Origin of the sequence: Teichococcus vastitatis (assembly GCF_003604215.1) — a bacterium.
Classification (GTDB): Bacteria; Pseudomonadota; Alphaproteobacteria; order Acetobacterales; family Acetobacteraceae; genus Pseudoroseomonas; species Pseudoroseomonas vastitatis.
In genome coordinates this window covers 1-54,942 of record NZ_QXGS01000008.1, presented here as the reverse complement: position 1 = coordinate 54,942, position 54,942 = coordinate 1, and the positions used below count along the sequence as shown (strand labels likewise).

At 69.7% G+C, this 54,942-nt stretch carries 55 protein-coding genes and 1 pseudogene (1 of these 56 only partly in view); 34 read left to right on the top strand and 22 right to left on the bottom strand.

Going from position 1 to position 54,942, the window contains the following annotated elements:
* The 5 genes from D2K64_RS12480 to D2K64_RS12460 form a co-directional block, all read left to right on the top strand.
* Positions 1-338: the 3' end of an MFS transporter gene (locus D2K64_RS12480; RefSeq protein ID WP_202910647.1), read on the top strand. The gene continues 787 nt to the left of window position 1, outside the view; only the last 338 of its 1,125 coding nucleotides appear in the window; its start codon lies off the left edge, out of view; the stop codon is at positions 336-338.
* A 152-nt stretch (positions 339-490) separates the two neighbouring features.
* Positions 491-1,132 carry an aldehyde dehydrogenase iron-sulfur subunit PaoA gene (gene paoA, locus D2K64_RS12475; protein WP_120008699.1) on the top strand — a complete coding sequence of 214 codons (642 nt, stop codon included), beginning with the start codon at positions 491-493 and terminating at the stop codon, positions 1,130-1,132.
* Positions 1,129-2,079: an FAD binding domain-containing protein gene (locus tag D2K64_RS12470; protein WP_120008698.1), complete on the top strand. Its 951-nt coding sequence runs from the start codon at positions 1,129-1,131 to the stop codon at positions 2,077-2,079. The genes paoA and D2K64_RS12470 overlap by 4 nt, the downstream gene beginning before the upstream one ends.
* Positions 2,080-2,084: 5 nt before the next feature.
* Entirely contained in the window at positions 2,085-4,277 is a 2,193-nt protein-coding gene (gene paoC / locus D2K64_RS12465) for an aldehyde oxidoreductase molybdenum-binding subunit PaoC (RefSeq protein WP_120008697.1), read from the top strand.
* 102 nt (positions 4,278-4,379) lie between these two features.
* The gene (locus D2K64_RS12460) at positions 4,380-5,489 is read left to right on the top strand and encodes an MBL fold metallo-hydrolase (protein WP_120008696.1); all 1,110 of its coding nucleotides are present in this window, start codon (positions 4,380-4,382) and stop codon (positions 5,487-5,489) included.
* 47 nt (positions 5,490-5,536) lie between these two features.
* Here D2K64_RS12460 and D2K64_RS12455 read toward each other — a convergent pair whose 3' ends face one another.
* From D2K64_RS12455 to D2K64_RS12440, 3 genes are all read right to left on the bottom strand, one after another.
* On the bottom strand, positions 5,537-6,181 hold the full coding sequence (locus D2K64_RS12455; RefSeq protein ID WP_120008695.1) for an SOS response-associated peptidase: 645 nt from the start codon (positions 6,179-6,181) through the stop codon (positions 5,537-5,539).
* A gap of 331 nt (positions 6,182-6,512) precedes the next feature.
* The gene (locus tag D2K64_RS12445; protein WP_120008693.1) at positions 6,513-7,334 is read right to left on the bottom strand and encodes an amidohydrolase family protein; all 822 of its coding nucleotides are present in this window, start codon (positions 7,332-7,334) and stop codon (positions 6,513-6,515) included.
* 5 nt (positions 7,335-7,339) lie between these two features.
* Positions 7,340-8,089, bottom strand: a complete 750-nt coding sequence (locus tag D2K64_RS12440; protein ID WP_238384161.1) for a GntR family transcriptional regulator — start codon at positions 8,087-8,089, stop codon at positions 7,340-7,342.
* A 144-nt stretch (positions 8,090-8,233) separates the two neighbouring features.
* Here D2K64_RS12440 and D2K64_RS12435 point away from each other — a divergent pair, with 144 nt between their 5' ends.
* From D2K64_RS12435 to D2K64_RS12400, 8 genes are all read left to right on the top strand, one after another.
* Positions 8,234-9,208: a Bug family tripartite tricarboxylate transporter substrate binding protein gene (locus tag D2K64_RS12435; RefSeq protein WP_120008691.1), complete on the top strand. Its 975-nt coding sequence runs from the start codon at positions 8,234-8,236 to the stop codon at positions 9,206-9,208.
* 178 nt (positions 9,209-9,386) lie between these two features.
* Positions 9,387-9,761, top strand: coding sequence for a DUF2946 family protein (locus D2K64_RS12430; protein ID WP_120008690.1), 375 nt, complete (start codon positions 9,387-9,389; stop codon positions 9,759-9,761).
* A gap of 90 nt (positions 9,762-9,851) precedes the next feature.
* On the top strand, positions 9,852-10,517 hold the full coding sequence (locus D2K64_RS12425) for an SCO family protein (RefSeq protein ID WP_120008689.1): 666 nt from the start codon (positions 9,852-9,854) through the stop codon (positions 10,515-10,517).
* The gene (locus D2K64_RS12420; RefSeq protein WP_120008688.1) at positions 10,514-10,996 is read left to right on the top strand and encodes a copper chaperone PCu(A)C; all 483 of its coding nucleotides are present in this window, start codon (positions 10,514-10,516) and stop codon (positions 10,994-10,996) included. Before D2K64_RS12425 ends, D2K64_RS12420 begins: the two co-directional genes overlap by 4 nt.
* Positions 10,997-11,021: 25 nt before the next feature.
* Positions 11,022-12,155 (top strand): ABC transporter substrate-binding protein, encoded by a 1,134-nt coding sequence (locus tag D2K64_RS12415; protein ID WP_202910646.1) that lies wholly within the window; start codon positions 11,022-11,024, stop codon positions 12,153-12,155.
* Positions 12,152-13,195: a FecCD family ABC transporter permease gene (locus tag D2K64_RS12410; RefSeq protein WP_120008687.1), complete on the top strand. Its 1,044-nt coding sequence runs from the start codon at positions 12,152-12,154 to the stop codon at positions 13,193-13,195. The genes D2K64_RS12415 and D2K64_RS12410 overlap by 4 nt, the downstream gene beginning before the upstream one ends.
* Positions 13,192-13,950: an ABC transporter ATP-binding protein gene (locus D2K64_RS12405; RefSeq protein WP_120008775.1), complete on the top strand. Its 759-nt coding sequence runs from the start codon at positions 13,192-13,194 to the stop codon at positions 13,948-13,950. The genes D2K64_RS12410 and D2K64_RS12405 overlap by 4 nt, the downstream gene beginning before the upstream one ends.
* Positions 13,951-14,060: 110 nt before the next feature.
* The gene (locus D2K64_RS12400; protein ID WP_120008774.1) at positions 14,061-15,029 is read left to right on the top strand and encodes a LysR substrate-binding domain-containing protein; all 969 of its coding nucleotides are present in this window, start codon (positions 14,061-14,063) and stop codon (positions 15,027-15,029) included.
* Between the two features lie 10 nt (positions 15,030-15,039).
* On the opposite strand, the gene metC is transcribed toward D2K64_RS12400, so the two are convergent.
* From metC to D2K64_RS12385, 3 genes are all read right to left on the bottom strand, one after another.
* Complete coding sequence (metC, locus tag D2K64_RS12395; RefSeq protein WP_120008686.1) at positions 15,040-16,218, bottom strand: cystathionine beta-lyase; 1,179 nt, start codon at positions 16,216-16,218, stop codon at positions 15,040-15,042.
* Between the two features lie 54 nt (positions 16,219-16,272).
* Positions 16,273-17,289, bottom strand: a complete 1,017-nt coding sequence (locus D2K64_RS12390; RefSeq protein WP_120008685.1) for an amino acid ABC transporter substrate-binding protein — start codon at positions 17,287-17,289, stop codon at positions 16,273-16,275.
* 156 nt (positions 17,290-17,445) lie between these two features.
* Positions 17,446-17,883 (bottom strand): GNAT family N-acetyltransferase, encoded by a 438-nt coding sequence (locus D2K64_RS12385; protein ID WP_238384160.1) that lies wholly within the window; start codon positions 17,881-17,883, stop codon positions 17,446-17,448.
* A gap of 369 nt (positions 17,884-18,252) precedes the next feature.
* Between D2K64_RS12385 and D2K64_RS12380 the strand changes: the two genes are divergently transcribed.
* The 3 genes from D2K64_RS12380 to D2K64_RS12365 all read left to right on the top strand — a co-directional run bounded on the left by D2K64_RS12380 (position 18,253) and on the right by D2K64_RS12365 (position 22,570).
* A complete protein-coding gene (locus D2K64_RS12380; RefSeq protein WP_157985828.1) occupies positions 18,253-18,549 on the top strand; it encodes a hypothetical protein in 297 nt (98 codons plus the stop codon).
* Positions 18,550-19,024: 475 nt separating this feature from the next.
* On the top strand, positions 19,025-20,278 hold the full coding sequence (gene pepT, locus D2K64_RS12370; protein ID WP_120008681.1) for a peptidase T: 1,254 nt from the start codon (positions 19,025-19,027) through the stop codon (positions 20,276-20,278).
* 288 nt (positions 20,279-20,566) lie between these two features.
* The gene (locus D2K64_RS12365) at positions 20,567-22,570 is read left to right on the top strand and encodes a HAMP domain-containing methyl-accepting chemotaxis protein (protein WP_162306187.1); all 2,004 of its coding nucleotides are present in this window, start codon (positions 20,567-20,569) and stop codon (positions 22,568-22,570) included.
* A 231-nt stretch (positions 22,571-22,801) separates the two neighbouring features.
* On the opposite strand, the gene D2K64_RS12360 is transcribed toward D2K64_RS12365, so the two are convergent.
* Positions 22,802-23,653: an alpha/beta fold hydrolase gene (locus D2K64_RS12360; protein WP_120008679.1), complete on the bottom strand. Its 852-nt coding sequence runs from the start codon at positions 23,651-23,653 to the stop codon at positions 22,802-22,804.
* A 181-nt stretch (positions 23,654-23,834) separates the two neighbouring features.
* Between D2K64_RS12360 and D2K64_RS12355 the strand changes: the two genes are divergently transcribed.
* The gene (locus D2K64_RS12355) at positions 23,835-24,773 is read left to right on the top strand and encodes a LysR family transcriptional regulator (RefSeq protein ID WP_120008678.1); all 939 of its coding nucleotides are present in this window, start codon (positions 23,835-23,837) and stop codon (positions 24,771-24,773) included.
* A gap of 253 nt (positions 24,774-25,026) precedes the next feature.
* On the opposite strand, the gene D2K64_RS12350 is transcribed toward D2K64_RS12355, so the two are convergent.
* The 4 genes from D2K64_RS12350 to D2K64_RS24385 form a co-directional block, all read right to left on the bottom strand.
* Positions 25,027-25,797: an SDR family oxidoreductase gene (locus D2K64_RS12350; protein WP_238384159.1), complete on the bottom strand. Its 771-nt coding sequence runs from the start codon at positions 25,795-25,797 to the stop codon at positions 25,027-25,029.
* A 17-nt stretch (positions 25,798-25,814) separates the two neighbouring features.
* Positions 25,815-26,795: a Bug family tripartite tricarboxylate transporter substrate binding protein gene (locus D2K64_RS12345; RefSeq protein WP_120008676.1), complete on the bottom strand. Its 981-nt coding sequence runs from the start codon at positions 26,793-26,795 to the stop codon at positions 25,815-25,817.
* An 81-nt stretch (positions 26,796-26,876) separates the two neighbouring features.
* Positions 26,877-27,692 (bottom strand): enoyl-CoA hydratase, encoded by an 816-nt coding sequence (locus tag D2K64_RS12340; protein WP_238384158.1) that lies wholly within the window; start codon positions 27,690-27,692, stop codon positions 26,877-26,879.
* A gap of 13 nt (positions 27,693-27,705) precedes the next feature.
* The gene (locus D2K64_RS24385; protein ID WP_162306186.1) at positions 27,706-28,041 is read right to left on the bottom strand and encodes a hypothetical protein; all 336 of its coding nucleotides are present in this window, start codon (positions 28,039-28,041) and stop codon (positions 27,706-27,708) included.
* 174 nt (positions 28,042-28,215) lie between these two features.
* Between D2K64_RS24385 and D2K64_RS12330 the strand changes: the two genes are divergently transcribed.
* A complete protein-coding gene (locus D2K64_RS12330) occupies positions 28,216-28,911 on the top strand; it encodes a GntR family transcriptional regulator (RefSeq protein WP_120008673.1) in 696 nt (231 codons plus the stop codon).
* Between the two features lie 187 nt (positions 28,912-29,098).
* On the opposite strand, the gene D2K64_RS25090 is transcribed toward D2K64_RS12330, so the two are convergent.
* From D2K64_RS25090 to D2K64_RS12285, 10 genes are all read right to left on the bottom strand, one after another.
* Positions 29,099-29,425 carry an FCD domain-containing protein gene (locus D2K64_RS25090; RefSeq protein ID WP_238384157.1) on the bottom strand — a complete coding sequence of 109 codons (327 nt, stop codon included), beginning with the start codon at positions 29,423-29,425 and terminating at the stop codon, positions 29,099-29,101.
* Between the two features lie 151 nt (positions 29,426-29,576).
* Complete coding sequence (locus tag D2K64_RS25940) at positions 29,577-29,771, bottom strand: GntR family transcriptional regulator (protein WP_274379302.1); 195 nt, start codon at positions 29,769-29,771, stop codon at positions 29,577-29,579.
* Positions 29,772-29,963: 192 nt separating this feature from the next.
* Positions 29,964-30,632, bottom strand: coding sequence for a class II aldolase/adducin family protein (locus D2K64_RS12320; RefSeq protein ID WP_202910644.1), 669 nt, complete (start codon positions 30,630-30,632; stop codon positions 29,964-29,966).
* Positions 30,633-30,668: 36 nt separating this feature from the next.
* Positions 30,669-31,559 carry an amidohydrolase family protein gene (locus D2K64_RS12315; protein ID WP_120008672.1) on the bottom strand — a complete coding sequence of 297 codons (891 nt, stop codon included), beginning with the start codon at positions 31,557-31,559 and terminating at the stop codon, positions 30,669-30,671.
* A 7-nt stretch (positions 31,560-31,566) separates the two neighbouring features.
* Positions 31,567-32,565, bottom strand: a complete 999-nt coding sequence (locus D2K64_RS12310) for a Bug family tripartite tricarboxylate transporter substrate binding protein (protein ID WP_120008671.1) — start codon at positions 32,563-32,565, stop codon at positions 31,567-31,569.
* 209 nt (positions 32,566-32,774) lie between these two features.
* The gene (locus tag D2K64_RS12305) at positions 32,775-34,007 is read right to left on the bottom strand and encodes a CaiB/BaiF CoA transferase family protein (RefSeq protein ID WP_120008670.1); all 1,233 of its coding nucleotides are present in this window, start codon (positions 34,005-34,007) and stop codon (positions 32,775-32,777) included.
* Positions 34,004-34,963: a hydroxymethylglutaryl-CoA lyase gene (locus D2K64_RS12300; protein ID WP_120008669.1), complete on the bottom strand. Its 960-nt coding sequence runs from the start codon at positions 34,961-34,963 to the stop codon at positions 34,004-34,006. The genes D2K64_RS12305 and D2K64_RS12300 overlap by 4 nt, the downstream gene beginning before the upstream one ends.
* A 35-nt stretch (positions 34,964-34,998) precedes the next feature.
* Positions 34,999-36,510: a tripartite tricarboxylate transporter permease gene (locus tag D2K64_RS12295; RefSeq protein WP_120008668.1), complete on the bottom strand. Its 1,512-nt coding sequence runs from the start codon at positions 36,508-36,510 to the stop codon at positions 34,999-35,001.
* A 5-nt stretch (positions 36,511-36,515) separates the two neighbouring features.
* The gene (locus tag D2K64_RS12290) at positions 36,516-36,947 is read right to left on the bottom strand and encodes a tripartite tricarboxylate transporter TctB family protein (RefSeq protein WP_120008667.1); all 432 of its coding nucleotides are present in this window, start codon (positions 36,945-36,947) and stop codon (positions 36,516-36,518) included.
* Positions 36,944-37,942, bottom strand: coding sequence for a Bug family tripartite tricarboxylate transporter substrate binding protein (locus tag D2K64_RS12285; protein WP_120008666.1), 999 nt, complete (start codon positions 37,940-37,942; stop codon positions 36,944-36,946). The genes D2K64_RS12290 and D2K64_RS12285 overlap by 4 nt, the downstream gene beginning before the upstream one ends.
* A 243-nt stretch (positions 37,943-38,185) precedes the next feature.
* Between D2K64_RS12285 and D2K64_RS12280 the strand changes: the two genes are divergently transcribed.
* The 12 genes from D2K64_RS12280 to D2K64_RS12225 all read left to right on the top strand — a co-directional run bounded on the left by D2K64_RS12280 (position 38,186) and on the right by D2K64_RS12225 (position 50,606).
* A complete protein-coding gene (locus D2K64_RS12280) occupies positions 38,186-38,977 on the top strand; it encodes an IclR family transcriptional regulator (RefSeq protein WP_162306185.1) in 792 nt (263 codons plus the stop codon).
* Positions 38,978-39,342: 365 nt separating this feature from the next.
* Positions 39,343-40,209: a PhnD/SsuA/transferrin family substrate-binding protein gene (locus tag D2K64_RS12275; RefSeq protein WP_202910643.1), complete on the top strand. Its 867-nt coding sequence runs from the start codon at positions 39,343-39,345 to the stop codon at positions 40,207-40,209.
* Complete coding sequence (locus D2K64_RS12270; protein ID WP_120008663.1) at positions 40,206-41,024, top strand: phosphonate ABC transporter ATP-binding protein; 819 nt, start codon at positions 40,206-40,208, stop codon at positions 41,022-41,024. Before D2K64_RS12275 ends, D2K64_RS12270 begins: the two co-directional genes overlap by 4 nt.
* Positions 41,008-41,820, top strand: coding sequence for a phosphonate ABC transporter, permease protein PhnE (phnE, locus tag D2K64_RS12265; RefSeq protein WP_120008662.1), 813 nt, complete (start codon positions 41,008-41,010; stop codon positions 41,818-41,820). The genes D2K64_RS12270 and phnE overlap by 17 nt, the downstream gene beginning before the upstream one ends.
* A gap of 23 nt (positions 41,821-41,843) precedes the next feature.
* A complete protein-coding gene (locus D2K64_RS12260; RefSeq protein ID WP_120008661.1) occupies positions 41,844-42,521 on the top strand; it encodes a class I SAM-dependent methyltransferase in 678 nt (225 codons plus the stop codon).
* A gap of 17 nt (positions 42,522-42,538) precedes the next feature.
* Positions 42,539-43,222: a GntR family transcriptional regulator gene (locus tag D2K64_RS12255; protein ID WP_157985825.1), complete on the top strand. Its 684-nt coding sequence runs from the start codon at positions 42,539-42,541 to the stop codon at positions 43,220-43,222.
* 409 nt (positions 43,223-43,631) lie between these two features.
* Positions 43,632-45,161 (top strand): phosphoric/sulfuric ester hydrolase PehA, encoded by a 1,530-nt coding sequence (pehA, locus tag D2K64_RS12250; protein ID WP_120008659.1) that lies wholly within the window; start codon positions 43,632-43,634, stop codon positions 45,159-45,161.
* Positions 45,158-46,795: an ABC transporter substrate-binding protein gene (locus tag D2K64_RS12245; protein ID WP_120008658.1), complete on the top strand. Its 1,638-nt coding sequence runs from the start codon at positions 45,158-45,160 to the stop codon at positions 46,793-46,795. The genes pehA and D2K64_RS12245 overlap by 4 nt, the downstream gene beginning before the upstream one ends.
* A 3-nt stretch (positions 46,796-46,798) precedes the next feature.
* Positions 46,799-47,791, top strand: coding sequence for an ABC transporter ATP-binding protein (locus D2K64_RS12240; protein WP_120008657.1), 993 nt, complete (start codon positions 46,799-46,801; stop codon positions 47,789-47,791).
* Positions 47,788-48,789 (top strand): ABC transporter ATP-binding protein, encoded by a 1,002-nt coding sequence (locus D2K64_RS12235; protein WP_120008656.1) that lies wholly within the window; start codon positions 47,788-47,790, stop codon positions 48,787-48,789. Before D2K64_RS12240 ends, D2K64_RS12235 begins: the two co-directional genes overlap by 4 nt.
* Positions 48,790-49,722 carry an ABC transporter permease gene (locus tag D2K64_RS12230; protein WP_120008655.1) on the top strand — a complete coding sequence of 311 codons (933 nt, stop codon included), beginning with the start codon at positions 48,790-48,792 and terminating at the stop codon, positions 49,720-49,722.
* Positions 49,722-50,606 carry an ABC transporter permease gene (locus D2K64_RS12225; RefSeq protein ID WP_120008654.1) on the top strand — a complete coding sequence of 295 codons (885 nt, stop codon included), beginning with the start codon at positions 49,722-49,724 and terminating at the stop codon, positions 50,604-50,606. Before D2K64_RS12230 ends, D2K64_RS12225 begins: the two co-directional genes overlap by 1 nt.
* 132 nt (positions 50,607-50,738) lie before the next feature.
* On the opposite strand, the pseudogene D2K64_RS25500 reads toward D2K64_RS12225, so the two are convergent.
* Positions 50,739-50,972: pseudogene (locus tag D2K64_RS25500) on the bottom strand (DUF6428 family protein); the annotation flags it as partial.
* A gap of 210 nt (positions 50,973-51,182) precedes the next feature.
* On the opposite strand from D2K64_RS25500, the gene D2K64_RS12215 reads away from it, so the two are divergent.
* The 4 genes from D2K64_RS12215 to D2K64_RS12195 all read left to right on the top strand — a co-directional run.
* Entirely contained in the window at positions 51,183-51,539 is a 357-nt protein-coding gene (locus D2K64_RS12215; RefSeq protein WP_120008653.1) for an ArsR/SmtB family transcription factor, read from the top strand.
* Positions 51,540-51,825: 286 nt separating this feature from the next.
* Entirely contained in the window at positions 51,826-53,079 is a 1,254-nt protein-coding gene (chrA, locus tag D2K64_RS12205) for a chromate efflux transporter (RefSeq protein WP_120008651.1), read from the top strand.
* Positions 53,076-54,263: an MFS transporter gene (locus D2K64_RS12200; RefSeq protein WP_238384156.1), complete on the top strand. Its 1,188-nt coding sequence runs from the start codon at positions 53,076-53,078 to the stop codon at positions 54,261-54,263. Before chrA ends, D2K64_RS12200 begins: the two co-directional genes overlap by 4 nt.
* Positions 54,264-54,625: 362 nt before the next feature.
* A partial coding sequence (locus tag D2K64_RS12195; protein WP_157985824.1) for a hypothetical protein occupies positions 54,626-54,942 on the top strand: 317 nt, incomplete at its 3' end.

Here is a 54,942-nt window from a genome sequence, read left to right as displayed (position 1 = left end):
TTCCCCTGGGAATGGCGGCGATCGCCGCGGCGCTGGTCGCGGCCGGGCACTGGCCCCTGGCAACCGCGGCGTTGCTGGCCGGGTGGGGCCTGATCAGCACGCCCGCGCCGGTCGGATGGGGAACCTGGCTCAGCAAGACGCTGCCGGAGGAGGCCGAAGCGGGCGGTGGGCTGATGGTGGCAACCATTCAGCTCGCCATCACCTTGGGAGCATCGATCGGCGGCGTGCTGCTCGACACGAATGGCTACCGGAGCACCTTCGGTGCCAGTGCGGCCATGCTGTTCGCATCCGCGCTGCTGGCGCTGCTGTGCTGGCAGATGGGACCGCCACGGCGGTGAGCCCAGGCGACCCGATGTTGATCCGGGATCCCCATGGGGGGGAGAAGCCCGGCTCCGGACGCTTGCTCAGCCGGGTGTGCGCACCACGCGCGGCGAGGATGGCCTGGGCGTGCCGGTTCCTGCGGAAACACGAGAAACCAACGGAGAGCCACATGCGAACCCCTGACTTCGCGGCGACGAGGCGTGATCTGGTGATGGGGGCGGCGGCCGCCGCCGCGGCACCCTGCGCGGCCAGCGCACAAACCGGGGCACCGGCTGCCCCTCCCCCAGCCCCAGGAGCACCCGCCATGAAACTGTTCTTCACCGTGAATGGCGAAAGGCGCGACCTGGAGCTGGACACCCGGACAACCCTGCTGGACGCGCTGCGCGAGCACCTGCACTTGACCGGCAGCAAGAAGGGCTGTGACCACGGGCAATGCGGCGCCTGCACCGTCATGGTCGGCGGCCGCCGCATCAACGCCTGCCTGACGCTGGCGGTGATGCATCAGGGCGACGAGATCACCACCATCGAGGGGCTGGGCAGCCCGGACAAGCTGCACCCGATGCAGGCGGCCTTCGTGAAGCATGACGGTTACCAGTGCGGCTACTGCACGCCGGGGCAGATCTGCTCCTCCGTTGCGGTGCTGGAGGAGATCAAGGCAGGCATCCCGAGCCATGTGACGGCTGACCTAAACGCCCGGCCCGGCCTGACCGCCGACGAGATCCGCGAGCGCATGAGCGGCAACATCTGCCGCTGCGGTGCCTATTCCAACATCGTGGACGCGATCACCGAAGTTGCGGAGCAACAGGCATGAAGCCCTTCACCTATGAGCGGGCAACCTCGCCCGCCGAGGCCGCCGCCGCCGCGGCCCGCAGGCCGGGCGCCAAGTTCATCGCGGGCGGCACCAACCTGCTGGACCTGATGAAGCTGCAGATCGAGACTCCGGCCCACCTGATCGACGTCAACGGTCTGGCGCTGGACAAGCTGGAGCCCACGCCGGAGGGCGGCCTGCGCATTGGCGCGCTGGTGCGCAACACCGACTTGGCTGCCGATCAACGCGTTCGCCGCGATTACGGCGTGCTGTCGCGCGCGCTGCTGGCGGGGGCCTCCGGGCAGCTGCGCAACAAGGCGACCACCGCGGGCAACCTGCTCCAGCGCACGCGCTGCCCGTATTTCTACGACACCAACCAGCCCTGCAACAAACGCCAGCCCGGCTCGGGTTGCTCGGCGCTCGGCGGCTTCAGCCGCCAGCTGGCGGTGGTGGGCCACAGCGAGGCCTGCATCGCCACCAACCCGTCCGACATGGCGGTGGCCCTGCGGGCGCTGGACGCGGTGGTGGAGACGGTGAAGCCGGACGGCACCACCCGGGGCATCCCCATCGCGGAGTTCCACCGCCTGCCCGGCGACACCCCGCACATCGAGACCGCGCTGGAGCCGGGCGAGTTCATCACGGCGGTGACCCTGCCGCCGCCGGCCGGCGGGCGGCATGTCTACCGCAAGGTCCGCGACCGGGCGTCCTACGCCTTTGCGCTGGTTTCGGTCGCGGCCGTGGTGCAGCGGGACGGCACGGGGCGGGTGGCGCTGGGCGGCGTCGCGCACCGACCGTGGCGCGTGGAGGCCGCCGAAGCGGAGGTGCCGCGCGGCGCCAGGGCCGCGATGGCCGCCATCCTGGCGAATGCCCGTCCGACCCACGAGAACGCGTTCAAGGTGACGCTGGCGGAGCGCGCGCTTCACGCCGTGCTGGCCGAGGCGAGGGGCTGAACACCATGAAGTTCGACACACCCGCGACCACCAATCCCATCGACCAGCTAAAGGTCGTCGGCCAGCCGGTCGACCGCATCGACGGCCGGCTGAAGACCACGGGCCAGGCGCCTTACGCCTATGAGCACAACGACGCCGTGCGCGACCACGCCTATGGCTATGTGGTGGGCGCCGCGATCGCCAAGGGCCGCATCACCGGCATGGACCTGCGCGCGGCCAGGGCCGCGCCCGGCGTCCTGGCGGTTGTCACCGCCGAGAATGCCGGTGCGCTCGGCAAGGGCCGCATGAACACCGCCAGGCTGCTGGCCGGCCCGGAGGTGGACCATTACCACCAGGCCGTCGCGGTGGTGGTGGCCGAAACCTTCGAGCAGGCGCGCGACGCCGCGCAGATGGTCCAGGTGAGCTATGCCGGGGCCGAAGGCGCCTTCGACCTCGCGGCCGCGCGGGACTTGGCGGAGAAGGTGGACCAGTCCGCGAGCGCGACGGGGGATTTCGAGGGCGCCTTCGCCACGGCGCCGGTGCAGCTCGATGCCACCTACACCACGCCCGACCAGAGCCACGCGATGATGGAGCCGCACGCCTCCATCGCCGCCTGGGATGGCGACCGGCTGGTGGTCTGGACCTCCAACCAGATGATCGAGTGGGGCGCGGGCGACCTGGCCAGGACGCTGAACATGCCGAGGGAGAAGGTGCGCCTGATCTCCCCCTTCATCGGCGGCGGTTTCGGCGGCAAGCTGTTTCTGCGGACGGATGCGGTGATGGCGGCGCTGGGGTCGCGGGCGGCCAGGCGGCCGGTCAAGGTCGCGCTTCAGCGGCCGCTGATGATCAACAACACCACGCATCGGCCCGCTACCATCCAGCGCATCCGCATCGGCACCGGGCGGGACGGCAGGATCGTGGCCATCGGGCATGAAAGCTGGTCGGGCGACCAGCCGGGCGGCGGGCCGGAAACGGCGGTCGACCAGACGCGGCTGCTCTATACCGGGGCGAACCGGCTGACGCAGCTTCGGCTCGCGGTGCTGGACCTGCCGGAAGGCAACGCCATGCGCGCGCCGGGCGAGGCGCCGGGGCTGATGGCGCTGGAGATCGCGATGGACGAGATGGCGGAGAAGCTGGGCATGGATCCGGTGGAGTTCCGCGTCATCAACGACACCCAGGTGGACCCGAACGACACGTCCCGCCCCTTCTCCCGGCGCCAGCTGGTCGAATGTCTGCGCACCGGCGCCGAACAATTCGGCTGGAGCCGACGCAGCGCGCGGCCGGGTCAGGCACGGGAGGGAAGCTGGCTGCTCGGCATGGGCGTGGCGGCGGCCTTCCGCAACAACCTGGTGATGACGTCGGGCGCGCGCGTGCGGCTCGACGGCCGCGGCGAGGTCACGGTGGAGACCGACATGACCGACATCGGCACGGGCAGCTACACCATCATCGCGCAGACGGCCGCCGAGATGATGGGCGTGACCATCGACAAGGTCACCGTCCGGCTCGGCGACTCGTCCTTTCCCGCCTCGGCCGGTTCGGGCGGGCAGTGGGGCGCCAACAGTTCCACGGCGGGCGTCTATGCCGCCTGCGTGAAGCTGCGGAACGCCGTGGCGCGGAAGCTCGGCTTCAACTCCGCCGACGCGGTGTTCGAGGATGGGCAGGTCCGCGCGGGCAACCGGAGCGTGACGCTGGCGGAAGCGGCCGGCGGAGAGGGGATGGTGGCCGAGGACGCCATCGAGTTCGGCGAGTTGAGCAAGCGCTTCCAGCAATCCACCTTCGGCGCGCATTTCGTGGAGGTGGGAGTCGACGCCGCGACCGGCGAGGTGCGCATCCGCCGCATGCTGGCGGTGTGCGCGGCAGGGCGCATCCTGAACCCCAAGACGGCCCGCAGCCAGGTGATCGGCGCCATGACCATGGGCGTCGGCGGGGCGCTGATGGAGGAGTTGGCAGTGGACACGCGCCGCGGCTTCTTCGTCAACCACGACCTCGCCGCCTACGAGGTGCCGGTGCATGCCGACATTCCGCACCAGGAGGTGATCTTCCTGGACGAGGTGGACCCGATGTCCTCGCCGATGAAGGCGAAGGGCGTGGGCGAACTCGGCCTCTGCGGCGTCGCGGCGGCGATCGCCAACGCCATCTACAATGCCACCGGCGTGCGGGTGCGCGACTACCCGATCACCCTGGACAAGCACCTTGACCGGCTGCCGGAGCTGGCCTGACGGTGGCGCCCGGCGGGATGGGGGATCCGGTTCGAGGCCGGGACGAGCGAAGCGGACGCTGAAAGAGGTACCCGCTTCGCGTCGGATCAAGCAGGATGCCCCGTGACCGATCACCAGCTCCGATCCGCCCGCATCATGACCCGGCGCCGCCTCGCCGCGCTCCTCGGCACCGCCCCGCTGCCGGCTTCGCTGCCCTGGCTCGGCGGCTGTTCCGGCAGCGGCGCCGCGAGGTCCGCAGGGGCGGCGAGCGACCATTTCGACGGCGAACGGTTCTTCAATCCGGACGGCGCGGCCCCACGCGGCGTCCTGGACCTGGCGCGCTGGAAGCTGGGCGGGGACAACCAGAACTGGCCCGATGCCTATCCGAGCCCGTTTCCGCCGGATCGCCCCCCGCCGCGCATCGAGGGCGCGGCGCTGCGCGTGAGCTTCGTGGGGCACGCGACCTTTCTGCTCCAGGGAGCGGGGCTGAACATCCTGACCGACCCCGTTTGGTCGGAGCGCGCCAGCCCGTTCACCTTCGCCGGCCCCCGGCGTGCCAACCCGCCCGGCATCGCCTTCGACGACCTGCCGCCGATCCATGCCGTTCTGGTGTCGCACGGCCATTACGATCACCTCGACCTCGAGACCCTGGGGCGCCTCTGGCACCGCGATCGGCCACGGATCGTCGCGCCGCTCGGCCAGGACGCGACCATCCAGGGGCATGACCCGGCCATCGAAGTCACCACCGCCGACTGGAACGGCGTGGTGCCACTCGGCAACGGCGTCGAAGCGGTGCTGGAGCAGGTCCACCATTGGACGGCACGCGGCCTGTGGGATCGCAACCGCGCGCTGTGGTGCGGCTTCGTGCTACGAGGCCTGGGCGATGGCGTCTTCTTCGCGGGTGACACGGGTTTCGACGATGGCCGCCCGTTCCGGCGCATCGCCGGGCGGCACGGGCCGCTCGGCATCGCGCTGCTGCCGATCGGCGCCTACGAGCCCCGGTGGTTCATGGCGGGCCAGCACATGAACCCGGCCGATGCGGTGCGGGGCTTCAAGCTGCTCGGGGCGCGCCAGGCATTCGGCTACCATTGGGGCACGTTCAAGCTCACCAATGAGGGGATCAGCCGCCCGCTCGCGGACCTGGCCTCGGCGCTCGCTGAGGAGCGCGTCGAGCCGATGCGCTTCATCGGCGCCCGGCCGGGCCTGGTGTGGCCGGGCATGGCGGAAGGCTGAGGTTCCCTCCGGGCCCGCAGCGCCGGATGGAGGCCGACGCCTCCCGCTCAGGCCGGATCCTGGCGGCTGCCCCTGGACACGATGAGCATCTTGTTGTCGGGCAGCGGCCTTTGCAGCTCCCGCGCGATCTCCCATGGTGCTTCCAGCCAGGTGTCCATCTCGTCCGGCGTGGTCAGCAGCACCGGCATGGCCTTGGGATGGATGGGGCCGACCACGCCGTTCGGGTCGCAGGTCAGGAAGCCGTAGAGCTCATGCTCGCCGTCCACCGGGTTCGACTTCGGGCCGCGGGAACCGTTCCAGCGTGTCCAGATCCCGGCAAAGGCGAAGAGGGGGCGCTCCTCCGACAAGGCGAACCAGACGGGCGTCTTCTTCGGCCGGGTGTCTTCCCACTCGCTGAACGAGGTCACCGGCACCAGGCAGCGATGCGCCGGGCCGAGCCACCGTCGCCAATGCGGGCTGCGGGTGTTGCGGATGTTGGTCACAGGGTGGCCGCCATACTGCTCCGGACCCGGCATGCCCCAACGCATGGTGGTGAGCTCACGCTCGCCATGCTCCGCCTGACGCACCACGGGCGCCATGGAATCCGGATAGATGGCGGGCAGCGGCGGAAGGTTGCCGGTGCCGTCGCGAGTGGCGCGGGTCAGATCCAGGATTGCCCGCTGGTTGCTGGTCATCGAGTAAAGATTGCACATGACCTGATCCTCAGGACCGTGGCTTCTTCGCCCGCTTCCTGGACTGCGTGCCGGCCGGAGGTGGCGCCCAGAACCCGGCCACCTGCCGTGCGGCCCCGCGCATCACGGCTGTCTGTTGCCGCCTCGCCTGCCCGGTCAAGAGCCCGCGGGCGGCCCCGGCCCAGGCATGGGCGCCGCTCAGCATCATGCTCAGCAGGGGGTTCTTCGTGATCCGCGGCTTGACCATGGGACCTCCTGATCCAGAGGCGCGCCCGCCCTGCAGGACATCACCTGCTTCTCAAGCGGCGCAGGCGCGCGCGAGTTGCTCACGCCGCGAAGAACCGGCCGCGGCTCACCGGGAGGCAGGGCTCGCCGCCGAGCGGCCCCGGAATGCGCCGGGGCCCTCTCTCCTGGTCCCGGGCAGCCGGTAATACGCGGCGGCGTTGCCGTGCAGCGCGGCGGCCGCGAGTTCCTCGCCCAGCACTTCCCGCAGCAGCGTGACGTCGGAGGACCGGAACGGCCTGGCGGCGCGGGTGGAGGGCAGGTCCGTGCCGAACATCAGGGCCGAGGCCGAGCGCCGGGCGATCTCCCCGAGCGCGCGCGGCACATCCAGCGACACCCGGCCGAAGCCGGTGGCCTTCACCTTGGCGCCGGCCTCCACCAGGTCCAGAACCATCGGCAGGCCGGCCTCCGTCATGCCCAGATGGTCGATCACCAGACGCGGCCCCAGTGTCGCGAGGCGATCCGCGAACGGGCGCAGGAGGGCCGCGTCGGCGTAGACCTGGGTGTGCAGCCCCGCCACGCTCCAGCCCCGTTCCGCCAAGGCCAGTTCGTCCCGCACCGAGGCCGCGACGCCGCGATACAGGTTGTGGCGAAGCCCCCGCACCCCCGCATCTGCCAGCGCACGCAGTGCCACGTCGGACAGGTCCGGGTCGGCGTTGACCACGGCCACGAAGCCCGGGCCCAGATCCCTCATTGCCGCCACCAGCGGGGCCGGATCGAGACCGTGGGTGGAAGCGGCGACCACCACCCCGCCCCGGAGATCGAACCCCGCCGTCGCGGCACGGTAGTCCTGCGCGGTGAAGCGCGGAGGCACGTAGCCGTCATTTCCCGGCAGCGGGAAGCGCGGATCGAAGATGTGGAAATGAGCGTCGATTATGGGCGGGTTGCTCATGCGGGTCACGTGGCCGTCGCGTGATACCGGAAGCGGTCGGCCCGGCCGAGTGCCAGGCGGGCCTCAACAGGCCTGCCGCCCGCGTCATAGGCGGTGCGCTCGGCCACGATCACCGGTTCGCTCAGCCCGATCTGCAACATCGCGGCGGCGTGCGCGTCGGCCTGGGTGACGGTGATCTCGTCCTCGGCGCGCGCCACCAGCAATCCGCAGCGCTCCTGCAGCAGCGGATAGAGCAGCGCACCGTATTCCCCGGGTTCGAGCGCCAGCAACGGACCGGCCTCGGGCAAGGGCAGGTGGATGGTCTCGTAAAGGATCGCGGCGCCGTTCCACGACCGCAGGCGCGACAAACACAGCGCATCCTCGCCGGCACGGCGGCGCAGGCGCCGCGCGGCCTCCGCGGGCAGCGGCGCGCGGGCGCTGGACAGGATCCTGCTTTCCGGCAGGATCGCCTGGTTTCCGGCCTGCGCGTCCGTGACGCGGAAGAAGCGAAGCAGGCTGCCGGTGCCGCGGGCGGGGCAGCTGAAGGTGCCGCGGCCGTGCTGCCGGTGCACCAGCCCCTCCTGCTCCAGATGGCTGATGGCACGCCTCATGGTCTGTAATGAGACGCCGTATTCCACCGCGAGCTTCGATTCCGCCGGCAGCGCGGTGTCCGGCGGCCATTCGCCCGCCGCCAGCCGCGCCGCCAGCTGGTCGCGGAGGCGGGCATGCAGCGGAAGCCGTGCATCGGTTCCGATCGTTGCTGGTAAAGCACCCAAACGCCGTCTCCATCCGGTCCAGAACCCGTTGAGCAGACACCACCCGTGCCCCCGGGCGCAAACGCTCATTTAGTCCTATGCAGGACTATAGGAGAATGCTAGCGAGCCGGCAACCGCGCCCGCCCGCGGAACGGAGGAACCCCGATGCCTGCCAGTCGCCGTGACCTGTTCGCCCTTGCCCTCGCCGGGCTCGCGCCCGCCCTGCCCGCCGCCGCGCAGGGCTGGAAGCCGCAGCGGACCATCCGGATGATCGTTCCCTATGCCCCGGGGGGTGGTGCCGACACGACCGCGAGGCTGCTCGCCGGGCCGATGTCGGCCGCGCTGGGCCAGACCGTGGTGGTTGAGAACCGCGGCGGCGCCGGCGGCTCGATCGGCGCGGGCGAGGTGGCGCGCTCGGCGCCGGATGGCCATACGGTGATGCTCGATGCGCTCGGCTTCGTCGCCACGCCATCCCTGCTGCCGCGCCTTCCCTTCGACTACGCCACCGCCTTCACGCCGGTGACACAGGTGACCGTGCTGCCGCAGATCATGCTGGCGCCGAGAGAGGCGCCCTATTCCACGCTCGCGGAATTCATCGAGCATGCCGGACAGCACCCCAACAGCCTGACCTACGGGTCCTCCGGCAATGCCACGGCGGCGCATCTGGCTTCGGTGCTGCTGCTGCGCCGCGCCGGCCTGACGCTGGAGCACTCGCCCTATCGTGGCGGCGGACCGGCGCTGCAGGACCTCCTCGGCGGCAGCCTGGCCTTCGTGTTCGGCACGGTGTCATCCTCGACCCAGCTGGTGCGCGACGGTCTGGTCAAGGCGCTCGGCGTCAGCACCGCGCGCCGCATCGCCGCGCTGCCGGATGTTCCGACGATCGCCGAGCAGGGCTTTCCGGGATACGAGTTGAACGAGTGGAACGGCTTCTACCTTCCCGCCGGGGCGCCCGAGCCGGTGGTGAGCAGCCTCCACGGTGCCGTGATCGCGGCGCTGAAGCACCCGGATGTCAGGTCGAGGCTGACGGCCATGGGAGCAGAGGCCGTGGGCAGCAGCCCGGCCGCCTTCGCCTCCTTCGTGGCCCAGCAACGGGAGGTCATGGGCAACCTGATCCGCGAGGCCGGCATCAAGGCTGACTAGCGTTGAAATGCTTGCCGGGGCGGCCGCCCCGGCGCAGGCCCGGTCCGGCCTGCAGGACCTCTTCCCGGCCCGGGGTGAGCCGGCAACCGAAACGCTTCGTCGGCCGCGCGCCCGCGAGGCCCGATCATGGCTGGCGCAGGGTGACACCGGCAGGAGCATCCCCTAATCAGGAGCGGCGATGACCAACCGGGGCAGACACCTGCTGCGCGTCCTGGCCGTCCTGCTGCTGGTGCAGTGGGTGGCGGCGCTGCAGCCTTGCCTGCGCTCCTTGGTCGATCTCGCCTCGGCCCAGGCCGTGGAATTGTGCAGCCCGTCCGGCGCCTACCGCACCATCCTGGTGAATCGGGATGGCCAGGAGGTGCCGCAGGTCAAGGCGCATGCGGGCTGCCCGCTGTGCCAGCACGCGGATCCCGCCAGCCTGCCCGTTCCGCCGGTGGTGCAGCTCGGCCCGGTCATCCTGGTGTCGGTTGCCCGGCCCTTGGCCCGGCCCGGCCTGCCTCCCGCACCGCCACGCGGCCCGCCACAGCAGCCGCGAGCACCACCAGCAGCCTGATCCTGAAACATCGCCGCCGTCCGGGCCCGTGCCCGGACGGCTGTTTGTTTGTCACGCCGCGTCCTGCGGCGAAGGATCGGTTCTCCCTTCATGGCTTTTCCTGTTTCCAGGCGTGCCTGGCTGGCCTCGGCCCTGCTGCTCGCCGCTCCGGCCGCCGCGGCGGCCGCATGGTGGCTCCGCCCCGCGGCCGAATCCGAGCTGCCGCCCGGCCCCGGCGAGATCCAGCTCCCCGACGGCGTCCCGCTGGGCGGCCCGTTCTCCCTGGTCGACCAGGATGAACAGCGTCGCACGGAGAATGATTTCCGGGGCCGCTGGGCGTTGCTCTACTTCGGCTACACCTTCTGCCCCGACATCTGCCCGACGGAACTGGCCACCATGGCCGGGGCGCTGGACCTGCTGCCCGCCGGGGTTGCGGCTCAGATCAGCCCCGTCTTTGTCACGATCGATCCGGACCGGGACACCCCGGCGCAGCTGAAGAACTACGTGCGGCTGTTCCACCCGCGCCTGGCCGCGCTCACCGGCACGCCGTCCGAGATCGGGCCGGTGCTGAAGGCCTTCCACGTCTTCGCCGCGAAGCACGTGGTGCAGGGGGCGTCCGACTACCTGATGGACCATTCCTCCTTCTTCTACCTGCTTGGCCCGGACGGGCGCCTCCGCACCCTGTTCCGTGGCGGCCTTCCGGCCGCGGAACTCGCGGCGGGCCTGCGCCGCCGCATCGCCCTGCACACCGGCATTCAGACGGAGACATCATCATGACCTTGTTCCGCCGCCTGCTGGCGCCTGCCCTCCTGCTGGCCGCTGCCGCCGCGATGCCGGCATGGGCGCAGGCACCCGCCACCGCGCCGGATGGCATCGCCATCGAGCAGCCCTGGACCCGCGCGGCCATCCAGGGCGGCACGGGGGGCGTGTTTCTCACCATCCGCAACGCCGGAACGGCGCCGGATCGCCTGGTGTCCGTCAGCAGCCCGCTGCCCCGCGTGACGGAGTTGCACACCACCCTGCGCGATGGCGACGTGATGCGCATGCAGCAGATGCAGTCCATCGAGGTGCCTGCCGGCGGCAGCGTGGCGCTGCAACCGGGCGGCCTCCATCTCATGCTCATCGGCCTTTCGGCGCCGCTGCGGCCGGGGGAGAGCGTTCCGGTCACCCTGACCTTCGAGAAGGCGGGTGCCATCACGGTTTCCGTTCCGGTCCAGGCGGCAGGCGCGCGCGGCGCCCCGCACGCCGGCCATTGATGCCGGTGACACAAGGAAAGCGGCCATGAAGCCATCCTTCCCGCAGATGCGGCGGGCCCTGTTGGGCGCCCTCGCCTGCCTGCCGCTGCTGGCGGCACCCACGCTGGCGCAGCCGCGCACCATCACCGACGTGAACGGCCGCACCGTGACGCTGGCCGGTCCGGCCCAGCGTATCGTCCTCGGCTTCTACTTCGAGGACTTCACCGCCATCGCGGGCGCCGAGGGGTGGGACCGCGTCGTCGGCATCAGCAAGACGCTCTGGGCCGATTGGCGGCCGAATAACTATGCGCTCTACACCCGGGCCATCCCGCGCATCACCGAAGCCGTGGATGTCGGCGCGGCGGACAACGACACGTTCAGCGCCGAGACGATCATCGCGCTGCGTGCGGATCTGGTGATTCTGTCCCACGATACCTTCGGGCGCGTGGGCGAGGCAGTCGCGCAGTTCGAGGCGCTGGGCATCCCTGTGCTCGTGACGGACTACAACGCCCAGACGCTGGAGCGCCACCTGGCCAGCACCCGCGCCATCGGCGCGGCGGTGGGTGCCGAGGAGCGGGCGGAGCAGCTCGCGAGCGAGTACAGCGCCGCCACCGCCGACATCGGGCGCCGCGTCGCGCGAGCCAAGGCGGCCGGGGCCGGAACGCCGCGCGTGTATTTCGAGCTGGGCCAGGGTGGCGCCGCCGTGGTCGGCAACACCTACCAGGGCACCATGTGGGGCCGGATCACCGAAAACCTCGGCGCGCAGAACATCGCCAACGGCCGCATCCCCGGTCCCTGGGGCCCGCTGAGCTCTGAGCTGGTGCTGGCGGCCGACCCGCAATTCATCTTCATCGCCGCGTCCAGCTGGGTGGGTCGGCCCAACGCCGTGCGGACGGGGTTCGGCATCCCGCCGGAGGAAACGCGGGCCAAGCTGTCGGAATACCCCGCGCGCCCCGGATGGGACCGGCTGACGGCCATCCGCGACGGCCAGCTGCACGCGGTGGAGCACGGCATCGCCCGCACGCTCTTCGACTATGTCGGCCTGCAATACATCGCCCGGCAGCTCTACCCGCAGGCCTTCGCCGATGTGGACCCGGTGGCCAATCTGCGCCGCTACCACGAACGCTACCTCCCCGTGGCGTTCGAAGGTTGCTGGATGACCAGGCTGGCCCAGGAATGACCGCCTTCCCTGCCGACGCCATCATCGCCTGGCGCGCGGCGAACAGCCGTCGCGTCGTGGTCATGGCCGTGGGAATCGTCCTGCTGGTGGCCAGCTTCGCGGCGGACCTGGCGACCGGCCCGGCCATGCTGCCCATCCCGGAGGTGGTCCGCTCCCTGCTGGGAATGGGGACCGACCCGATGCTGGAGGCGATCGTTCATCGGCTGCGCCTGCCCATCGCGCTGATGGCGGTGGCGGTCGGCGCCTCGCTCGGCCTCACCGGCGCGGTGATGCAGACCATCCTGAACAACCCGCTGGCCAGCTCCTACACGCTGGGCATCTCGGCCGGGGCGGGCTTCGGGGCGGCGCTGGCCATCCTGGCCGGGGCAATGATCCCGCTGCCGCCGGCGCTCGTGGTGCCGGCCGCCGCCTTTCTCTTCGCCGGCCTGGCCTGCAGCCTGGTGGCGGGCGCCGCGCAGCTGCGGGGCGCCACGCCGGAGTTCCTGGTGCTGTCCGGCATCGTCTGCCTGTTCCTGTTCCAGGCCCTCCTGTCGCTGCTGCAGTTCCTTGCCTCGCCCGAGGCGCTGCAGCAGATCGTGTTCTGGCTGTTCGGCAGCCTGATGCGGGCCAGCCTCGGGCAGGTGGGCGTGGTGGGGCTGGTCCTGCTGCTCTCGATCCCGCTCCTGTTGCGCGACGCGTGGCAGCTGACGGCGCTGCGGCTGGGGGACGAGCGCGCCCGGGCACTCGGCGTGCAGGTCGACGCGCTGCGCCTGCGGGCCTTTATCCTGGTGTCCCTCCTCACCGGGGTGGCCGTCGCCTTTGTCGGCACCATCGGTTTCGTCGGGCTCGTGGCGCCGCACATCGCCCGCATGCTGGTGGGTGAGGACCAGAGGCACCTGCTGCCGAGCGCCGCCATCTTCGGCGCGCTGCTGTTGTCCGCCGCCTCGGTGGCCAGCAAGCTCATCATGCCCGGCGCGGTGTTCCCCATCGGCATCGTCACCTCCCTGATCGGCGTGCCGGTTCTGGGATGGCTGGTGCTGCGCTCCAGGACGGCGCCATGAGGCTCTCGGTCCGGGGCTTCAGCCTCCGCTACGGGGTTCGGGTCGCGGTGGACCGCGTCGATCTGCAGGCGAATCCCGGCGAGGTGCTCGCGATCCTCGGCGCCAACGGATCCGGCAAATCCAGCCTGCTGCGCGGTCTCGCCGGCGTGCAGCGGCATGCGGGAACGGTGGAGTGGAGTGGCGGCGAACCCGGCCGCGTGGGCTACATGCCGCAGGACACCAGCGCCCGCTCGCAATTGACGGCGTTCGAGGTGGTGCTGCTGGGCCGGCTGCGGTCGCTGGCCTTCAAGGTGGATGTTGCGGACCTGAAAGCGGCCCGCGACACCCTGGAGGAAGTCGGCATCTCCCACCTGGCGGAGCGCCCCATCCGCGAACTGAGCGGCGGGCAGCGGCAGCTCGTGTTCCTGGCGCAGGTGCTCTCGGCCGGCCCGTCCGCCCTGCTGCTGGACGAGCCGACCAGCGCGCTGGACATCACCCATCAGCTTCGCGTGCTCGCCCTGCTGCGCTCCGCCACGCACAGCCGAAGGTTGACAACCATCGTGGTTCTGCACGACCTCAACGCGGCGGCCCGTTTCGCCGACCGGATCGTGATGATGCATGACGGCCGCGTCGCGGGCCACGGGACGCCTGCCGAGGCGCTGACCGCCGAAACGCTGCGCCGGTGCTACGGCGTCGAGGTGGCGGTGTTCAGCGGCCCCGACGGCGCGCCCGTCATCCTTCCGCTGCGGCCCTGCGATGCCGACGCTGCGCCCTGAGGCGGCGGAACCATCGAATGGGCGGCAGGGCCGTGCCGGGCGCGGATCGCGGCACGCCGGAGGGTCTGGCGCGGCCGGCAGCGGCAAGGCAAGCAACGGGGAATGATCCGATGAACCACCGCCAGCTCGAGATCTTCAACGCCGTCATGATCAGCGGCTCGGCTTCCAGGGCGGCGGAACTGCTCCAGGTCACGCAGCCCGCCGTGAGCCGCGCCATCGTCGACCTCGAGGAGGCGATCGGCTTCTCGCTCTTCAACAGGATCCGCGGGCGCCTCGTTCCCACGCCGGAAGGCCAACTCTTCTTCTCCGACGTCCGGGCAAGCTTCCTCGGGCTCGACCGGCTGAGGATGTCGGCGGCGCGGATCCGGGACTTCGGTGCCGGAAGCCTGCGGATCGCCAGCCTGGCTGCCTATGGCAACACGCTGATGCCCCGCGCCATCAAGCTGTTCCGCGGCCAGCATCCCGACACCGCCATCACCTTCCAGATCGCCTTGTCGGCGCAGGTGCGGGTACTGGTGGTGAACGGGAATTTCAGCATCGGTCTCGCGGCCGACGAGGTGGACCTGTCGGGCGTGGAGCACCGGGTGTTTGCCAGCGGCCGCGCCAGTTGCGTGATGCCGCCCGGGCATCCGCTCTCGGCCAGGGCGGTAATCCATCCGGCGGACCTGGACGGCGTGCCGTTCATCGCCCTGTCCGCCGAGGACCGGGCCAGGGGCCGCATGAACGCGGTGCTCGATGCCGCGGGCGTGCGACCCAACGCGGTCGTGGAAACGCCCTTCGCGGCCACCGTCTGCGCCTTGGCGCTGGAGGGTGTGGGCGTCGGCCTCGCCCAGGCGGTCGCCGCGGAAGGCTTTCTCGAACGCGGCCTGGTGATGCGGCCCTTCGAGCCCGAAGTCTATTTCAAGACCTATCTGCTGTTCCGCCCCGACACGCAGAAATCGATCCTGGTCAAGCACTTCGTGGCGGCCCTGCTGGCCGCGCGGGATCGCGGGGCGCGGCCTTCTCCCGCCCAGGAGGCCTCCGGGACGCGCGGCGCGCGCCCATTCCGGTCCCGGCCTTCCGCCGACGAAGCGGGCTGAGCCTCGCCGCTCAGGCTCCGGCGATGGCGGGATGCAGCGCCGCCAGCAATTGTTGCAGGTCGGACCAGAGATCGTCCTCCTGCTCCAGGCCGATGCTGACGCGCAGCACGCTGCCCTCCTGCGTCCAGGGGTTCACGGCGCGGTCGCCCTTCAGCGGCATGGGCGCGATGAGGCTGCGCGTGCCACCCCAGGAGGCGCCGATGGCGAACACCTTCATCGCCGTCAGCGCCGGGTTCAGCGCCGCCTCCGCGCCCGGCTTCAGCACGATGCTGAAAACGCCGCCCGAACCGCCGATGTCGCGCGCCCAGAACTCGTGCCCCGGGCAGGACGGCAGGCAGGGATGCAGGACCTGCTCCACCAGCGGATGGTCCTGCAGGCGGCGCGCAAAGGCTTCCGACACCCGCCCGACATGCGCCAGGCGCACGCCCATGGTCTCGATGCCGCGCAGCGCCAGCGCCACCTCGTCGGGCGAGACGCCGACGCCGAGGCTGCGGAGCACTTCCTTCATGCGCTGGCGGAGCGCGATGTCGCGGACGGTGATGGAACCCAGCAGCAGGTCGGAATGGCCGCCCACATACTTCGTCAGCGCCTCCGCCGCGAAGTCGCAGCCGTGGTTCAGCGGCTTGAACAGCAGCGGCGTGCACCAGGTGTTGTCGCAGCCGACCATCACGCCCCTGGCTTTGGCCGCCTGGACGATGGCCGGGATGTCCTGCACTTCCATGGTGCCGGAGCCGGGCGATTCCACCCAGACCAGCTTCGTGCGGTCGTGGATCAGCTCGGCGATGCCGGCGTCGGTCAGCGGATCATAGATCGTGTAGTCGATGCCGCGCGGCCGCAGATAGTCGCGGCACACGTTGCGGACCGGCCCGTAGGCGCTGTCCGGCACCAGCACATGGTCGCCGGGCAGCAGAAAGGTCAGGAACACCAGCGTCACCGCCATCTGGCCCGAGGGCACCAGCACGGTGCGGACGCCGTGGTGCAGTGCCGTCAGCTGCGCTTCCAGCGTGCGCGTCGTCGGCGTGCCGTGCAGGCCGTAGGTGTAGCCGTCGAAGCCGCGCTGGCTGCGGGCCGCGAAGCTTTCCCCGTCCTCGTAGATGATGGTGGAGGCGCGGTAGGTCGGCACCGCCAGGCTGCGGAAGCCTTCCCGGGAAATCTCCGGGTGCTGAACGCAGCGGGTCAGGTCGTGCATGGGATCTCTCGGTCGGAAGCGGGGGAGCGGGATGGCCGGAAGCGCGGCCGGGTGTCAGCGGATCGGCGGCGCGTAGTGCAGCCCGCCTCTGGTCCAGAGCTGGTTCTGCGTGCGCGGGATGCCGAGCGGCGCAATGGAGGGGTCCCAGACCTCGGCGTAATTGCCCACCTGCCGGATGACGTTGAAGGCCCAGCGATTGTCCAAGCCCATGGCGCGCCCGAGCTCGCCATCCACGCCGAGCAGGCGGCGGATGTCGGGATTCGGGCTGGCCAGGGCGGCCTCCACACTCCCGCTGGTCAGGTCCAGCTCCTCGGCGGCCAGCATGGCAAAGCCGATCCAGCGCACCGCGTCGAACCACTTGTCGTCCCCCTTGCGGACCACGGGGCCGAGCGGCTCCTTGCTGACGACCTCGGGCAGCAGGCTCAGCTGCTCGGCCGCAGCGCCCTCGCTGTGCCGGAAGGACGCCAGCGCGGACGCGTCCGTCGAATAGCTGTCGCAGCGGCCCGAGCGGAAGGCGGAGCGCAGCTCGGACACGTTGTCGATCAGCACGGGCGTGAACGTCATGCCGTGGCGCCGGAAGTAATCGGTCACGGCCAACTCGGTGGTGGTGCCCGGCAGCACACAGATGGTGGCGCCGTCCAGTTCCTTCGCCGAGCGGACACCGGAGGCGGCATGCACCAGGAAGCCGGTGCCGTCATAGAAGGTGACGCCGGTGAACAGCAGGCCGAGGCTCGCCTCGCGGCCCAGGGCCCAGGTCGCCGTGCGCACCAGCAGGTCGACCTCCCCCGACTGCAAGGCGGTGAAGCGGTTCGTGGAGGTCAGCTTGACGAACCTGACCTTGGTGGCATCGCCCAGGACCGCCGCGGCGACGGCGCGGCAGAAATCCGCCTCGCTGCCAACGATCTCGCCGCGGCTGTCGGCGAAGGCAAAGCCCGGATTCGTGCCCGAGACGCCGCAGGCCAGGACGCCCTGCGCACGGATGGCGTCCATCGTGGGTGACCCGGACGCCTGGGCGAAGGCGCCCGAGGCGAGCAGCGTGGCGGCCAGGCAAGACAACATGGTCCTGAGCATGGAGGGGTTCCTGCGGCGGATGCGATCGGTGGAGCGTGGCGCAAACGACCCCATGCCGGGAACTGACCGGAGGCACAGACTCCATGACGAGATGTTATGGATGGATGGCCGGCCTCCCCACCGCGCGGAGATGGCGCGGGGCGGCTGCCGGCATCGTCACCGCGCGCCGGCAGGCCGGACCACGAAAACCTTCTGAATCACCCCGCCTTCCTGCCGGTAGGTCCTGAAGCCCATGGCATCGTAGTAGCGCAGCGCGGTGGTGTTGCCCGCGGCGATGCAGGCGTCGATGTTGCCCAATCCTGCTCGCGACGCCGCCTGTTCGCTGGCCAGGAACAGGGCGGAGCCGATGCCCCGCCGATGCGCGGCCGGGCTGATGTGGGTGCCGATGATCCCCCGATCCTCGGGAACGCCGCAGGGGTTTCCGGGGAATGCGCTGATGAGGGATTGAAAGCCCAGGACCTTCTGCGCGTCATCCAGGGCAACGGAGCATCTGATCCCCGACGGATTCCTGATGTAGTTCGCGATGACATGGGCGGGATCGCTGGGCCGTTCTGTTCCGGTCACCTCGATGATGTGCCGCAGGACGCGGCTCATGCCGTCCGCGTCCCGGGGCCTCGCGGGTCTGATCTCCATGCTTCTTCCCATCCATGGCTGCGCAACATCGGATCATCGGAGGCTAGGCAGCAACGGATGCGGTCGGGAAGGTCATGGAGGGCGCCGGACGGCCATTCCGATCCCCCGGCCACGGCTGGGGTGGTCGCGGCGCGACCGCCGCGAGGTGTTCCGCAGGCAGGGGTTGCGGAATCACCGATGCGGGAGACGCTGCCGGGCGGGCGGTTCTGAGCGCCCCGGCGGCGTTGCAGTCCGTTACCCGCTGCCACGGCACCGCCACCGTCCCGCCTCCGCACCGTCACCCGGCACCCGTTGCATCAAGACGCGATGAACAGGCACGGGAGAGCGAGGATGCGACGGATCGCGATGATGGTTCTGGCCGCCGCCCTGGGAAGCATGGCGGCCGTGACGTCCAGGCCAGCCGAGGCGGCGCAGGCGAAGGTCCTGCCGCATGTCTCGGCAGAAACGATGCTGCAGGAGGTGCGGCACGAGCGCCACTGGCAGGAGCAGCGCCGGGCACGCGACCGGGCCCGGATCGCCGAGGCGGTGCGGCGCGAGGCCCGGCGCATCGAGCGCGAACGCGAGGAGCGGCGGGCGTGGCATCACGCGCACCGGCGCTACCACGATCATCACCACCGGGGCGGGTGAGATGGCCGGCATCGCGGCCGGGCGAACCTCCGGTCGCGCGCATCCGCACCCGGACGTCCGGCGCGGGCGGCCCGGCACGGGCCTGATGTTTGCGGCGGTTCGGACCCGAGGCCGGGCCATGGCGGCGCACGAGGCACCAGCCCGCAACGGCGCGATCGGCCGGATCCGCTCCGCGCTTCACGCCGCCTTGCGCTGGTGGCGGATCGGGCGGCACTACCATCCCGAGCGCCGGTACATGCGGGGCGCACGCCATGGGTCCTCGGCGGCCGCGGGCCGCTGAGCCCCACACCGGCTCGTTGCCCTTCGCGTCGGGAAGGGTGCCGCACCGGTTGCCCGGCATGCCGGTGGTGCCGGATCTGGACGCCGGGCAGCCGTTTCCCGCCCGGTCCGGCCGCCTCGCCCGGCGTTTTGATGCGTGCGCGGGGGGTGCGATAAGGCCTGCGCATCCACGGCCACGTCATTCAGGAGCCTTGCCATGTCCGAAGCTCTCGCCGAGCAATTGATCGAGCGCTTCCTCCGCTACGTCGCGGTGGAAAGCCAGAGCGACGCGAAGGCGACCAGCGTTCCGAGCACACCCGGGCAGCGACGGCTGGCCGAGATGCTGAAAGCCGAGCTTGAAGAGCTGGGACTGGCCGATATCCATCTGGACGAGCACAGCATCCTGACGGCGAGGCTTCCCGGAACAGTGCCGGAGGCTCCCTGCATCGGCTTCGTCACGCATCTGGATACGGTGGATGTCGGGCTTTCGCCGGAGGTCAGGCCGCAGCGGCTGGTGTTCGACGGGGGCGACCTGCTGCTGAATGCAGACCAGGACATCCGGCTCCGGGTGAGCGAGCATCCGGAGATCCTGCCCTACCGTGGGCAAGAGATCCTGGTTGGCGACGGCACCAGCGTGCTGGGCGCGGACAACAAGGCCGCGGTGTCGATCGTGATGACCCTGGTGGCCAGGCTGAAGGACGCTGGCCTGCCGCATGGCGACATCATCGTCGCCTTTGTTCCGGACGAAGAGATCGGGCTGCGCGGGGCAAAGGCGATGGACCTGTCGCGCTTTCCGGTGGCCTTCGCGTACACGATCGATTCCTGCGAACGAGGCGAGGTTGTCTACGAAACCTTCAATGCCGCCAGCGTGACCGTGGACATCACGGGTGTGACCGCCCATCCCATGACGGCGAAGGGCGTGCTGGTGAACCCCATCCTGGTCGCAACCGAGCTGGTGCAGCGGTTCGACCCGTTGCAGACGCCGGAGCAGACCGAGGGGCGTGAAGGGTACTGGTGGTGCAACGGCATCTCGGGGAACCAGAGCACCGCGCAATTGCAGATGTCCATCCGCGACCATGACGCCCTGCGCTTCGAGGCGCGCAAAGCCTATGTGGCGGAGGTGGTCGAGGCGGTCCAGGCGCGCCATCCCAGGGCGCAGATCCGGTACCGGATCGAGGACAGCTACCAGAACATCGACGCCGCGCTCGGGAATGACCGACACTGCGTGGACCTGATCTTCCAGGCGTTGCGGGAGATGAACATCGCCCCGAAGGTGATTGCGATGCGGGGCGGCACCGATGGCTCGGCCCTGTCCGCGCGTGGCGTGCCCACCCCCAACTACTTCACGGGTGCGCATAATTTCCACTCGCGCTTCGAATTCCTTCCCGTGGAAGCGTTCGTTGACTCCTACAAGCTCACGGAGCGTCTTTGCGGGCTGGCCGCCCGGCCGCGCCGGGACAGCGAGGCGTAAGCGATCGTTCCGGATCTTCCGGCCAGCGGATCGCTGGCCGGATCCCGGGGTTCCTTTTCGGCGAAGAACCGCGTGAACCACGGCGGGATCCGCCTTCGGGCAGGCGGCGCCCGATGAGGAAACCTTCCGGACTGCGATGGATGCTCGCCTCCGCTCCTGCCGCTTTTCACGGGTGGAGGCCAGGATACGCCATCAGCGTTAAGCATCTTCACGATCGCGTAATGACTCCGTTTTACGGTGTTCCGGTCATTCGTCGGCATGACGCCAGAATGTTCGTGGAGCACGGTTATGAGCCTGACCAACCTCAAGATCGGCCATCGGATCGGCCTCGGGTTCGGCGCCCTGGTGCTGGTGACGGCGACAGTGGCCACGTTCGGCTACATGCAGCTGGGCAACTCCAGCGACGGGCTCGGGCGCTACCGCGTCCTCGCCCGCAACAGCAACGGCTTCTCCGGCCTCCAGATCGGCATGCTGGAAACCCGGATCGCCGTGAAGGACTTCCTGCTCTCCGGAACCGAGGAGCGCCGGGCCCGGGTAGAGGCGGAGCTGGCAGAAGCGCACAAGAGCCTCCTTGAACTGGCGCCCAATGTCCGCGACCCGGAGCGCCAGCGGCTGATCGCCGAAGGGCGCGAGGCCTTGGAAGCCTATGGCCAGGCCTTCGCGGCGGTGGCGAAGCTGGAAGCGTCCCGCGACAAGGTGACGCGGGAGACGCTGGATGCCGCCGGCCCCGAGATCGAGCGCCTGCTGGCCGGGATCGCTGCCGCCTCGCGCGGCGACAGCAACGCTTCGGCAGCCAGTGGCGAGAGCCTGCGCCACCTCCTGCTCGGGCGGCTCTACGCACAGCGCTACGAGATTCTGCAGGATGCCGCCTCGGCCGACCGGGTGCGCGCCGAACTGGCCGAAACGGCCACCCAACTGCGGGAGTTGACGGCGCAGCTGGGCACGGCTGCCCTCCGGCAGAACGCCGCGCAGGCGGAGGCCCTGCTGACCAGCTACCGGGCCGCCTTCGAGGAGAAGGTGAAGCTGACCGAGGCGATGCTCACGGCGGTCACCTCCCAGCTCAACGCCCATGGCGCCCGCCTGCATGAACTGCTCGGTGCCGCACGTACCTCGAACACCAGCAGCCAGAATGCGCTCGGCGCCGAGCTGACCGCCGCCAACGAAGGCGCCCAGTGGTTCCTGCTGATGCTCTCGGCCGCGGCGATCCTGCTGGGCACGGCCGTGGCCTGGATAATCGGCCGCTCCATCACCCGCCCCGTTCTCGCCATGACCGGCACGATGCAGACCCTGGCAGGGGGCAACACGGCGGTGCCGGTTCCCGCGCTTGAGCGCGGCGATGAGGTGGGCGGCATGGCGCGGGCCGTGCAGGTCTTCAAGGACAACATGATCAGGGCGGATCAGCTGGCGGCGGAGCAAACCCGCGAGCAGGAGGCGAAGACGGCCCGGGCGCAGCGCCTCGACGGCCTGATGCGCAGCTTCGAAGGCAGCGTGGGCGAGCTGGTGGGCATGCTCTCGGCGGCCTCGACCGAGCTGCACGCCACGGCGCAGTCGATGTCCGGCAGCGCGGGGGTGGCGACGAAGCAGGCGCAGGCGGTGTCCAGCGCGGCGCTGACGGCCTCGGCCAATGTGCAAACCGTGGCCGCCGCGGCCGAGGAACTCACCGCATCCATCGGCGAGATCACGCGGCAGGTGGCGCAGTCGACCCAGGTTGCGAGCCGGGCCGCGGCCGATGCGCATCGCACCGACCAGACGGTGCGGGCCCTGGCCGAAGGTGCCCAGCGCATCGGAGAAGTGGTGCACATGATCAACGGCATCGCCAGTCAGACCAACCTTCTGGCGCTGAACGCCACGATCGAGGCGGCACGGGCGGGAGAAGCCGGCAAGGGCTTCGCCGTGGTGGCCTCGGAGGTCAAGACGCTGGCCTCGCAGACCGCCAAGGCGACGGAGGAGATCAGCAGCCAGATCGGCCAGATCCAGGCGGCGACGCATGAAGCGGTACTGGCGATCGAGGGCATTGCCGGCACCATCAGCGAGGTGAACCAGATCGCCGCGGCCATCGCGGCAGCGGTTGAGGAGCAGGGGGCGGCGACGCAGGAGATCGCCCGCAACGTGCAGCAGGCGGCCAGCGGAACCCAGGACGTGACGCGCAACATCGGTGCCGTCAGCACCGCCGCGGGCGAGACCGGTCAGGCGGCGGGCGACGTGCTGCAGGCAGCGGGCGAACTCTCACGGCAATCCGAGCGCCTCGGTGCCGAGGTGAAGACCTTCCTGGCCGGCGTCAAGGCCGCCTGACCAGAACCTCGGGTCCGTTGTGATCAGCTTCCTGCTGCGCGGAATGGCGCAGCAGGCGGTGATCCCGGACGGATGCCCGGTCCCCGGCGAACGGGGGGCCACTTTCCTCCAGGGCCCCAGGCTTCCCGGCCCGGTCCGGGAGAGCCGTTTGCGGCCGCGCAACTGGCTCCTTTTCGGATTTCCCTGTCCCCGCCGGTCGCCTCGCCCCGCTCTTCAGCAGGCGGTTGTTCATCAGGCCGCCAGGAAGCGGCGGATGGCGCCGGCAATCTCCCGGTGGTGTGTTTCCAAGGCGAAGTGGCCGGTGTCGAGCAGTTGCACCTCCGCCTTCGGCAGGTCGCGCCGGTAGGCCTCGGCTCCCGCCGGCAGGAAATACGGGTCGTTCCGGCCCCAGATGGCCAGCAGCGGCGGCTGGTGCTGCCGGAAATAGCCCTGAAAGGCCGGATAAAGCGCGACATTCGTCCGGTAGCTCAGGATGAGGTCGAGCTGGATGTCCGCCGCTTCGGGGCGGTGCATGAAGAACTGGTCGAGCGTGTAGCCGTCAGGAGCGACGCGTCCGGCCGGCGCGCCCTGCTCGTATTGGGCGCGGATGAAGTCATTGGTCAACGCGGCACGGCAGCGTGCGCGATTGGCCTCCGTCGGGTCGCGCCAATAAGCCTGCCAGGCCTCCCATTCCTGGCTGAGCCCTTCGAGATAGGCGTTGCCATTCTGCGAGATGATCGCGGTCACCCGCTCGGGGTGCGCCATGGCGAGGCGCAGCCCGGTCGGGGCGCCATAATCGAAGATGTAGAGCGCGTAGCGCTTCAGCCCCATGCCCTCGACGAACTGGCCGAGAACATCGGCCAGCGTATCGAAGCTGTAGTCGAAGCTGCCACGGGCCGGCGCCCTGGTCAGACCGAAGCCGGGCAGGTCCGGCGCGATCACCCGGTAGCGGTCGGCGAGCAGCGGGATCAAGTCGCGGAACATGTGGCTGCTCGTCGGGAAGCCATGCAGCAGCAGGATAACCGGCGCTTCGGCCGGCCCGGCCTCGCGATAGAAGACCTCCACGGGGCCAAGCCGGTGGGTGCGGTACTGGACGTCGGGCATCGTCGTCTCCGTTCAAGACATCCTGCGGGTGGAAGCGGGCGCAGCGGGCACTAAGGCCGCGGCCGTGGCCGTAGGCCTCGCCGGGTTCAGGGCGTTCCTCGCAGCGGTGGAGACCGTAGCTGCTTGCAGAGGCCGTCCGAATACGCGTTGGATGACATGCTCGATTGCAGGAACTGAAACCATGGACCGGCTGGATGCGATGGAAATCGCCGTCGCCGCCATTGACGAAGGCTCGCTCGCCGGCGCCGCGCGGCGGCTCGGCCGCTCCCCGGCAGCCGCCACGCGCGCCATCGCCCTCCTGGAGGAGCGTGCGGGGGAAACGCTGCTGCTGCGCTCCACGCGCGGCCTGCGCCTGACCCAGGCGGGCGAGCATTACGCCGTCATCTGGCGCGAGGTGCTGGCCCGGCTGGCCGAGGCCCGCCCCGGGCCAGCGCCGAACGTCGTGGATGGTACGCTGGTGCTGACCGCGCCGGAAATGTTCGGGCGCCTGAAGGTCGCGCCGGTGCTGGAATCGTTCCTGGAGTTGCATCCGGGGGTACAGGCGCGGGCCTTGCTCCTGAACCGCATGGTCGACATGGTGGGCGAAGGCGTCGACGTCGCGATCCGGCTCGCGCATCTCCAGGACAGCCGCTTGGTCGCGGTGAAGCTCGGCGAGGTGCGGCAGGTCGTCTGCGCCTCGCCCTCCTACCTCGCCCGACGGGCCCAGCCGCGGGAGCCTGCGGACCTGTCCGATCATCTCTGCATCGGGTTGAACCCGGATGGGAACCGGGAACTCTGGACGTTCCGGCACAAGGCCAGCAGCGGGCGGACGCGGTCGGTTCCGGTGCGGACGCAGCTATCCATCACGAGCGCCGGGGCCGGGCTCGATGCGGCGTTGCGGGGCAAGGGCCTGGTGCGCGTCCTGTCGTATCAGGTGGCCGAGCCCTTGGCGGCGGGCCGGTTGCGACGCGTGCTCACCGCTTTCGAGCCGGAGGCGATCCCCGTCAACATGATCTTCCGGCCCCATCCGCGGCGCTGGTCGCCGGTGCGCGGGTTCGTGGACCATGCCGTGCCGATCCTGCGGCGCGAACTGGCGCAGGTGGCCGCGGTGGTCGCCGGGCTGTCCGCACCGCAGGATTAGGATCACGCTGGCAGTGCCGCAACGAAGGCCGCGGCACCAAGCCGGGCGGCACGCGGTTCACCACCCGCTCCGGATGGCAGGCAGGCGGCGCATCCCGCGACGCCCCGCGGAAACCGCAGTCACGGGATGGCTGCGTCTCCCGGGCCCCGGCAACACCAGCGACGCGAACCGGCTTCTCCGGAGCCGTGCCGGCTCATCGCCCTCCGCCATGGCACCCGCGCGCAGCGCCTACCCAACGGGCCGGACAGCCGCCTCAGACCGCGCGTTGAAGGCCACCATCGACGGCGATGGCCTGTCCGGTGACATAAGCGGCGGCCGGTGTCGCCAGGAACGCCACCATGGCCGCCACCTCCGCCGCGGTGCCGAGCCGGCCCATCGGAATATCCGCCGCGACGCGGGAAAGAACCGTCGCCTCGTCGACACCTTCGTCACGCGCCATCTGGGCGGCGCGGGACTGCCACAACGGCGTCAGGGCCCGGCCCGGCGACACGCTGTTCACCGCGATGCCCTCGGGTGCCAGCTCCAGCGCCAGGGTTTTCCCCAGAGCCAGCACACCGGCCTTGTGCACGTTCGACACCACCTGATGGGCGGTCGGCTGCCGCGCCGACACGGCGCCGAGCAGCACCACCCGTGCATTCCCCGCCCGCCGCAGGGCCGGGAGCAGCGTGCGGATGGCCCGCGCGGTGCCGAGGATGTTGAACTCGTAATTCTCCAGCCAGGCGTCGTCCGGCAGCGCCTCGAAGGCGCTGCGGCGGCTGCCGCCGGCGGCGCAGATCAGGGCGTGCAGCGGCGCCTCGCCGAGGCCTTCCGCCAGCGCCGCCAGCGCCGCCGGATCGGACTGGTCGCACACCATGGTGGCCGGAGCGCTGCCCGCCTCGGCGCGCACCTGCTCCGCCGCCGCCTCCAGCCGGGCGGCATCGCGCCCGGCGATGGTCACCGCGGCGCCCTCCCGCACCAGGATCGAGGCCGTCGCCAGTCCGATGCCGGAGCTGCCGCCTATCACCAGGGCGCTGCGGCCCCGCATCCCGAGATCCATCCGGCTCACTCCACCTTGGCGCCCGTGGCGCGAACGATTGGGGCCCATTTCGCGGTTTCCACGCGGATGAACCGCGCGAGCTCCTCGGGCGAGCTGGGCGAAGGCTCCACGCCGTGGCCTTCCAAGGTGGCGGCGACCCCCGGGTCGGACAGGGTCTCGCGCATGGCGGCATTCATGCGGGCGACGATGGCCGGAGAAAGGCCTTTCGGCCCCACCAGCGCGTACCAGTTCTGCACCTCGTAGCCCGGCAGGGTTTCCGCGACGGTGGGGGTGTCGGGCAGCGCGCGCAGCCGCTGCGCGGTCGGCACCGCCAGCATGCGCAGCCGGCCGGAATGCACCTGGGGCAACGCCGTCGGCGCGGTGGAGAAGGCGTAATCCACCTTGCCGCCGATCAGATCGTTCATCATCGGCCCGCCACCGCGATAAGGCACATGCACTGTCTTCACGCCGGCCATCTGGTCGAGCAGCGCGCCCGCCAGATGGCCGGCGCCGCCGACCCCGGAAGAGCCATAGGTGATGGTTTCCGGCCGCTCCCGGGCGGCGGCGATCAGCTCGGGTACGCTGCGCCACGGGCGGTCCGCTGGCACCACCAGCACATTCAGCACGTTGCCCGCCATCGCGACCGGCACCAGATCGGCCTGCGGGTCGAAGGGCATGCTGGCGTAGAGGCTGGGATTGATCGCCAGGGCGGCGATGGTCCCCATCAGGAAGGTGCTGCCGTCGGCGGGCGCATGCACCACGGTCTCGGTGGCCAGGTTGCCGCCGGCGCCCGGCCGGTTCTCGATCACCACCGGCTGCCCGAGGATCGCGGTCAGCTTGGGCTGCATCACCCGCGTGCTGATATCGGTGGCACCGCCGGCGGCGAAGCCCACCACGATGCGGATCGGCTTGCTGGGCCAGCTTTCCTGGGCACGCGGCCGCGGTGCCGAAAGGGCCAGCGTGCAGCCCCCCAGCCCGGCGCCCAGCAAGGTGCGACGGTTGATCATTGGACGTCCTCCTCCTGCGGCACGCAGCCTGGCCCGTCTGATGCGGGTCTCTGGCAGGCGCCGGTGATGCGGGCGGGGCGGTCAGCGCCCCTGAAACCGGGGCGGCCGCTTTTCCATGAAAGCGCGGCGCCCTTCGACATAATCCTCGCTGGCGAAGCAGCCGCGAACCAGCCGGTCGCACAGGGCCGTGTCAGGATCCGGCTTCAAGGCCTCGGCGACGACCGCCTTTACCGAATCCACGGTCAGTGGGGCGTTTCCAGCGATGGTGGCGGCGTAATCCTCGATGGTGGCGTCCAGCCGGTGGTCGGGCACCACATGGTTCACCAAGCCCATGACCCGGGCATCCTCGGCGGTGAAGCGCTTGCCGGTGAAGAACAGCTCCTTGGCGAAGGAGGGACCGACAAGGTGCACCAGCCGGCGGATGCCCGGGAGTGGATACCCCAATCCGAGTTTGGCCGCCGGGATGCCGAAATGCGAGCTCTCGGTGCAGATCCGGATATCGCAGCAGACGGCCAGGGCCGTACCGCCGCCGATGCAATAGCCGCGGATGGCGGCGATGATGGGCTTCGGGAAGGTCGCCAGGGCCTCATACACCCTGGCGGTCTGCGCCTGGTAGGCCTCAACCGCCTCCTGCGATCCGCGCTCATTCTCGAATTTCGAGATGTTGGCACCGGAAACGAAGGCCTTGCCGCCGGCTCCGGTGACCACCACCACCCGGACCGCCGGGTCGGCGGCGAAGCCGGCCAGGATCCGCTCGGCGGCGATCCACATCTCCATCGAGACGGCGTTGTGCCGCTCGGGGTTGTTGAAGATCATCCATCCGACGCCGCCGGCGCTGCGGCACAGCATCTTGTCGGTGCCGATCGCCGGATCCGGCGGGGGGAGCATGTCTGGCATGAACGACGCAGCCTCAGGTGACCGGGGTGAACGGGAAGTCCGCGATCCCGGCCCGGATGTCACCGAACTCGCTGAGGATCGCGGCTGAAGGCCCGCCCGGCGCGGGGCGGTGGAGCATGACCGCCGGACCTGGGTGCGACAGCGTCACCCGCCGGGCAGCATGACACCGGGCCTTCGGTCCGGCATCGGCGTCTACCGGGATGCCGGGAGGACGCAGCCGCGGATCGATGGGCATCCGATCGCGCTTCTCCAGCCACCCGGACCTCTGGAGCTTGATCGCCCGGGCACCCCGATCCGCTACTTGCCGCAGGCCGATCCGCCCCAGATGACCGTGTGCCACATCGGGCATGGTGCAGCCGGACAGGGTGCTGGAAGGCTGCGGCCTCCACATCGCCGGAGCGGCCGGCGGGCTCGGGGCGTCAAGCATCGCTGATCCTTTGTTGCCCGAAAGGCTGCGACCCTTTGGGGGTCCTGTCAACAGCCTGTTGACAGGCGGCATGGGGCAATGTGATGCCGCGTCATCATGGATGCTTCCTCCCCATCGCTCCCCCTCTCGGAACGCGCGCGTGCGGCGCTGGAAACCCGGATCCTGTCGGGTGAGCTCGCCCCCGGCACCCGGTTGAACGAGGTGGCCCTGGCGGCGCAGCTCGGCCTGTCGCGGGGTCCGCTGCGCGAGGCGTTGCGCGGGCTGGAGCGGGATGGGCTGGTGACCGCCGGGCCGGCCGGCCAGGGCATGAGCGTCCGCCGGCTGGACCCCGAGGAGATGGCCGAGCTCTATGACATGCGCGCATTGTTGCAGGGCTTCATCCTCGCGCGGCTGGCGCAGGAGCAGGCGGCAGGGCGGCTGGCGGTCGGCTTACTGGCCGGATTGCGGGCGCGGGTGGCGGAGATGGAGGCCTGCGCCGCGCTCGGCGACGCCGCCGGGTACTACGCCTGCAACCTCGCCTTCCACGAGGCGCTGCACGAAGGGGCCGCTCACCGCCGGGCCGGAATGCTGTACACTTCGCTGCTGAAGGAAAGCCATCTGGTCCGTCAGCGCTCGCTGGCACGCCCCGAGCAGATGCGTGACAGCAATGCGGAGCACGCCCGGATGCTGACGGCGGTGGCCGCTGGCGACGTGATGCAGGCACGGGCCCTGGGCGAGGCGCATGTGGCCGAGGGCGGCAAGCGTCGATGGCTTGAATCCCTGGTGACAACCGGCCATCCGTCAGATTGCTGACGTTCGGCACGGCCTGTTTATGCTGGCCCGGCCGGCGTTCTTGCTGCGCCGATAAGTTCGTCACTCGCGCCCTGTGTTCCGCCTCACCGACGCCGTCCCGATCCTGCCGGCGCGAGGTGGGCAGCGCTGCGCAGGTCGGCCGGGCGGCTCCGGCCGCAGCGGGTCCGGGCAAACCGGGGCCGGTCCGTCAGGGCAAATCGGGCGTGCGGTTTTCCAGCGCCAGACGGGCCCGGAAGGCGTTGCGGATGTGCTGCCGCGCGGCGGCTTCGGCGGCAACCGGGTCGCGTGCGGCGATGGCGGCCACGATGGCTGCATGCTCCTCGACCGCCGTGGCGCCGCGTTCCGGCAATGAAAGGGTGGTGCGCCCGAGCAGCACCAGCGAGAGGCGCATGTTGTCCAGCATCAGGTCCAGGAAGCGGTTGCGGGCGGCGTGATGGATCTGGCGGTGAAACAGGCGGTTGCTGTGTGCGAGGCGGCCGCCATCGCCCAGCAGCCCCCGGTCGGCCTCCACCATGTTGCGCAGCGCCTCCAATTCGATGGCGGTGGCATGGGTCGCCGTCAGAAGGCGGCGGTCCCCTCCAGCACCTCGTGCATGTGGTAGAGCTCGACCATGGCGTTGTAGTCGAGCTGCGCCACGACGCCCCCGTGATGCGGCTCATGCGTTATCAATCCCTGGTTTCCAACCGTTTCAGCGCTTCCCGCACCGGCGTCCGGCTGATGCCGAAGCGCTCCGCCAGTTCGGCTTCGCGCAAGCGGCTGCCAGGGACCAGCTCGCCGCGGGTCAGCGCGTCGAGCAGCATGTCATAGGCGCCGGCGCCGGTGGAGCGGGCGGGGGAAGCGGGTTGGGCTGAGGGCAGCATGGCGGCCATTCACTCTCGGTCGGGCTGGAACGGGCAGCGTGCCGGTCCTCGGCCCTGCCGTGCCACAGATGGGGCCACAAGCCCAGGCCTGGAGCGCCGACTGGGTGGCGAGGCGCTTCCCGCTCCTTCGCCGCCATCACGGCGCGTTGTTGTCGCCCAGATCGGCGACCAACGAGTCTTTCTCCGCATCGTTCAGCACCAAGCCGCGATAATCATGGTAGCCGATGCACAGGAAGCGCATGGCAGTTTGCGTGATCGGCAGCAGGCCGCATTGCAGCGTGGAAACCGCCATGCCGGCCAGGTATGCGTGTGGATCACGCAATCGATCTCGTGCTTAGCCGAATGCACAGCGCTATGGATGACGTAGCCGGCGCGGTTGATGCCATAGTCGAAATCGCCGTAATCGGGCTTGGCGAGAATCCGGCCGTCAGCATCGACCTTGATGAGCAAGGAGGCCGTGATTTCCTCATACATCATGCCATAGGGATTGATAAGGAAAGCGGCGCCTTTGCCCGGAACACGGGCGGAGATGTGGTTCGCCATCATGTCGGCCATGTCGTAATGCGCGATCAGGCGGTAGCAGGCGGCGGGTCGACCCGCGCCTGCCATTCCTCCGGTGAGACCTTCGCGCGCATGTCGCTGATGCGAAGTTGCCGACGAGCATTCCCGAGCATGGTTGTCCTCCCGCGCTTGGCCGTTCCAGGCTGGCAAGCCGCGGCGCCGCGCGGATCGATCCACTCCATGGCCGACCGTTGTATTTTGCGGTAAACATTGCGCCGCTGCGGGACGAGGTGCGAGCAGCGAGACGGGCGGCACGCTGTGGCCCGCCTCGTCGATGGCCCCGCTCCTGCGATCCGGCATGGTCAGCCTGGGCACACCCCGCCGGCCGCAAGCGGCCTAGATGCCATAGAGGCGCTCTGGATTGCGGATCATAACACGCTCGCGTTCGGCGGGATCGGTGATCCAGGCCAGGAGCAGGTTGAGCAGGCGCCCATCATTGGGCATCCGCTCCTCAGGGATTTGTGGGTGGGGCCAGTCGCTGCCCCAGACAACACGCTCCGGCGCGGCGTTCCGGACCGCCTGATAGAGCGGCATGGCGTCCGGGTAATCCGGCCCCTGGAGGGAGACGCGGTAGGGCGCCGAAAGCTTCGCCCAGGCGCCGTGGTCGCGCACCAGTCGCAGCAGCGCCTGGAAACCGGGCGCGTTCATGCCGCGCGCCGCCTCCGTCTCACCCAGATGATCGAGCACCACGGGCACCTGTGATGCCAGCGCGGCGAGGCGCGGCTCTTCATCGGGCAGCACGCGGGCATCCGCCCAGAACTGCGCGTGCCATCCCAGCTCGCGCATCACCGGCAGCAGGGCGTCCACCGCATCCCAACCCACGCCCCGACGGTAGTTCGGCCGGTGCCCGGGATGGAACAGATGAAAGCGCAGGCCGCGGACGCCGAGCCGGTGCCAGTCGCGCAGATCGTCCGCCCGGGTTCCTGCGGGCGTGATCGCGACACCCCGCAACCGATCGGGCGCGGCTTGCAACGCGGCCAGCATGGCCCGGTTGTCCAGCCCATGCGCGTTGGCCTGGACCACGACGCCGTGCCTCAGCCCGAGCGCATCCAGGTGGCGCAGGAAATGCGATGGCGGCGCATCCGGCGGCGTGTAGCCGCGCCCCTCGGCGAAGGGGAAGCATTCCGCCGGGCCGAAGATGTGGGCGTGGCAATCCCAGCCGCCGGGCGGCGGCGGCGGGGTAACAGGCTCCGGATGGGGATCGGGAGCAGGAGTGGGAACGGTCATGGAAGCCTCAGTCGATGCGGATGTTGCCCTGCCGGACGACGCGATGCCACTTGTCCCATTCGGCGCGCAGGAAGATGCCGAAATCCGCCGGCGTGTTGGCGCGCGTGCCGACGTTCAACTGGGCCAGGCGGCCGGCGATGGTTGGGTCGCGGATGGCCGCATTCAGGGCCGTGTTCAGCCGTTCGATCACGGCGTCAGGCGTGCCCGCGGGAACGAAGACGCCGTTCCATTCGTAAGCTTCCGCGCCCGGCAGGGCCTCCTCCATCGACGGCACATCCGGCAGCGATGCGAGGCGTCCGGTGCCGGTATGACAGAGGGCGCGCACCGACCCTGCGCTGACATGTCCCGTCGCTGCCGATCCATTGGCGAAGCCGTAGGGAATCTGCCCACCGATCACATCGTTCGTCAGCGGCCCGCCGCCGCGATAAGGCACATGGTTGACCGTGATGCCGGCGGCCTGCCGGAACAATTCCAGGGCCATGTGCTGCGCCGAGCCGTTGCCCGAGGAGCCGATGTTGACGCTGCCCGGCGCTTCCTTGGCTGCGGCGATGAGGTCGGCCACGCTCCGTGCCGGCGCCGAGGGGGTGGCGATCAGCAGGTTCGGCACAACGGCAGCCAGGAAGACCGGGCGCAGATCGCGCCACAGATCGAAGGGCATATCGGAATGCAGGGCCGGGTTGATGGTCTGCGGGGTTGCGTCATACAGCACCGTGTACCCGTCCGGCTCCGAGCGTGCGGCGGCGGCGGCGCCGATCGCACCCGCGGCACCCGGCCGGTTCTCGATCACGAAGGAGGCCCGCATGGTTTCCGAAAGATGGGTGAACAGGATGCGGCCCACCGTGTCGGCGCCGCCACCGGGCGGCCAGGGCACCACGACCCGCACCGTGCGCCTGGGCCAGTCGCCATTGCCCGGTTGCGCCAGCGCGGCCGTGGAACCGAAGATCGCCGGAGCAGCCAGCAGGGTCCGGCGGCCAAGCGCCAATCCCGTCGTCAGGTACCGCGTCATGGGTATTGCCTCCCTCGCTCTTGTCTAGGCTTGAGGCGGATGATGGCCGCCGGTATTCGGGATGTCGATGCGGCGGTCCTGGAGGACGGCATCATGTATCGCGATGCCTCCTCGTGCCGGGCGGCTGCAAACAGCGTCACGCGCATCGAAGAGTCCACAACGGAACCCGGATCAGCCAGACTGAACAATCGCGGCCAATCCGGCGTCGTCTATGAGGTCTGTTGCAGCTGCGCCGGTGACGCTGCGTCGATCAGCACGCCGGCTCGATGAAGCGCCTCGATCCTGTCGTCGGCGAGGCCGGCGGAGAGCAGGATCTCCCGCGTGTGCTCACCAACCCTGGGTGGCTGCCGGCGCAGCGGCGCCCGGTGACGATCCTCGCCGAACTCCAGGGGCAAGGCAGGGAGCGGCACCTCCGGCCCGCCCCCCATCGCGGCGATGGCCGTCGCCAGCAAGCCGCCGCTGGCAGTGAGATGCGGGTCCTGCACCAGGTGCTCCGGCCGACCGACCGGGGACCAGGACACCTCGGCCGCGGCGCATCGTTGCGTGGCCGCGTCGAAGTCCAGGGTGCCGATCGCGGCCTGTATGGCGGGCAGCAGCCAGGCGCGCTGCCCGACCCTCTGTGCATTGGTGGCGAGGCGAGGGTCCTGCGCCAGATCCCGCAGGCCGAATTCCGCGCAGAAGCGCTGCCACTGAGCATCGCTCGTGACCCCGATGAAGAGCTGCGTGCCACATCCTGCCTGGAACACGTCGTAGATGCCCCAGGCGCCGCGGCGGGCCGGCATCGGCGGCGGAGGCTCCCCCATCGCCGCCCCCCCGGCGATGTGGGAGCCCATCAGAAATGCCGACGATTCGAACAGCGCGCTGCCGACCCGCTGTCCCTGTCCCGTTCTGTCCCGCTCGCGCAGCGCGGCGAGCACGCCCGTCACGCCGAAGACGGCGCCGAGGATGTCGATCACGGAGGCCCCCGCGCGCAGGGGCTGACCCGGAGGGCCGGTCATGTAGGCGAGGCCGGTCTGGAACTGCACCACCTCGTCCAGGGCGGGCCGGTTGCCGTAGGGGCCGCTCAGGAACCCCTTCAGCGCCAGGTAGACCAGACGGGAATTGAGCCGCCGCAGATCGTCCCAGCCGCATCCCAGCCGTTCCATCGTGCCGGGACCGTAATTCTCCAGCACGATGTCCGCATCCGCCACGAGCCGGTGCAGCGTTGCGCGCCCTTCGGGATGCTTGAGATCGAGCGCGATGCTGCGCTTGTTGCGGTTGAAGGTGGCGAAGAAGCCGGCCGCGAAGCCCGGCAGCCGGCGTGTCCGGTCGCCATCGGGCGCGGGTTCCACCTTCACCACATCGGCGCCCAGATCGGCCAGCAGCAGGCCGGCGCAGGGCCCCATGATGGTGTGGCTGAACTCCAGCACGCGCAGCCCTTCCAGCGGGAGGGAGCTGCTCATGCGGCGCGCGCCCGGAAGGCGGCCAGGCTGCCCCCGCGCAGCGCGGCGCTGGGCAGGGCGTGGCCGACGATGCGCTCCGCCAGATGCCCCGCCTCGATCAGCGCGTCGGCATCGATGCCCGTCTCGATTCCCATCTCCTCGCAGAGCAGCACCAGCTCCTCCGTGGCGATGTTGCCGGGGGCGCCCTTGTGCGCGGCGAAGGGGCAGCCGCCCAGCCCGCCCACGGTGGAATCGTAGCGCGCGACGCCCAGCCGCAGCCCCGCCATCGCGTTGGCGATGCCCAGGCCACGGGTGTCGTGCAGGTGCAGCCGCAGGGTCAGGTCCGGCCAGCGCTCGCGCACCGCCCCCACCGCGCGCTCGATGCGCAGCGGCGTGGCCCAGCCCATGGTATCGGCGAGGGAAAGGTCGCGGATCGTCTGGTTGTGCTCGGCGGCGATCGCCAGCCCGTCGGCAACCGTCTGCACCACCTGGGCCGGGGTGATGTCGCCGGAAAAGTTGCAGCCGAAGGCCGCCATCACGCCGACGCGCTCCACGGAAATGCCGGCGGCGAGGTGCGCCGTCGTCTGCCGCCGCATCGCCTCGATGTTTCCCGCCCTGTCGCGATTCAGGTTGCGGCGGGAAAAAGCCTCCGACGCCGCAAGGGAAATGGAGCCGGTCATGCTCAGCCGGTCGCGGAAGGCCAGGGCGCGCTTCAGCCCCGCCTCGTTGAACCAGAGCGCATTGTAGGCGACGCCGGGTTGTGGCTCGAATCCGGCGGCCACCTCCTCGGCGTCGGCCCAGCCCGGCACCAGCTTCGGTGACACGAAAGAGCAGATCTGGATGTGCCGGATGCCGGTGGCGGACAGCGCATCGATCAGCGCGATCTTGTCCGCCGTCGCGATGGGGCCGGCCTCGATCTGGAAGCCCTCGCGCGGGCCTTCCTCGAAGATCTCGATGTGCTGGGGAAGATCGGACATGGAAGTCGGTTCCGTTGCTGTGCCAGGGGAGGGGTTTACGCGCCACGCTCGACGGCGGCTGCATTCCTTCGGCGGCCAGCCTCCCTGAGAATGGCGACCAGGATCACGCAGGCGGTGATGGCATGCAGGAGAAGCGCGAGCGGGCTTTCCACAAGGGTCCAGATGTCGCCGCCGCTCGCGGCCATGGCGCGGCGCAGGCTCTGCTCCATCGGGGTTCCGAGGATGATGCCCAGGACCACCGGCACGAGCGGTATGCTCAGCTTCCGCAGCAGATAGCCGAACACGCCGAAGCCCACCATCAGCAGCAGGTCGAAGGAGTTCTGATTCACCGAATAAACGCCGAGGAAGCTGACGGTGACGACGCCGGGCATCAGGTAATGCGACGGCACCGTGAGCAGCTTCGCGAACAGGCCCACCAGCGGGATGTTCAGGATCAGCAGGATGACGTTGCTGACATAGAGCGCCGCCACCAGGCCCCAGACGATGTCCGGCTGCTGCTGAAAGAGCAGTGGCCCCGGCTGCACGTTCAGCGTGACGAGCATGCCGAGCATGATGGCGGTGGTGCCGCTGCCCGGCACGCCCAGGGTCAGCATCGGCACGAGGCTGCCGCCGGCCGCGGCATTGTCCGCCGCCTCGGGGGCCGCGACGCCGCGCGGGTCGCCCTTGCCGAAGGTGCCATCTTTGTCGGAGACGCGCTTTTCCAGCGCATAGCCCATGAAGCTGGCCAGGGTGGCGCCGGCGCCCGGCAGGACACCGATGACGAAGCCGAGAAGGCTGGCGCGCAGCGAGGTGGCGGGATAGGTCAGCTGGCGCAGGGCCGTGGTGCGCCGCCCCACCGGCACCTGCTCGATCGGCCCGGTCCGCCGTTGCTCGATATAGATCAGGAACTCGCTGATGGCGAAGAGGCCGATCGCCACGATGACGAAGTCGATGCCCTCGTACAGCTCATAGGCGCCGAAGGTGAAGCGCGGGATGCCGGTGGCCGGGTCGATGCCCACCGTGCCGATAGCCAGGCCGAGCAGCCCGGCTGCCAGCGTCTTGGCCGGATTGCCGGTCGCGATGCCGCCCACGATGACGATGGCCATGACATAGAGGGCGAAGTATTCGCGCGGCCCGAAATGAATGGCGGCCATGGCCAGGGTGGGCGCCAGCACCGTCAGCCCCACCGTCGCCAGCGTGCCGCCGACAAAGGAGGAGATGGCCGAGATCGCCAGCGCGTCGGCGGCGCGGCCCTGCTTCGCCATGGGAAAGCCGTCGATGCAGGTCACGACGGCGGATGAATCGCCCGGGATGTTGAGCAGGATGCTGGCGATCCGCCCGCCGAACATGCTGCCGTAATAGACGCTGGTCAGCAGGATCAGCGCCGAGACGGGCGAAAGATCCAGGCTGAAGGCCAGGGGGATGAGGATGGCGATGCCGTTCACGGGCCCGATGCCCGGAAGGGCGCCGATCACCGTGCCGACGAAGCAGCCGATAAAGGCGACCAGCAGGTTCACCGGCTGCGTGGCGACGGCGAAGCCATGCGCCAGGGAGAAGAGAATATCCATCGGCCCTATCCCCCGAATGCGAGGCCGGGCGGCAGCGGAATGCCCAGGAACCAGTCGAACAGCGCAAAGAAGCCGAGGCTGCTGACCACGCCGCCCAGCAGCGCCTGCGGCAGCCGCGCGCCCAGCATCGCGGTGAGGCAGGCCACCATCACCAGCGTGGCCAGGATGAAGCCCAGAGGCTGCAGCAACAGCGCATAGGCCACCAGCGCCACCACGGTGGCCAGCTGCGAGAGCAGGTAGCGTCCGGTCGACCATTCGGGATCGGGATCGGGGCGCAGCACCAGGTAAAGGCCGAGCAGTCCGACCGGCGGGGCCAGGATTTCGGGAAACAGCGCGGGGCCCATCGGGTCGCCGAAATCCACGGCGTAGGACCGCGCCTCCCAGCTGTACCAGCCGGCGAAGAGCGCCAGCAGCACGCCCACGATCCGGTCACTCATGAGATGATGCCGATGTCCTGCGACAGGCTGCGCAGCTCGGTCACCATGTTCGCCACGAAGCGCTCGAAATCCGGCCCGGAGCGCCAGATGGGCTGCAGGCCGGAGCGGCGTGCGGCCTCCTTCCACCCCTCGCTGTCATAAACCTGCTTCAGCCCGGCGATCATGGCGTTGTAGTGCTCGTCACTGACGCGGCCGCCGGTGTAGAAGCCCCGCCAGTTCAGCCCCACCACGTCGTAGCCCTGTTCCCGGGCGGTGGGGATGTTGGCGAAGCTGCCGGCCAGCCGCGCCTCGGCCATGGCACCCAGCACGCGGATCTGCCCGGCCTCGACGAAGCCGGCGATCTCCGCCAGGTCGGTGGAGACGACCTCGACATGGCCGCCCAGCATCTGCGTCACCGCCGGCCCGCCGCCATCATAGTGGATCCAGCGGAACCGCTTGAGATCGGCCGAGGGAATGCCGGCCTTCTGCGCCAGCAGCAGCAGGCGCAGGTGGTCGTAGCCGCCGAGGCTACTGGAGCCGCCGGTGACGATGCCGCCGGGATCGGCCTTCAACGCGTCGAGGAAGTCGCCCAGCGTCTTGAAGCGGGAATCGGCGCGGACCAGGATCACCCCCGTATCCGCCCCCAGCATGGCCAGCCAGCGGACGCGGTCCACATCGCCCGGATAGCGGCGTTGCGCGATCTGCGTCAGTCCCACCGTGCTGGTGGCGACGAAGAGGTTGTTGTCGGCGGCGCGGCGGCTGGTGACGTTGGCGAAGGCGACGGCCCCCACCGCCCCCGGCATGTTCGACACCTGCACCGGCTGGCTGACGACCTTCAGCTCCTGCATCAGCCGCCCCACGGTGCGGCAGGTGAAATCCCAGCCTCCGCCCGGCGCGGAGGGCGCCAGGCATTCGGGCCGCGGCCCCACAAAGGCTGCGGCCGGCCGCGCGCCGGCCAGTCCGGCGAGGCCCAGCATTCCCGCGGCGAGTGCCCGCCTGCCAGCAATGATCTCCATGCGGCGCGTCCTTTCTTTCCTGTGCCGCGAAGCCATGCCTGCCAGCCATATCCGGAACGCGATGGCTCCGGAGCGAGGTGGCGTCGAGGCATGGAAGCGGGCCGGTCGTCGCGAGCCCGCATCCTCGGCGGCGGTGTTTCCCCAGTTCGTCGTCACAGGCTCTGCGGCCCGCTTTACAGTCCGGCAACAGCGTCCTATCCAGCAGGACGATTGTTCCAATTTCGCAGGTTCGGACGCTCCGCCATGGCTGTCAAGTCATTGTCGACCCCGCACGATCTCGCGCCGCGGCCCTCCACCGCGGAGGTGGCAGGCATTGCGGCGGTGGACCGGGCGCTGCGCGTCCTCCAAGCCTTCGGTGAGGGGGATCGCGGCCTGACGCTGGGGGAGCTTTCCCGCCGCACCGGCCTCTACAAGAGCGCGCTCTCCCGCATCATGGCGACGCTGATCCAGCACCGCTTCGCGCTGCGGCACGAGGACGGGCGCTATGGCCTCGGCCCTGCGCTCCATCGCCTCGGCGGGCTCTACGAACGCTCCGTCGACCTGAACGGTGCCCTTTCACCCGCTTTGCAGGCGCTGGCGCAGGAAACCGGGGAAAGCGCTTCCTTCTACATCCGCCAGGGTGATCGGCGGCTGTGCCTGATGCGTGTGGACGGCCGGCGGCAGGTGCGCGACCATATTCCGATAGGCTCACTGCTGCCGCTCGACCGCGGGGCGGCCGGACGCGTCCTGACTGCCTTCGCCACGGATGGAGATCATCCGCCGGGATCTGCCGCCGTCGCCACCACGATCGGCGAGCGCGACCCCGAACTGGCAGCGGTTGCTGCGCCGGTGTTCGGCGCGGCGCAGCGGCTGATCGGGGCGCTGTGTGTTGCGGGCACGGCAACGCGCTTTTCGGAAGCAGAGCGGCTGAGCAGCATTGAAGATCTGGTGTTGCGGGAAGCAACCCGCCTGACCCTGGTGCTGGGCGGCGATGCGACTGTCTTCTCCCGGGGCGGAGCGAACAGCGCGAAGCGTCGGGACAGGCGGCAGGCCTGATCAGCCGGCCCTGCGGGTCGATGGCAGCGAGGCGAGCCTGACAGGACCGGCCACTCTGCGATGGCAACGAAGCCGCGCGGATCCGTCACCCCCAGGGCCGCCGCTGACCGGAAGCCTTGCCTGGCTTTACCGCTGCGGCGGCGAAAAATCTTCGGATCTTCAACCTGGAGGCACAAGCTTGTCCCTTCCGTGCTCCGGGGTATCGCGATCGCCCGTCCTGAAGCACCGCCTGATCCCGATGACGGAGGCGCCGTGGATGGCAGCGATGTCACGCATCTGTCCAGTGGCGGTCATCAATGCGTTATGGGCCATGCCCTAGACGGACCTGTACCTACAGGTCAGAGGCTCCAATGATTCGCAAGCTCATGATCGCCGGTCTGCTGGCGACGGCGACGCTGTTCCTTCCCCGCGCCGAGGCGCAGACGCTGAAGCTCGCCGTCACCGACGTGGAGGGGCTGGAGCGCCTGCAGACCGACTGGGGCCCCTTCCGCGACCGGCTGCAGCAGGCAACGGGCTTCACTTTCGACTTCTTCCCCGTCAGCAGCCGTACCGCCGCCGCCGAGGCGCTGCGCGCACGCCGCGTCGATCTGGTGATCACCGGCCCGGCCGAGTACGTCGTCATCAACAAGATGACGAATGCGACCGCCCTGATCGGACTCAGCCGTCCCGACTATTTCTGTGCCTTGGTGGTGCGCGCGGATTCCCCGGTCATCCGCCCGGCCGACCTGCGCGGCAAGAAGGTGGCGATGGACGACATCGGCTCCACCTCCGGCCATCTCTGCCCGTCGCAGCTGCTGGCTGACTACGGCGTTGATCCGCAGAAGGAGCTGGGCGGGATCGCCCACACCTCCCGCAATGTCGCGCACGAGGCTCTGAAGCGTGGCGACGTCGCGGCCATCGGCGTCAACTACAACAGCTGGATCAACAGCGCGCGCAGCAAGGACCGGTCCGTTCCGGCCGGCTATTTCCGCGTCATCGCTCGCTCCGGCGACCTGCCGAACGACGTCCTGCTGGCGGGGGCGCATGTCGATGCCAAGACCATCGCCCGGCTGCGCGAGGCGATGATCGAGAACAAGCAGGCGATCGCCGAGGCCATCGTCTCAGCGGGGGGCGAGAACGAGAAGTATCGCGGCCTCGACCTCGTGGCGATCGAGGATGCTGCGTATAATCGCGTGCGGCAGATGTATGCCACCATCGGTCGGCCACAGTTTTCCGAATTCGTCGGCAAATGAGCGCATCGCTCGCTGAGCGCACGGAGCCGGTGGCGATCCCGCCGCCGGTCCTGGACAACGTGCCCGTTCCGGATGATGTGGTGGTGCGGAACCTCAGCATCGCCTATGGCGCCGCGGCGCCAGTGCTGCGCGGCGTCAGCTTCGCCGTGCGCCGCGGCGAAACCGTGGCACTGATCGGCGCCAACGGTGCCGGCAAGTCAACCTTGCTGAAGGCCTGCCTGGGGCTGGTGCCGCCGGGCGCGGGCGAGGTCCAGGTTCTTGAACAGGTGTTCGGAGGCCGTGCGCTCCGCCGGTCCGGACCCCGGGAGGCCCTGCGGACGATCGGCTTCGTGGCGCAGAAGCACAATCTGGTGCTCCGCCTGTCAGTGCTGAGCAATGTGCTGCATGGCTTCCTGGCGCAGCATCCCGGCCCACGGTGCTGGCTGCAGGCCACAGCGCCGGCCGCGCTGCGGCAGCGCGCGCTGCAGGTCCTGGACCGTGTCGGCCTGGCTCACCTGGCGGCGCGCCGGGCGGATACCCTCTCGGGTGGCCAGCAGCAACGGGTGGCCATTGCCCGCGCCCTGGTCAACGCACCACGGCTGATCTTTGCCGATGAGCCGGCCGCCAGCCTCGACCCGGCCGTGGGCGAGGAGGTCATGCAGATCTTCACCCGCACCAGCCGCGAAACCGGCACGACGCTGATCTTCACCACCCACCACCTGGATCATGCCCGCCGTCACGCCCAGCGCGTGCTGGGACTGAAGGCGGGCATGTTGGTCATCGACGCACCGGTCGACCGACTGCAGCGGGAGGAGTTGCATGGCTTCTACGACTGAACCGGTCATCGCCGGCATGCCGCGCCGGATCGAGCGTCCTTCGGCGCTGGGCTTCATCGGCTATGCCGTGGCCCTCGCGGTCCTGGTCTGGGCCTTCGGCGGCTCGGGCTGGTCGATGACCGAACTGGTGCGCGGGATTCCTTCGCTCGGTGACTTCTTGCTGCGCGCCTGGCCTCCGCGCATCGAGCGGCTCGATAGCCTGTTCCGCGCCCTGGTCGAGACCTTCCAGATGGCGCTGGTGGGCACATTGGTGGGCGCGGTGCTCTCGCTGCCGCTGGCCATCGCCGCGGCTCGCGGCCTGATCGGCAGCCGCGTGCTCGCGGCAGCCGCCCGCGGGCTGGTGGCCTTCTTCCGCACCGTGCCGGACCTGATCTGGGCCCTGCTTTTCGTGATCGCCGTGGGCCTCGGCCCCTTTGCCGGCACACTGGCCATCGTCGTCGACACCATCGGCTTCTGCGCCCGCTTCTTTGCCGAGGCGCTGGAGGATGTCGACCGCGGGCCGATGGAGGCGCTGAGCGCGCAGGGCGTGCGCCGGAGCGACAGCATCTTCTGCACCTTGATGCCGGCCGCCATGCCCGCCTTTATCACCACCGCCATGTTCGCGGTGGAGAAATCCACCCGCTCCTCCGTCATCCTGGGCTTGGTGGGGGCCGGCGGCATCGGGTTGGAACTGAAGGTGGCGATGGACCTGTTCGACTATCCCACCGCTGCCACCATCCTGCTGATGATCTTCGCCCTGGTAGTCGCCGTGGAACAGGCCGGTGCCTGGGCACGCCGGCGCGTCCTGGGCGGCTGAACCGCCCCGATTGGAGAGCCCCGATGAAGACCGACACCGCCCACCTGGCCTGGGACCAGCGCTGGGCCACGCCCGAGCGGCACAATGAATGGGCGACGCCGGAGCCCGACGTGCGCGCCGTCGCCGAACGCCTGGCGCAGGAGGCACCCGACGGCGCGCGGCCCCGCGTGCTCGACCTCGGCTGCGGCATCGGCCGCCATGCGCTGCTCTTCGCGCGGCTGGGCTTCCACACCGCCGCAACCGATCTGGCCGAGGCAGGCCTTGGCGAGTTGCGGCGCATCGCCGATGCCGAAGGGCTCTCGATCGAGGCCCATGTGGCACCGATGACGAAGCTGCCCTTCCCGGATGGCTGTTTTGACCATGTGCTGTCGTTCAACGTGATCTACCACGGCGACGGCCAGGTGGTGCGCGCCGCGATCGCCGAGATCCGCCGCGTGCTGCGCCCGGGCGGCACCTATCAAGGCACGATGCTGTCGAAGCGCAATGCAGGCTACGGCCTCGGCACCGCCGTCGCTCCGGACACCTATGTCCGCGAGGAGGACATGGCGGAGCATGATGCCGACAAGGTGCATCCGCATTTCTACTGCAACGCGCGGGACCTGATCGGCCTGTTCGAAGGCTTTGAGCTGCTGCGCCTGGAGGACCAACGGCATGAGAAGCCCGGGTCCTGGCATTGGCACATGCTGGCGGAGCGGCTGTGACGCAGCAGTGGCGCCTCATGCACGTCATCCTCGCTGACGAACTCGCCAGCGGGGAGTGGCGCCCGGGCGAACGCCTACCCTCGGAGCATGATCTGGCGGAACGGTTCCAGGTCAGCCGCAACACGGTGAGGCGGGCCCTGCTGGCACTGTCGCAGGAGGGCCGCGTCCGCATCGTCAACGGCCGCGGCAGCTTCGCCATGCCCAGCAACATCGTCTACGAGGTCGATGCCGGATCACGCCTGCATGAGACGCTGGCGCGACTTGGCGCGGAACCGACGGTGCGCTTCCTGGAAGGGCGCGTGCGGGCCGCCGATGCGCGGCTCGCAGCGCTTCTGGAGAGGCCCGAAGGCAGCCCCGTCGTCGAGATCGTCAGCCTGCTGTTCAGCCGCGACCTGCCGCTGGTATTGTCGCACCGCCATCTTCCTGCGGAGCTGGTTCCTGATCTGGTGGAGCGGTTCCGGGACGATCCTTCCATCACCCGCATCCTGGCCGCGGCCGGGCTGGGCCGCCTGCGACGCGAATCCACCACCGTGAGTTCCCGCCCACCCAGCGTGGCCGAGGCTGAGGCGCTGATGATGCCGGCCAACGCGGCATTGCTGATGGCGGAAGGCCTCGGCCGCCTCGGGGATGGCCGCATGGCGGAGGTCAATCTGTCCATGGTCCCGGCACATCTGGTGCATTTCAGGTTTCGCAGCGGCTGATTCCGGCAATCGCGCCGGCAGACACGGCTTCACGCGTTGTCAGCTCCGCTCCGTCCTTGCGACCAGGCGATGATCGCTGCCGGTCGTCTCCGTGCATCGAGGCGAGTGCCATCATCCCGAAACGCGATCATCGTTCAACTGTCGCATGGCTGAAGCACGGGCGTTCGTGAGCCAGGCAGGCTCAGCCAAGGCCGCATGCGGCCACTGGATGAACTCTCGTGGATGGTTACTCCGAATCCGTTATCGTTGATCAGCAAACGGACCTCTTTGAACCCCAGTCAGATCCGCTCATCTTGAAAGCAGGCCTCGCAATCTTTGTCACCAGATTGCCACCCTACGGTCATCCACACATCACTGCGCAAGCATTAAGCGGAGCGCTGCCACGGTGTTCGGAGCAGACGGAACCATCATGCGTCGCAAGAATGTCCTGTTAATCGTTGTGGATCAGTGGCGCGCGGATTTCGTGCCGGTGCTGGGGGCGGGCTTCCTCCGCACGCCCAATCTGGATCGCCTCTGCCGTGAAGGCGTCACCTTCCGCAACCACGTGACCAATGCGGTTCCCTGCGGCCCGGCGCGCGCCAGCCTGCTGACCGGCCTATACCTGATGAACCACCGGGCGGTGCAGAACACCGTGCCGCTGGATTCGCGCCACATGAACCTGGGCAAGGCGCTGCGGCAGGTGGGCTATGATCCGGCCCTGATCGGCTACACCACCTCCACCCCCGACCCGCGCAGCACCGCCACGCGCGACCCGCGCTTCACCACGCTGGGCGACCTGATGGAGGGCTTCCGCGCCGTGGGCGCCTTTGAGCCCAGCATGGACGGCTATTTCGGCTGGCTGGCGCAGAAGGGTTATGTCCTGCCCGAGAAGCGCGAGGATATCTGGCTGCCCGAAGGCGAGCGCAGCGTGCCGGGCGCCACCGACCGCCCCTGCCGCATCCCGGCCGAGCTGTCGGACACCGCCTACTTCACCGAGCGGGCGCTGACCTACCTGAAGGGCAAGGGCGACAGGCCCTGGTTCCTCCACCTCGGCTATTACCGCCCGCACCCGCCCTTCATCGCTCCGGCGCCCTACAACACCATGTACAGCCCGGCAGAGATGCCGGCCCTGCGGCGCCGCGCCACCTGGCAGGAAGAAGCGGCGCAGCATCCGCTGCTGGATTTCTATCTGCGCGGCATCAGCCAGGGCTCCTTCTTCCACGGCGCCGGCGGCGCGGCGAGCGAGCTGGATGAGGCCGCCATCCGCACCATGCGCGCGACCTATGCCGGCCTCATCACCGAGGTGGATGACGCGCTCGGAAAGGTCTTCGAGTATCTCGACGAGACGGGGCAGTGGGATGACACCATGATCATCTTCACTTCCGACCATGGCGAGCAGCTCGGCGACCATTACCTGCTCGGCAAGATCGGCTTCCATGATGAGAGCTTCCGCATCCCGCTGGTGGTGAAGGACCCGCAGGCGCCGCAACGCGCCGGCGTCATCGAGCCCGCCTTCACCGAGAGCGTGGATGTGCTGCCCACCATCCTCGACTGGCTCGGCGGCGCCGCGCCCCGCGCCTGCGACGGCCGCTCCCTGCTGCCGCTGATGCAGCAGGGCCGCCCCGAGGATTGGCGGGACCATCTCTTCTACGAATATGATTTCCGCGACGTACACTACTCTAAGCCCGAGACGGCACTCGGCCTTGACAAGGATGATTGCTCGCTCTGCGTCGTGCAGGACGAGCGGTGGAAATACGTTCACTTCTCCGGCCTGCCGCCATTGCTCTTCGACCTGCAGCGCGACCCGCAGCAATTCGAGAACCTCGCCTCCGATCCCGCTCATGCCGCGGTGGTCGCCGAATACGCGCAGAAGGCGCTGTCGCACCGCATGCGGCACGCGGAGCGTACCCTGACCCATTTCCGTGCCACGCCCGGTGGCCTTGAGGAGCGCACGCCATGATGACGCACCGCCGTTCCCTTCTGCTCGGCGCCGGTGGCGCGCTGGGGCTGTCCACCCTGCCCCGCTTCGCCATCGCGCAGGGCGACAACCGCCCGAGCATCGCCATCGCGGTGCAGAAGATCAGCAACAGCAACACGCTCGAAGTGCTGCGCGAGCAGTCGAATGTCGGCGAGCGCGTGCTGTTCTCCTCGCTGTGGGAAGGGCTGATCGGGCGAGACTGGCTGGGCGGCCTCGGCGCCGTGCCGGAGCTGGCCACCGAGTGGAAGCGCATCAGCGACCAGGTGGTGGAGCTCAAGCTGCGCCCCGGCGTGAAGTTCCACAATGGCGACGAGATGACCGCCGAGGACGTGGTCTTCAGCTTCGGCCCCGAGCGCATGTTCGGCGACACCAACCCGACGGCGCAGGGCCGCACCATCAGCGTCTCGGGCGATCGCATCCCGACCCGCGCCGGGCGCGACCTGCCGGCCGAGGTGCCCGCCGTGGCGCGCCGGTCCTGGCCGGCGCTGGAGCGCGTCGAGATCGTCGACAAGCACACCGTGCGCTTCCACAACGCCACGCCGGACGTGACGCTGGAAGGCCGCCTGTCCCGCTATGGCAGCCAGATCATCAGCAAGCGCGGCTACATCGAGGCCGAGACCTGGTTCGAATGGGCGCGCAAGCCCATCCTCACCGGCCCCTACAAGGTGGCCGAGTTCCGCCCCGACCAGGTGCTGCGCCTGGTCGCGCACGATGAGTACTGGGGCGGCCGACCGCCGCTGAGGGAGATCCGCTTCATCGAGGTGCCGGAGGTCTCGGCGCGCATCAACATGCTGCGCTCGGGCGAGGTGCAGTTCGCCTGTGACATCCCGCCCGATCAGATCGAAGGCGTCGAGGGCGACCGCCGCTTCGAGGTGCAGGGCGGCACCATCCTCAACCACCGCCTGACCTGCTTCGACAAGAACCACCCGCAGCTCGTCGATCCACGCGTGCGCCGCGCCTTCACCCATGCCATCGACCGGCAGGCGATCGTGGACAGCCTGTGGTCCGGCCGCACCGTGGTGCCGAAGGGCCTGCAATGGGAATATTACGGCGACATGTTCGTCGCCGACTGGGCCGTTCCGAACTACGATCCGGCCGAGGCGCAGCGCCTGCTCAAGGAAGCCGGCTACAAGGGCGACCCGATCCCCTACCGCCTGCTCAACAACTATTACACCAACCAGACGCCCACGGCGCAGGTGCTGGTGGAGATGTGGAAGCAGGTCGGCCTCAACGTGCAGATCGAGATGAAGGAGAACTGGTCGCAGCTCCTGTCGCGCGAGCCGGGCCGCGCGGTGCGCGACTGGTCGAACAGCGCGCCGTTCAACGATCCCGTCTCCTCCATCGTCAACCAGCACGGGCCGAACGGCCAGCAGCAGCAGGTGGGCGAATGGAGCAACGAGGAGATGAACCGCATCTCCGTCGAGCTGGAAACCAGCACAGATCGCGCCCGCCGCAAGCAAGTGTTCCGCCGCATGCTGGAGATCTGCGAGCGCGAGGACCCCGCCTACACGGTGCTGCACCAGAACGCGACCTTCACCGCCAAGCGGCGCGACATCGGTTGGAAGGCCGCCCCCGCCTTCGCGATGGATTTCCGCGCCGGCAACTGGAAGGGCTGAGGCATGGTGGAACCCCTCGTCGCGATCCGTGGCCTTTCCGTCAGCTTCGACGGGCTGCCGGCGCTGCGCGGCGTCGACCTCACCGTCGGGCGGGGCGAGGCCGTGGCGCTCGTAGGCGAATCCGGCTGCGGCAAGTCGGTCACCTGGCTGGCGGCCCTCGGGCTGCTGCCGGCCAAGGCGAGGGTTTCCGGCAGCGTGACGCTGGAGGGCACCGAGCTGATCGGTGCCCCGCCCGCCGTGCTGGACCGCGTCCGGGGCGGCAGGATCGCCATGATCTTCCAGGACCCAGCCAGCAGCCTGAACCCGGTGCACCGCATCGGCCGGCAGATCGCCGAGGCGCTGCGACTGCACCGGGGCCTCGATGGCCGCGCCGCGCGCGAGGAGGCGCGCCGCCTGCTCGATCAGGTCGGCATGCCGGATGCGCGCCGGCGGCTGGATGCCTTTCCGCACGAGTTGTCCGGCGGGCAGAACCAGCGCGTGATGATCGCCATGGCGCTGGCCGGCCGGCCGGAGATGCTGGTGGCGGATGAGCCGACCACGGCGCTGGACGTCACCATCCAGGCCCAGATCCTGGAGTTGCTCGCGGAGATCCGGCGGGACACCGGCATGGCGCTGGTGCTGGTCAGCCACGATCTCGGCGTCGTCGCGGAAACCTGCGAGCGGGTCTGCGTGATGTATGCCGGCCGCATCGTCGAGGAAACCGCGGCGGACAAGCTGTTCACCGGCCCTGCCCATCCCTACGCGCAAGGGCTGCTGGCCGCGCTGCCGCCGATGACGGGGCCGCGCCGGCCGCTGGCCGCCATTCCCGGCGGCGTGCCGGAGCCCTGGGCCATGCCGCGCGGCTGCGCCTTCGCCCCGCGCTGTCCACGCCGTGCCGAGGCCTGCGAGGCGGCGCCGCCGCCCCTGGCCGAGGTGGCCCCCGCGCACCGCGCCGCCTGCCTTTATCCCGGCGCCGCCGCGGTGGTTTCCCCTGTGCCCGCGATGGTGCCGGCATGAGCGCGTTGCTGAAGGCCGAGGGGCTGGTCCGCCGCTATGAGATGCGGCGTGGCTGGTTCGGCCGGCCGGTGGAGGTGCGGGCGTTGGACGGCGTTTCCCTCACGCTGGAGCATGGGCGCACCCTGGGGCTGGTGGGTGAATCCGGCTGCGGCAAATCCACCACCGGCCGGCTGGTGCTGGGGCTGGAAACACCGGATGAGGGCCGCGTCACCTTCGAGGAGCAGCCCCTTCCCGCCCCTGGCACCGCCGAATGGCGCCGGCTGCGGTCGCGGATGCAGATGGTCTACCAGGACCCGCTGGGCGCCATGGACCGGCGCCTGAGCATCGGCGCGCAGGTGGCCGAGCCGTGGAAGATTCATGGCCGCCAAACCTCGCCCGAGCAGGTGGCGGCGCTGCTGCGCAGCGTCGGGCTGCGGCCGGACCATGCGGCGCACTACCCGCACGAGCTTTCGGGCGGCCAGCGGCAGCGCGCCGTGCTGGCCCGCGCCCTGGCCACCGATCCCGCGCTGCTGGTCTGTGACGAGCCGATCAGCGCGCTCGACGTCTCGATCCAGGCGCAGGTGATGAACCTGCTGTCCGAGATCCAGGCGGAACGCGGCGTGGCGCTGCTGTTCATCAGCCACGATCTTCGCGCCGTGCGGCAGATGAGCCACCGCGTGGCGGTGATGTATCTCGGCCGCATCGTGGAGGAGGGCGAGCCGGATGCCGTGCTGCACGACCCTGCCCACCCCTATGCCCGGGCGCTGGTGTCGGCCATCCCGCACCCGCAGCGGCGCGGCCGCCGCATCGTGCTGCAGGGCGACCCTCCCAATCCGGCGGCGCGGCCCGCGGGCTGCGCCTTTCATCCGCGCTGCCCGGTGGCCAGCGCCCGCTGCGCCGCGGAGATCCCCGTCCTGAAGCCCCGCGCCGATGGCCGGCTGGTGGCCTGCCACGTGGCGCATGGCGAGATCCCGGCCGGCAGCGGCCTTCCCGCACCCACCCTTGCCAAGGCCGCTTGAATGCTGCGCTTCCTCAGCCTCCGCCTCGGGCGTTCCCTGCTGACGCTGGTGCTGGTGGTCACCTTCGCCTTTGTTGTGCTGCGCCTGTCGGGCGACCCCGCCCTGCTGATCATGTCGGCCGATGCACCGCCGGAGGCGATCGCCGCCTTCCGCCGCGCCTGGGGCCTCGATGATCCGCTCTGGGTGCAGTATGTCCGCTACTTCGGCGCCATCTTCCAGGGCGACCTCGGCAACTCCATGCGCGACGGGCGCAGCGCCATCAGCCTGGTGGGCGAGCGCATCCCCGCCACCCTGGCGCTCACCGTGCCGGCGTTGCTGATCAAGCTCTGCCTCGGCATTCCTGCGGGGGTTTATGCCGCCCTGCACCGCAACTCCCTGGCCGACCGGGCGGTGATGCTGCTGGCCGTGGCCGGCTTCACCGTGCCCTCCTTCGTGCTGGGGCTGCTGCTGGTGCTGCTGTTCGCCGTGCAACTCGGCTGGTTGCCCTCGGGCGGGCAGGAAAGCTGGCGCCATGCCATCCTTCCCGTCATCACCCTCGGCCTCGGCGGCGCCGCGGTGCTGGCACGCTTCACACGCTCCGCCATGCTGGAGGTGCTGGGCCAGCCCTACATGCGCACGGCGCTCGCCAAGGGCGTGCCCTGGGGCGTGGCGGTGCGCGGCCATGCCCTGCCCAACGCCGCCATCCCCACCGTGACCATCGTGGGCTTCATGATCGGCAGTCTGCTGGCCGGCGCGGTGGTGGTGGAGAGCGTGTTCTCCTGGCCCGGCGTCGGGCGGCTGCTGGTGGTGGCCGTCGCCAACCGCGACCTCGCGGTGGTGCAGGCCATCCTGCTGCTGGTCGCCGCCACCATGATCACCGCCAACCTGGTGGTCGACCTGCTGTATGGCGTGCTGGACCCGCGGCTGCGGAACGGCATGCGGGGAACCGCCTGATGTCCGACGCCACGATGAACACCGCCCCGGCGCAGGCCGTGTTGCCGCCGAGGCGGAAGCAGGCGGGCCTTCCGCCGCTGGTGGTCTTCGCCCTCGTCTGGATCGCACTGATGCTGGGCGTGGCGCTGCTGGCGGAATGGATCACGCCCTACTCCATCACAGCGCTGGACCTACGCAGCCGGCTCGCGCCGCCCGCCTTCATGGGCGGCACATGGGCGCACCCGCTGGGAACCGATGAACTGGGGCGGGACGTGCTGAGCCGCCTCATCGTTTCCATCCGCATCTCGCTGTTGATCGCCTTCGGCGCGGCGCTGCTGTCGGCCGTGATCGGCGTGACCATGGGCTTCCTGGCCGCGCATTTTCGCGGATTGGTGGAGCAGGCGGTGCTGGCGCTGGTCGATTTCCAGGCCGCCATGCCCTTCCTGATCCTGGCGCTGTCCGTGCTGGCCTTTCTTGGCAATTCGCTGGCACTGTTCGTTTGCCTGCTCGGGCTGCACGGGTGGGAGCGCTACGCGCGCATCGCCCGGGGCCTGGCGGTCAGCGCCGGCGCGCAAGGATATGCCGCGGCGGTGAAACAGCTCGGCGCCACACCCTGGCGGATCTATGGCCACCATGTGCTGCCCAATATCGCCTCCACCCTGATCGTCTCGATGACGCTGGCCTTCCCCGAGATCATCCTGCTGGAAAGCGGCCTCTCCTTCCTGGGCCTGGGCGTGCAGCCGCCACAGACTTCGCTCGGCAACATGGTGGGCTACGGGCGGGAGTACCTGACGCGGGCGCCCTGGATCCTGCTTTCCCCCTCGGCGGTGATCGTGCTCACCACCCTCTCCGTCAGCCTGCTCGGCGATTGGCTGCGGGACCGGCTGGACCCCACCCTGCGCTGAGGCCGACCAGCACGCCGGCGCAGCAACAACCCCGCGCCGGCGCGCAGCCGGCGGGGGTGACGTCGGCCGCCAGCGGTGCCTCAGCTTGCAGATGGCGGATCTGGGCGCGAGTTCGACCGCGACGCTGCTGGCCTCGATGCGGAGGGCTTCAACATCGAAGATCTGCATGGGGTGGCCGGGCGGACGGACCTCGAAGGTCAGCCGGCTTTCGGCCTGCAGGCTGATCTGGGTAGCCACCTTCTCCAGGGTAACGTGGAACTTGCCGACCTCCATGGGGTCCGGCTTCTTGGGCGTGGCCAGCCGATCCTCAACCTGCAGGATGGTTTTCTGCCAGGCGTCCGGATGGCCGCCGCAATCGGGGGTCACGAAGGAGCCCGCCTTCACCTCGGTGACGTAATAGCCGGGCTGGGTCCGCCGCCCGGCATAGGCGATCACCAGTCGTCGCGCGATAAGGCCTCAGGGCGTCGAGCCCGGCGCCCAGCGAGGCGCCGCCGCGGAAGCCGGCGATGAGAGGCTGGGCGGGCGCGTTCATCATGGTCCCTTTCACCTCAACATATCTTGAGATATTGATGTGAGATGAACGAAACGCAAGCGCTCGACGCGCTCGGCGCCCTCGCGCAGGAAACCCGCCTGCGGATCGTGCGCCTGCTGGTGACAGCGGGTCCGGACGGCATGGCGGCCGGGACGATCGGTGAGGCCATGGGCGCGACCTCCTCGCGCCTGTCCTTCCACCTCACCCATTTGGAGGCGGCCGGGCTGGTCCGGTCGCGCCGCAAAGGGCGGTCGATCCGCTACTCGGCCGTCTATGACGCGCTCTCCGGCCTCATCGCTTTCCTGATGCGCGATTGCTGCCAGGGTCACCCGAAGGTCTGCACCCCGGCGGTGGCCGCGCTCTCGATCCCGGCCTGCCTGCCTTCGGAACCCGTGGAATGACGGTCACGACCCCCCGCAACTTGGCCTGCGGAATGGTTCGCCGCCCCAGCGAGAGGATCAGATCGATGGCGGCCGCACCCTGCCCGGCGATGGTTTCCGCGTGGCCGCGCCTGACCGGTGGCGAGGCCTCCTTCGGGTTGGATCAGGTGGCGCTGGGGCGCGGCCACCGGCGGGCGGCGCGATCACCGACGCCGGCCGGGCGCGACCCGGTCATTCCCTCCGCCGCTGACGCGATCACAGGCGCGTGCCCGGCACCCGATCGGCAACAAGGCTCACGGATCAACACATGACCATGCCTCCCCACCCCGCGGCGCAGTCCGGCAAGGCAGGCGAGACACCCGCGCGCAGGTCCTTCCTGGAGGTTCTGCTGATCTTTCTCCGGCTCGGCCTGACCTCGTTCGGCGGGCCTGTGGCGCATATCGGCTATTTCCGCGAGGAATTCGTCATGCGTCGTCATTGGCTGGACGAGAAGGGCTACGCCGATCTCGTGGCCCTCGGGCAGTTCCTGCCGGGGCCGGCCAGCAGTCAGGTCGGCTTCGCGCTCGGCGTTCTGCGCGGCGGCCTGCCGGGTGGCGCGGCGGCCTGGCTGGGCTTCACCCTGCCTTCCGCGCTCGTGATGCTGCTGGCGGCCTACGGCGTCGACGCCTTGACGGTCGGAACCGGCGCGGGAATGGTGCATGGGCTCAAGCTGGTGGCGGTTGCCGTCGTGGCGCAGGCGGTCTGGGGCATGGCGAACAGCCTGTGCCCGGACCGGCCGCGGACCACCCTGGCCATCCTGGCCACGGTCGCGCTCCTGGTCCTGCCTTCGGCATTCACCCAGCTGGGCGTTCTCCTGGCCGGCGCGGCTGTCGGCCTGTTGTTGTACCGCACGGAGCCGGCACCAGGGACTGACAACGTCCTTCCCTTCCGGGTGCCGCAGACCGCGGCGCTGCTCGCACTGGCGCTGTTTCCCGTTCTGCTGATCGGCTTGCCGCTGCTGGCCGCCACAACCGGCTCGCATGCCGCAGCGACCGCCGAAGCGTTCTACCGCGCCGGTTCGCTGGTCTTCGGCGGCGGCCATGTGGTGCTGCCGCTGCTCGAGCGCGCCATGGTGCCGACCGGCTGGATCTCGGCGGATGGCTTCCTCGCGGGCTACGGGATCGCGCAGGCGGTGCCCGGCCCGCTCTTCACCTTCGCTGCTTTCCTGGGCGCGGCGCAGCTCCTTTGGCCGAACGGCGTGCTGGGCAGCCTGCTCGCCCTCGTCGCGGTGTTCCTGCCGGGCATCCTGCTGATGTACGGCATGCTTCCGTTCTGGAACACGCTGAGGCGGCGCCCGGCGGCCAGGGCCGCGCTGACGGGGGTGAACGCCGCGGTGGTCGGCATCCTCCTGGCGGCGCTGTTCGACCCGATCTGGATCTCGACGGTCCGCAACCCTGTCGATTTCGCCATCGCACTGCTGGCCTTCGCCGCGCTGGTGCTGTGGCGGATCCCGGTATGGCTGGTTGTTGTGGTGACGGCCGTGGCGGGACTGTTGTCCACCATGGCGGCAAGCGGCCTGTGACGCGAACAACGGATCTGGTGCGACACCGGGGGAGGGTCACCGTCACCCTCGGCATCACGCAGACCCTCGCATGGGGTTCGACCTACTACCTGCCGGCCGTCTTCGCGGATCCGGTCTGCGAGGCCTTGGGCCTGTCGCGTGCCTGGTTCTTCGGCATCTTTTCCGGCGCGCTGCTGCTCTCCGGCCTGGTCGGGCCGGCTGCCGGGCGGCTCATCGACACCTATGGCGGTCGGGACGTGCTGGCGGCCTCCAACCTCGTTTTCGCGGCCGGTCTGGCACTGCTGGCTGCCGCGTCTGGGCCCCTGACGCTGGCGCTGGCCTGGGGAGTGCTCGGCGTCGGCATGGGTTTCGGGCTCTACGAGGCCGCCTTCGCAACGGTGACCGGCCTCTACGGGCGCGAGGCCCGCAACGCGATCACGGGGATCACCCTCTTCGCCGGCTTCGCCAGCACGGTGGGCTGGCCGGCCAGCGCCTTTCTGATCGAGGCTCTGGGGTGGCGGGAGGCCTGCCTGGTCTGGGCCGCCCTGCACCTGGTGGTGGCCCTGCCGCTGAATCGGTTCCTGATCGCCCAGGCGCCGCCACCCGCGCTGGTCGCGGCCCCGAAGGAGGCGGCGGTGGGCGGTGTGCCCTGGACCATGATCATCCTGGCGGCCGTTTTCGCCGCCACCGCCTTCGTGTCCGCGGCCATGGCTGCCCACATGCCGCGCCTCATCGAGGCCCTGGGCGCGACGCCCACTGCCGCGATCTTCGCGGCATCCCTGGTCGGGCCGGCGCAGGTCGCGGCCCGCGTGGCGGAGTTCACCCTGCTTCGGAAGGCGTCGCCGCTCATCACGGCCCAACTCGCTGCCGGCCTGCATCCCATCGGGGCGATGCTGCTGGCCTTCCTGGGACCGCTCGCGGCCGTGCCCTTCGTGCTGCTGCACGGCGCCGGCAACGGCCTCCTGACGATTGCACGAGGGACGCTGCCGCTCGCCCTTTTCGGGCCCGCCGGCTACGGCCTGAGGATGGGGCTGCTCGCGGCCCCCGCGCGCCTGTTGCAAGGCGGAGCGCCGCTCCTGTTCACGCTGGTGCTCGATGCGGACGGGCCCTACGCCGCGCTGTTGCTGTCCGGCAGCCTCACGGGAGTGTCGCTGCTCGCGCTTCTCGCGCTGAAGTCCCGGATACGCGATCCGAATGCGGCATGACGGATCAACGGCATGGAAATTCCTTTACGCCTCATCACGTCCGCCGCCCTGATCGGGTGGTTGCTGCATGCGAAGCCGTGGAAATGCCGCCTCCTCCACACGCCGATCGTTTCGCGATCACACCAAAGTTCGTTTTGATTTTCGTAATCTCATGGTTGTTCAAGCGAAATGGTAAAGGGATCTTCGACATGAACAGGATGGACACGCCTTCAGCCTCGCCGAAGGATCAGGATGGGCTTGGTCCGGAGCACCGGCACGCCTAGGCCAGAGCCTGCATTACCTTGATGATCTTCGTGGCCTGCTGATGTTTCTGGACATTCCGTACCATGTCGCCCGCGCCTCCTTGACGCAGGAGGAGTGGATTGTTCAAGGCCCTGCTGCTGCTGTCCGGCTTCGCCTCGTTGAGTGCCGTTGTTCTGTTGACGCTGCTGGATCTCAACTCCGCCTTCAGCGGCATGCTGGTTCTGGCGCGCACGGCTGCGTACCTGCCCGTGTTCCTTTGCGGCTGCGCGCTGACGCTGCGGCCTGACTGGATGCAGCGGTTCACCACGGTCCACCCCGGCCTGTGGGCGGCCGGGCTCTGCCTGGCCGGGCTGCTGGCTGCCATCCAGTGGCGCGACGAGGATATCTACCGCGTCGGCACCTTCTTCCTGATGCCCATCGTGGGCATCCTCGCGGC

Excerpts from the sequence above, each read along its gene's own strand:
- paoA (WP_120008699.1), top strand. The coding sequence starts at position 491 with ATGCGAACCCCTGACTTCGCGGCGACGAGGCGTGATCTGGTGATGGGG.
- D2K64_RS12470 (WP_120008698.1), top strand. The coding sequence starts at position 1,129 with ATGAAGCCCTTCACCTATGAGCGGGCAACCTCGCCCGCCGAGGCCGCC.
- paoC (WP_120008697.1), top strand. The coding sequence starts at position 2,085 with ATGAAGTTCGACACACCCGCGACCACCAATCCCATCGACCAGCTAAAG.
- D2K64_RS12455 (WP_120008695.1), bottom strand. The coding sequence starts at position 6,181 with ATGTGCAATCTTTACTCGATGACCAGCAACCAGCGGGCAATCCTGGAT.
- D2K64_RS12445 (WP_120008693.1), bottom strand. The coding sequence starts at position 7,334 with ATGAGCAACCCGCCCATAATCGACGCTCATTTCCACATCTTCGATCCG.
- D2K64_RS12435 (WP_120008691.1), top strand. The coding sequence starts at position 8,234 with ATGCCTGCCAGTCGCCGTGACCTGTTCGCCCTTGCCCTCGCCGGGCTC.
- D2K64_RS12430 (WP_120008690.1), top strand. The coding sequence starts at position 9,387 with ATGACCAACCGGGGCAGACACCTGCTGCGCGTCCTGGCCGTCCTGCTG.
- D2K64_RS12425 (WP_120008689.1), top strand. The coding sequence starts at position 9,852 with ATGGCTTTTCCTGTTTCCAGGCGTGCCTGGCTGGCCTCGGCCCTGCTG.
- D2K64_RS12420 (WP_120008688.1), top strand. The coding sequence starts at position 10,514 with ATGACCTTGTTCCGCCGCCTGCTGGCGCCTGCCCTCCTGCTGGCCGCT.
- D2K64_RS12415 (WP_202910646.1), top strand. The coding sequence starts at position 11,022 with ATGAAGCCATCCTTCCCGCAGATGCGGCGGGCCCTGTTGGGCGCCCTC.
- D2K64_RS12410 (WP_120008687.1), top strand. The coding sequence starts at position 12,152 with ATGACCGCCTTCCCTGCCGACGCCATCATCGCCTGGCGCGCGGCGAAC.
- D2K64_RS12405 (WP_120008775.1), top strand. The coding sequence starts at position 13,192 with ATGAGGCTCTCGGTCCGGGGCTTCAGCCTCCGCTACGGGGTTCGGGTC.
- D2K64_RS12400 (WP_120008774.1), top strand. The coding sequence starts at position 14,061 with ATGAACCACCGCCAGCTCGAGATCTTCAACGCCGTCATGATCAGCGGC.
- metC (WP_120008686.1), bottom strand. The coding sequence starts at position 16,218 with ATGCACGACCTGACCCGCTGCGTTCAGCACCCGGAGATTTCCCGGGAA.
- D2K64_RS12390 (WP_120008685.1), bottom strand. The coding sequence starts at position 17,289 with ATGCTCAGGACCATGTTGTCTTGCCTGGCCGCCACGCTGCTCGCCTCG.
- D2K64_RS12385 (WP_238384160.1), bottom strand. The coding sequence starts at position 17,883 with ATGAGCCGCGTCCTGCGGCACATCATCGAGGTGACCGGAACAGAACGG.
- D2K64_RS12380 (WP_157985828.1), top strand. The coding sequence starts at position 18,253 with ATGCGACGGATCGCGATGATGGTTCTGGCCGCCGCCCTGGGAAGCATG.
- pepT (WP_120008681.1), top strand. The coding sequence starts at position 19,025 with ATGTCCGAAGCTCTCGCCGAGCAATTGATCGAGCGCTTCCTCCGCTAC.
- D2K64_RS12365 (WP_162306187.1), top strand. The coding sequence starts at position 20,567 with ATGAGCCTGACCAACCTCAAGATCGGCCATCGGATCGGCCTCGGGTTC.
- D2K64_RS12360 (WP_120008679.1), bottom strand. The coding sequence starts at position 23,653 with ATGCCCGACGTCCAGTACCGCACCCACCGGCTTGGCCCCGTGGAGGTC.
- D2K64_RS12355 (WP_120008678.1), top strand. The coding sequence starts at position 23,835 with ATGGACCGGCTGGATGCGATGGAAATCGCCGTCGCCGCCATTGACGAA.
- D2K64_RS12350 (WP_238384159.1), bottom strand. The coding sequence starts at position 25,797 with ATGCGGGGCCGCAGCGCCCTGGTGATAGGCGGCAGCTCCGGCATCGGA.
- D2K64_RS12345 (WP_120008676.1), bottom strand. The coding sequence starts at position 26,795 with ATGATCAACCGTCGCACCTTGCTGGGCGCCGGGCTGGGGGGCTGCACG.
- D2K64_RS12340 (WP_238384158.1), bottom strand. The coding sequence starts at position 27,692 with ATGCCAGACATGCTCCCCCCGCCGGATCCGGCGATCGGCACCGACAAG.
- D2K64_RS24385 (WP_162306186.1), bottom strand. The coding sequence starts at position 28,041 with ATGCCCGATGTGGCACACGGTCATCTGGGGCGGATCGGCCTGCGGCAA.
- D2K64_RS12330 (WP_120008673.1), top strand. The coding sequence starts at position 28,216 with ATGGATGCTTCCTCCCCATCGCTCCCCCTCTCGGAACGCGCGCGTGCG.
- D2K64_RS25090 (WP_238384157.1), bottom strand. The coding sequence starts at position 29,425 with ATGGTGGAGGCCGACCGGGGGCTGCTGGGCGATGGCGGCCGCCTCGCA.
- D2K64_RS25940 (WP_274379302.1), bottom strand. The coding sequence starts at position 29,771 with ATGCTGCCCTCAGCCCAACCCGCTTCCCCCGCCCGCTCCACCGGCGCC.
- D2K64_RS12320 (WP_202910644.1), bottom strand. The coding sequence starts at position 30,632 with ATGCCGGATCGCAGGAGCGGGGCCATCGACGAGGCGGGCCACAGCGTG.
- D2K64_RS12315 (WP_120008672.1), bottom strand. The coding sequence starts at position 31,559 with ATGACCGTTCCCACTCCTGCTCCCGATCCCCATCCGGAGCCTGTTACC.
- D2K64_RS12310 (WP_120008671.1), bottom strand. The coding sequence starts at position 32,565 with ATGACGCGGTACCTGACGACGGGATTGGCGCTTGGCCGCCGGACCCTG.
- D2K64_RS12305 (WP_120008670.1), bottom strand. The coding sequence starts at position 34,007 with ATGAGCAGCTCCCTCCCGCTGGAAGGGCTGCGCGTGCTGGAGTTCAGC.
- D2K64_RS12300 (WP_120008669.1), bottom strand. The coding sequence starts at position 34,963 with ATGTCCGATCTTCCCCAGCACATCGAGATCTTCGAGGAAGGCCCGCGC.
- D2K64_RS12295 (WP_120008668.1), bottom strand. The coding sequence starts at position 36,510 with ATGGATATTCTCTTCTCCCTGGCGCATGGCTTCGCCGTCGCCACGCAG.
- D2K64_RS12290 (WP_120008667.1), bottom strand. The coding sequence starts at position 36,947 with ATGAGTGACCGGATCGTGGGCGTGCTGCTGGCGCTCTTCGCCGGCTGG.
- D2K64_RS12285 (WP_120008666.1), bottom strand. The coding sequence starts at position 37,942 with ATGGAGATCATTGCTGGCAGGCGGGCACTCGCCGCGGGAATGCTGGGC.
- D2K64_RS12280 (WP_162306185.1), top strand. The coding sequence starts at position 38,186 with ATGGCTGTCAAGTCATTGTCGACCCCGCACGATCTCGCGCCGCGGCCC.
- D2K64_RS12275 (WP_202910643.1), top strand. The coding sequence starts at position 39,343 with ATGATCGCCGGTCTGCTGGCGACGGCGACGCTGTTCCTTCCCCGCGCC.
- D2K64_RS12270 (WP_120008663.1), top strand. The coding sequence starts at position 40,206 with ATGAGCGCATCGCTCGCTGAGCGCACGGAGCCGGTGGCGATCCCGCCG.
- phnE (WP_120008662.1), top strand. The coding sequence starts at position 41,008 with ATGGCTTCTACGACTGAACCGGTCATCGCCGGCATGCCGCGCCGGATC.
- D2K64_RS12260 (WP_120008661.1), top strand. The coding sequence starts at position 41,844 with ATGAAGACCGACACCGCCCACCTGGCCTGGGACCAGCGCTGGGCCACG.
- D2K64_RS12255 (WP_157985825.1), top strand. The coding sequence starts at position 42,539 with ATGCACGTCATCCTCGCTGACGAACTCGCCAGCGGGGAGTGGCGCCCG.
- pehA (WP_120008659.1), top strand. The coding sequence starts at position 43,632 with ATGCGTCGCAAGAATGTCCTGTTAATCGTTGTGGATCAGTGGCGCGCG.
- D2K64_RS12245 (WP_120008658.1), top strand. The coding sequence starts at position 45,158 with ATGATGACGCACCGCCGTTCCCTTCTGCTCGGCGCCGGTGGCGCGCTG.
- D2K64_RS12240 (WP_120008657.1), top strand. The coding sequence starts at position 46,799 with ATGGTGGAACCCCTCGTCGCGATCCGTGGCCTTTCCGTCAGCTTCGAC.
- D2K64_RS12235 (WP_120008656.1), top strand. The coding sequence starts at position 47,788 with ATGAGCGCGTTGCTGAAGGCCGAGGGGCTGGTCCGCCGCTATGAGATG.
- D2K64_RS12230 (WP_120008655.1), top strand. The coding sequence starts at position 48,790 with ATGCTGCGCTTCCTCAGCCTCCGCCTCGGGCGTTCCCTGCTGACGCTG.
- D2K64_RS12225 (WP_120008654.1), top strand. The coding sequence starts at position 49,722 with ATGTCCGACGCCACGATGAACACCGCCCCGGCGCAGGCCGTGTTGCCG.
- D2K64_RS12215 (WP_120008653.1), top strand. The coding sequence starts at position 51,183 with ATGAACGAAACGCAAGCGCTCGACGCGCTCGGCGCCCTCGCGCAGGAA.
- chrA (WP_120008651.1), top strand. The coding sequence starts at position 51,826 with ATGACCATGCCTCCCCACCCCGCGGCGCAGTCCGGCAAGGCAGGCGAG.